Raw genomic sequence first — 57671 nt, 5'->3', positions numbered from 1 at the left:
CGACCGACATCCCGACGCTGCTGAACTACAATTTCCCGCCCGGAATGCAGACCTGGCTGTGGCTCGCCTTCTTCGCCAGCCTCGCGGTCAAGATGCCGATGTGGCCGGTCCACACCTGGCTTCCCGACGCGCACGTCCAGGCGCCCACCGCGGGGTCGATGATCCTCGCGGGCGTGCTGCTGAAGCTCGGCGCCTATGGTTTCATCCGCTTCATGATGCCGATGTTCCCCGATGCGTCGGGCCAGCTGATGTGGATCGTCTTTGCGCTGTCGATGATCGCGGTGGTCTACACCAGTCTCGTCGCGCTGGCGCAGAGCGACATGAAGAAGCTGATCGCTTATTCGTCGGTCGCGCATATGGCGATCGTTACCGCGGGCCTGTTCGCTTTCAACCAGCAGGGGATTGAGGGCGCGCTGATCATCATGCTCAGCCATGGTGTCGTCTCGGCCGCGCTCTTTTTCTGCGTCGGCGTGATCTATGACCGGCTCCACACGCGCGAAATCGACCGCTACGGCGGGCTCGCGGTGAACATGCCGGCCTATGCGCTGTTCTTCATGCTGTTCACCATGGCGTCGATCGGCCTGCCCGGCACCAGCGGTTTCGTTGGTGAATTCCTGAGCCTCGCGGGCATCTACGAAGCCTCGAGCTGGGTCGCTTTCGTGTGCACCACCGGGATTATCCTCGGTGCCGCGTACATGCTCTATCTCTATCGCCGCGTCGTGTTCGGCGAACTCACCAAGGACGATGTGAAGGCGATGCCCGACCTCAATCCCCGCGAATGGGCGATCATGGCGCCGCTGGCGGCCGTGGCGCTGTGGATGGGCGTTTACCCCGAAAGCTTCCTCGCGCCGATGCGCGGCGATGTGACGACGGTCGTTGCGCGGCTCGCGCCGGCGAAACCCGCCGGCGACGCGCATCTCGCCGCGGGCAAGCCAAAGCCGGCAGGTGCCGCGCACGGCGAAGCGCATCATGCGGGAGGCGTCCAATGACTGCCGATCTCGCGCTCATCTGGCCCGAACTGATCCTGACGATCGGCGGACTCATCACGCTGATGCTCGGCACCTTCCTCGGCGATCGCCAGGTCGGGCTTTATCAGCTGAGCTCGCTGCTGACGCTCGCTGCCGCCGCGGCGGCGGTCGTCGCGCTGTTCGGCGTCGACGCGACGGTCTTTTCGGGCACGCTGTCGGTCGACGGGTTCGGCGGTTTCGCCAAGCTGCTGATCTACGCCGCAAGCTTCATCTGCATCGTCGTCGCGCCGCGCTTCTTCACCGGCGCGATGCGCGCCGAATATCCGGTTTTGATCCTGTTCGCCGCGCTTGGCATGGGCATCATGGCCTCGTCGCGCGACCTGATGACGCTCTACGTCGGACTCGAGCTCAACAGCCTTGCCGCTTATGTACTCGCCAGCTTCATGCGCACCGACGAACGGTCGACCGAAGCCGGCCTCAAATATTTCGTCCTCGGCGCGCTCGCGTCGGGCATGCTGCTCTACGGCATCTCGCTCCTTTACGGCTTCACCGGCACCACCGATTTCGCCGGCATCGCCAAGGTGATGGGCGGCGAGCTCAACATCGGGCTGACCTTCGGCATCGTGTTCGTGCTCGCGGGTCTCGGCTTCAAGATCAGCGCCGTGCCGTTCCATATGTGGACCCCCGACGTCTACGAAGGCGCGCCGACCCCGGTGACGACCTTCTTCGCCAGCGCGCCCAAGGTGGCCGCGATGGCGTTGATGACGCGCGTCGTCATCGACGCGATGGGTCCCGCGGTCGGCGCGTGGCAGCAGATCATCATCTTCCTGTCGCTCGCCTCGATCATCCTCGGTGCGGTCGGCGCGATCGGGCAGAAGAATATCAAGCGCCTGCTCGCTTATTCGTCGATCAACAATGTCGGCTTCATGCTCGTCGGCCTCGCTGCCGGAACGCAGCAGGGGGTCGAGGGCGTGCTGACCTATCTGCTCGTCTATGTCGTCACCACGCTCGGCGCCTTCCTCGTCGTGCTCCAGCTGCGCGATGCCGACGGCAACCAGATCGAAAGCATCCCGGCGCTCGCCGGCCTGTCGCAGCGTCGCCCCGGCCTGGCCGCGGCGATGGCGGTGTTCCTGTTCAGCCTCGCGGGCATTCCGCCGCTTTTCGGTTTCTGGCCGAAATATCTGGTGTTCGAAGCCGCGGTGAACGCGAACCTCGTGCCGCTGGCAGTCGCGGGTATCGTCGCCTCGGTGATCGGCGCCTTTTATTATATCGCGATCATCAAGACGATGTATTTCGACGACAAGTCGGACACCGAAATACCGGCGGGCGGCGGCGCGATCGTCGAGGACGCCGTGATTACCGCGAGCGCATTGTGGCTCTCGGTCATCGGCTATCTCTTCATTCCCGTGCTGGCGGTCGTTTCGGCCAGCGCCGCAGCGGTGCTGTTCTGATCCCGCCCATCGAGCGGATCGCGCAGACAGGTTCGACCAACGCCGACCTGCTGGCGCGGCTGGCAAGCGGCGAGCATGTCGGTGAAGGCCATTGGCTCGTCGCCGACCGCCAGACCGCCGGGCGCGGGCGCTTGGGCCGGGCGTGGGGCGACGGGCAGGGCAATTTCATGGGCTCGACGGTGGTGCATCTGACCGTGGGCGATCCATCGCCGGCGGGCCTGTCGCTCGTCGCCGGCGTCGCGCTGGCGAAGGCGGTTTCCACATTGGCGCCCGGTATCGATGCCCGGCTGAAATGGCCGAACGACCTGCTGATCGAGGGTGTGAAATGCACCGGCATCCTGCTCGAACGCGCGGGCGACAGCATCGTTATCGGCATGGGGGTCAATCTGGTCTCGGCGCCCGAATTGCCCGACCGCGCGACCATCTGCTTCGCCGACAAGGGCGTGGTCATCGATCGTGATCGCTTTGCCGAGGTGCTCGCGGTCGCGTTGAACGATGCGTTGTGGACGTGGCGGCATGAGGGGATCGATCGGATCACCGCCGCCTGGACCGCGCAGGCGCATCCGATCGGGACGCGGCTACGCGTGTCCGAGCAGGGGATCGACGGGACATTCGACGGCCTTGCGCCCGACGGGGCGCTGCGCTTGCGCCGCGATGGAGGAGAGGTCATGCTGATCCACGCGGGCGATGTCGAACTGCAACGACCCGTGAAGGAAGGAAATTGACCGTGCTGCTCGCGATCGATGTCGGCAACACCAATGCCAAATTCGCGCTGTTCGAACCCGGATCGAGTTCGGGGCAGGCGGCGCAGCCGCTCACGCGCTGGCGCATCGCGACCGACGATCGGCGCACAGCCGACGAATATATGGTCTGGCTCGACCAGTTGATGCGGATCGAGGGCTATGACCGTGCCGGCGTGACCGCCGTCATCATCTCGACCGTCGTGCCGCGCGCGCTCCACAATCTTCAGCTGCTCGCAGTCAAATATTTCGGCGTCGACGCGCTGGTTGCCGGGCGCGAGCCGGTGACCTGGGGGATCGCGCTCAAGGTCGACGAGCCGCAGTCGGTCGGCGCCGACCGCGCGGTCAACGCGATTTCGGCGCAGGCAGTCGAACCCGGCAAGGACAAGCTCGTCATCAGCTTCGGCACCGCGACGACGCTCGACCATATCGGCCCCGACGGCGCTTATATGGGCGGGATCATCGCGCCCGGCGTCAATCTCTCGCTCGAAGCGCTCGTTGCCGCGGCCGCCAAGCTCCCGCGCATCGCGATCGAGGCGCCGGCGACGAGCAGCGTTATCGGCCGCACCACCGAAAGCCAGATGCTCATCGGCGTCTATTGGGGCTATGTATCCATGATGGAAGGCCTAATAGGGCGTATGAAATCCGAAATCGACAAACCTCTCACCGTCATCGCGACGGGCGGCCTCGCGACGCTTTTCCAGGAACAGGCACATCTGTTCGACCGCATCGAGCCCGACCTGACGCTCAACGGCCTGATGCACCTCTATAATCAGCGGGGCGCGGGCGCATGACCGTTCCCGGCAAGGAATTGCTCTTCGTCGCGCTCGGCGGGTCGGGCGAGATCGGCATGAACGCCAATCTTTACGGCTGCGACGGCAAATGGATCATGCTCGACCTCGGCGTGACCTTTGGCAGCCATGATTATCCGGGCATCGACATCGTCATGCCCGACCTTGAATTTATCGAGGACCGCAAGAAGGATCTGCTCGGCATCGTGCTGACCCACGGGCATGAGGATCACATCGGCGCCTTGCCCTATCTCGCCGCCGACCTCGGCGTGCCGCTCTACGCCAATCGCTTCACCGCGGGGCTGATCGCGCACAAACTTGCCGAAGAAGGGTTGGAGAAAGACGTCAAGATCAAGACCGTCGACATCGACGCGCATTTCCAGCTTGGTCCGTTCGGTATCCGCCTGATGCCGCTCGCGCACTCGATCCTCGAAATGAGCGCGGCGGTGATCGACACGCCTTATGGCCGTATCTTTCACACCGGCGACTGGAAACTCGACGCCGATCCGGTGCTCGGCACCCCGTCGAGCGCGCAGGCGCTGACCGCGATCGGCGACGAAGGCGTCGATGTCCTCGTCTGCGATTCAACGAACGCGTTCAACGCCGAAGCGTCGGGCAGTGAGGGTGATCTGCAAGAAGGTCTGCTCAAGGCCGTCGGCGAGGCCAAGGGACGGGTGGTTGTCACGACGTTCGCCTCGAATGCTGCCCGGCTTGCAACGTTGGGTGCGGTCGCCAAGGCGACCGGACGCACGCTGTGCGTCGCGGGCCGCTCGCTCGACCGCATCCTCGGCGTCGCGCGCTCGGTCGGTTATCTCAAGGATTTTCCGCCGACGGTCGATTTCGACGAGGCGATGCGCCTGCCGCGTAATAAGGTGATGGTGATCGCGACCGGCGGGCAGGGCGAACCCCGCGCCGCGCTCGCGCGCATGGCGGCCGACATCCACCAGATCAAGCTCGAGGCGGGCGACACCGTCGTCTTCTCGTCGAAGCAGATCCCCGGCAACGAGGTCGCGATCGGGCGGATCATGAACCAGCTCGCGGCCAAGGACATCCTCACCGTCACTGAGAAGCAGGCGCATATCCATGTCAGCGGCCATCCGGGGCAACCCGAACTGGCCGCTCTCTATGGCTGGCTGCGCCCGAAACTGGTGCTGCCGGTGCATGGCGAGATCCGCCACATGCACGAACAGGCGCGCTTCGCGCTCGAAAAGGGCGTGCCCGACGCGCTGGTGCAGGAAAATGGCGATCTGGTTCGCCTGTCCCCCGGTGCGCCGAAGATCATCGAGCGCGTTCGCGCCGGACGGCTGATCCTCGACGGCGACGTGATCCTGCCCGCCGAAGGCGAGACGATCAACGAACGGCGCAAGCTCGCGCTCCACGGCCATATCACCGTCGCGGCGATCTTTTCCGACAAGCGTTTCGTCGACAGCGCGATCAGCTATCGCGGCGTCCCGGTCGAGGACGAGCGCGAGGCCTTTATCGACGAAATGCGCGAAGCCGCCGAACAGGCCGCGACCGGCCCCGCGCGCGATCAGGAAAAGCTGCGCGAGGCGATTCGCCTCGGCGTACGCCGCATTGCCACCGACTGGACGGGGAAAAAGCCCGTCGTCGACGTGATGCTCGTCGACATCTGATCCGGGACCGACTGCGATGAAATGGACTTCGGCGCTCGCCATCTACCTGCTGTTCTGGGCGTTCAGCGCCTTCTTCGTGCTGCCCTTCCATGGCCGGCGGCTGAGCGATGACGCGACGCCGCTGGTGCGGGGGCAGGATCCGGGCGCGCCTGCGGTCATTCGCCCCCGGCGCATCCTGCTACAGATGACGATCGTCGCGACGATCGCCTTCGTCCTTTATTACGTCGCCTATGTGCAGGGTTGGGTCGATCCCGACGTGCTCAGCGGGCGGGCGTCCAGCTAACCTATCCTTATGGTCATCCCCGCGAAGGCCGGGATCTCAACGATTGCACATGACGCAACGGCGAGATTCCGGCCTTCGCCGGAATGACGACATTTGGGATTGAATGGTTTGATCAGCCGCGCAGGCGGTCGATCGCCTGCGCCAGCGCGACATAGAGCTTGCCGATGTCCGACGACAGTAGGGTGACGCTGATCGCCGACCCGTCGCGCGCACCGATGAGCAGGCGCAGCATCGCCTCGAAATCGTGGATGAACTGGTTCACCGACGCGTGGAAGCCGTCGTCGGCCTGGTAAAGGCGCAGGATTTCCTTCGCCTCGCTATTGTCGACCAGCTTGACTGCGCGCCGCGCGAACACGCCGCGATCGCCCTTGAGATAAGCGTCCCAGGCGGTGTCGCTGACTTCGCTCGACAGGATCTTGGTGACGTCGATCGCGGTCGATTTCAGCGCCTCGGTCAGCACGCCGACCTGCTTGGCGAGCGAATCGCGGTCCGAGGCGGCGATCGCCTGTTCGGCCTCGCTCACGCGCTGTTCGACGCTCGCGCTGGTATCCATGATCGTGATGAGCTGACGCATCAGCCGGTCGGCGGCGCCATTGGCCGCCGCGACCGCGCGCGCCGAAGCGTCCTCGATCGCGGTGAGCTGCGCCATGATCTCGTTCTTGAACGCACTATCGATCGCTTCGCTTGCGGTCGCCTGCATCGCGTCGCGCGCGCCCGACACGAGCTTCTCAAGCGTCTGCCGCGCCTCTTCGGCCGCCGAATCGGCGGTAGAGCGAACCTCGCCGAGCGTCGCGATCATGCGCGCGCCGCCCTGCTCGGCAAATTCGTCGGCGCCGTCGCGCAGTTTTGCGAGCGCGGCTTCGGCTTCGGCGAGCGACGCGTTGATGCGGTCGACCAGCGTCTGCTGGCTTTCCGCATGGCCCGCCATCTGCTCTTCGTTCGACTTGAGGGTCGCCTGGACGGCATTGACGTGCGACATCGTCGACTGGGCGACCAGTTCCGACGCGTCGAGGATCGGACGGAGCTGCGACAGCGCGGACTGGGTCGTCTTGCCGTGCGACGCGATGCGGTCGAGCGCGTGCGGCAGCGTTTCGTCGAGCTCGCGCGTCACGGCGTCGAGCGCCAGCAGCAGCGATTCGGCATGGGTGATGAGCTGGTGCGCCGACGCGTTGCCGCTCTGCACTTCCTGCATGAAGGCGCCGAGCTGCGTTTTGGTATCGTCGATCGCGCGGCCGATAACGCCCGTGCTCGCGCTGACGCTGACATCGAGGACTTCGAGCTGCTGACCGACCTCGGCGACATGCGCGGTGATCCGCGAGGCGAGCGCATCGCTGGCGTCGGCATGGCCCGAAAGCTGGGCGCCCATCGCATCGCCCGCGGCGCGGGCCGCGGCCAGCTTTTCATCCATTTGCGCCGCGGCGGTATCGACGCCTTCGCGGAACTGCCGCCAGCTTTCGTCCATCTGGCTTGTCACCGCGGCAACGGTTGTCGCCATGTCGTCGCGGACCGTGGCGGCAACGCTGGACATCTGGGCAAGGGCTGCGCCGTGGGCGCCGGTCACCTGCGCCGATGCGGCGAGCAGGTCCGATTCGGTTTCCTTCGTCTGTCCCTGCAGCGCGACGATCGCCTCGAGGATGCTGGCGGTCGATGCTTCGCCGGCCTGCGCGGTCTTCGCGGCTTCCTCGCCGAGCGCCGCGAGCCGGGCTTCCAGATTGGCGCCCTGCTGGTGCGCGACGAGCCCAGCTTCGCGGAAATTGACCGCGAGGCGCTGCGCGACATCGTCGATCCGCGGCAGGCCCGCAAGCAGGCCGTCCATCCGCTGCATCGCGACATCGCCCGACCGTGCCAGCTGGTCATGCGCGTTGGCGATGACCGACGCATTGCTGGCGAGCTTGTCGCTGCTTTCGTTGAGCCGCATCACGGTGTCGAGGCCGAGCTGCTGGACGATCTTCGCCTGTTCGCCGAGCTGCTTCTGCGCATCGGCCAGATGCAGGCCGAGCGAGTGCATCGACTGGTTGAGCGCCATATTTTCTTCGCGAAGCGCGGTCGTAACGCGGGCGAATCGCGCCTGTTCGGATCGGCTCGCCCGCAAGAATGCCATCCACAGCACCGCGAGCAAAGTCAGCGGCATCGCGATCGTCGCGACCAGCGCGGGCCAGTCGGCGAGCGCGGGGCTGCGCGCAAAGCTGTCGGATGCGACGGTGAGTGCGAACAGCGTCCAGCCGATTGCAAGAAGGATGAGCAGGGCAGGGGCGATGCGGTCGCGCCATGCCGACGCCGCATGCGCCGCTTCGTCGCTCTCGTCCATCTCACCGGCGTCGGTCAGCGAGGACATATCGAGCCAATCCCGTTCAGCGGGCGCCTCCGCTTCGGGCGCGAGCGCGGTCTCGGGCGCGGCGGTTTCCACCGGCGCTACGCTGTCCGCTTCCTGGTTTGCAGCGGAATCCCGCCACAATCCGACGATTTTCTTTTCCCCCGTCATCCTGCCATCTTAGCATCAAATGGCCGTCTTGAAACGGAAACTTAACCACAAGCTGCCAATCCTGTGGAATGTCTTTCGATAGTGGCCCCCTTGACCGTTACCTCAGCGCCGCAATCGGTGACGACGCGGCGATGGCGATGGACTTGCGCAGTGCCCTCACCGGCAGCGCGCGCGACCTCGCCGACCTGATGCGCCGCGCCCGCTGCGATGCGAACTGGGAGATGGCGGCGCTCCGTTTGAAGAGCCTCGCCGCGACCTTCGGCATCATATCGCTGATCCAGCTCGCCGAAGATGCCATGGCCGGTGCGCCGGGCGATCCCGCGGTGCTGCGCCAGATCAACCAGGCGATCGACGACATCGCTTGATCGACCGGGCCTGACGGGCGGGGCCTGACCGGCGAGCCGGGTTCAATTCCCGTTCAGCCGCTTGGCTTCAGAGAAATATCGATACCGGCCGTCTTGCCTTGGCAACGCGAGGGGTTTAGCCGCGTTTAGGACGCGCGGCCGAGCCCTTGATGTGTTGGGGCGAGGCGACCGATTCAGAGGAGAGATTTCGATGTTCACCCGTTTCCGCTCGATGCCTGCAACGGCGATGGCTGCCGTGCTGGGCTGCGCGCTGATGACGACCGCGACGCCGGCTGCTGCCCAGAAGAAGGAAAAGCCGAAGAAGGAAGAAGCCGCCAAGGGCGGCGGTATTTCCATCAGCAAGGAATTCATGCCTGCGGCCAAGAAGATGGAAGAGGCGCAGAAAGCCAAGGATCCGGCCGCGATGCAAGCCGCGCTGACCGCTGGGCAGCCCACGGCGACCACGCCCGACGACAAATATTACGTTGGTTCCTATCAGCTCCAGCTCGGCATTCTGAACAAGGATCAGACGCTGCAGGCCCAGGGGCTCGACGCGATGCTCGAAACGGGCAGGACCCCGGCCGAGAATGCCGGCATCTATAATTTCTATTCGGGCAATTTCGCCTATGGCGCGAAAAACTATGCCAAGGCGATCCAGCGGCTCGAAGCGGCGAAGGCCGCCGGCTCGACCGAATCCGCCCTCGCTCCGATGCTGATGGACAGCTATCTGAACGGCGGTCAGATCGACAAGGGCTGGGAAATCGCCAAGGCCGGGATTGATAGCGCGCGTGCGGCAGGCACCAAGCCGTCCGAAGAACTCTATGTCCGTCCGGCGCAGGCTTTCCAGAAAGCGAACCGTACCAACGAGATGCTCGACGTGCTGACGATGCGCGTACAGGATTATCCGACGCCGGCAACGTGGCGCAACACGCTCTATATCCTGCTGCAGCAGGCGGCGGGCGACAAGGAACTCAACCTCGACATCCTGCGCCTGATGCGCGCGACCAATTCGATGACCCAGCGTCCCGAATATCTGGAATATGCGGGGCTGGCGACCGAAGCCGGCTATCCGGGCGAAGTCGTTGCGGTGATCAGGCAGGGACAGAATAGCGGCGCGATTCCCAAGACCGACTCGCATTTCGGGAGCATTCTCGAATCGCAGGGGCCGCGCGCAGCGTCGGACGCCGCGGCCGTCGCCGCGGATGCCAGCAAGCCCGCGACCCTCAACAACCCCAAGGCCGCACGCGCGACCGCCGACGCGCTGGTGGGCAATGGCGAGGCGGCGAAAGCCATTCCGCTGTACGAAGCCGCACTGAAGGCTGCTCCCGCCGACAGTTTGATCCAATATCGGCTGGGCGTTGCGCAGGCGTTGGCGGGGCAGGGCGATGCCGCGGTCGCGAGCTTTGCCAAGGTGCAGGGCAACCGCCTGCGGCTTGCGCAGCTCTGGACGATCCGCGCCAAAGCCGGCGCGCCGGCCGCGGCCGCCGCCACGCCGACCACCGGCGGCTGAACCGGCTAACTTCGAAAAAAAAGGCGCCGCTCCGGACTGGAGCGGCGCCTTTTTTTGTTTGGCGCGATTCCCGCGGGGTCAGGGCTCGACAGGAATCCCGGCCAGTTGCTTGGCGGTGCGAATCGTCAGCGACGTTTTTACGCTGGTGACATTGGGCGCGGACGTCAGGTGCGCGGTCAGGAAGGACTGGAAGCTCTGCAGGTCGCGCGCGACCACCTTGAGCAAGAAGTCGATCTCGCCGTTGAGCATGTAACATTCGCGCACTTCGGCGAGCCCGCCGACATAATCTTCGAACGCCTTCAGGTCGGATTCGGCCTGGCTGCGCAGGCTGACCATCGCAAAGACGGTGATCCCATAACCCAGCTTCGCCGCGTCGAGGTCGGCATGATAGGATCTGATGACCCCCGATTCCTCGAGTGCCCGCACGCGGCGGAGGCACGGCGGGGCAGTCAGCCCCACCATTTGTGCCAGTTCGACATTCGTCATCCGCCCGTTTTTCTGCAGTTCGCCCAGTATCTGCAAATCGATCTGATCGAATTTCTGGCTTGCCATCATTGAAACATCCGCTTTCCAAAACTGCGGCGACCATAATATTATTTCAGGCGATTGCAATTGTCCCACAATGTGACGTGGAAGGTTAAGGCACTTTCATGACCGGATGATTCACGCTAGCCGGTAAGCATATTGTAACCAACGATAGAGGGTGTGGGGCTGGCTTCGCGTGACTGCTGATTCAATGATCGCGACCATCTTGCGCCAGGCGCCTGCGGACCGCCGTGCGAGTATCGCGGCGTGGCGGCAACTCTCCGATATTCTGGCTCAGCGCGGCAATCAACTGGCCGATGACGATATTCGTCGCAGCCTGCATGCCCTCGCCGTATTGCGGCCACGGATCCCCGAATCCGTACGCCGCGACTGTGCGCGGGCGATCGCCCGCCACGGCCGTTTTGCTCCGCTCGTCGCGCTCTATGCCAATGATGTCCCGGCGGTCTCGGCGATCATGCTCCGCGACGCGTGTTTGTCGGAGGCCGACTGGCTGGCGGTGCTGCCCGCGACGAGCGCGATGGCACGGTCGGTGCTGGCCGGGCGTCCCGACCTGCCGGGCGGGGTCTATCGCGCGCTGGCGAGCCTCGGCAGCGGATCGGTGGCGTTGCCGCAGCCCGAAGCGGAAGCGGTAGCGCAGCAAGCGCCGCTTCCTCCCGTCGACGCGGAACCCGAAGCGCAGGTCGAAGCGCAAGCTGAAACCGGCCCGAGCCAGATCAGCGAGCTGGTTCGCCGGATCGATAAATATCAGTCGACCCGCGGCCAGCCGCAGGCGGAACGGGCACCGCGCGCGGCGTTCCTTTTCGAAACCGGGCCCGACGGCGTGATTCACTGGGTCGACGGGGTGACGCGCGGCGCCGTGATCGGCCTGTCGATTGCCGAGGCGGCCTTCGGCGGCGAGCCCGGCACCGACGGTGTGGCCGCGGGTGCCTTCCGCCAGCGCGCCGAAATCATCAACGCGCGAATGCACCTCGAAGGGACGCCCGCCGAAGCCGGCGAATGGCGTTTTTCGGCCTTGCCCTGGTTCGATCCGGCGACGGGGCAGTTTCGCGGCTATCGCGCCAACGCCCGCCGTCCGCACCAGAGCGAAATACCGTATGGAAGGCCTGCCGCGGAAGATTCGGGCGATTCGATCCGCCAGCTGATCCACGAACTGCGCAGCCCGCTGAACGCCATTTCGGGCTTTGCGCAGATTGTTTCGGGACAGATGTTCGGCCCGGTCAATCGCAGCTATCGCGCGATGGCCGAAACGATCGTGACGGACGCCGCATCGGTACAGTCGATCATCGACGATCTGGAAACCGCCGCGCGCAGCGGCTCGGCCCCGGTCGAGCAACCTCCGGGCGAGGTCGTCGATATTGGTGCGGTCGTGACGCAGGTCGAGGGCGATCTCGTCGGACTGCTGACCGAGCAACGCGTCGATCTCAGCATTTCGCGTGTCGGCGGCCCGTTCATGGGTCTGGCGAACGATGCCAGTGCGCGGCGTATGGTCGGCCGCCTGCTCACCGCGCTGGTCGATGTGTCCGAACCGGGCGCGATTCTGGTCGGGCAGCTGGTGACCGAATCGCCGCATGACGACATGCTGCAGCTTCGCATCGTCCGACCCGCGACGATCCGCTTCGCGACCGCGTCCGACCTGCTTGATCCGGGCTTCAGCCCCGAAGGCGAGGCGCCGGGCGCGGCGGTCCTCAGCCTCGGTTTTTCGCTCCGCCTCGTCGACAGCCTCGCGCGGGGGGCCGGGGGACGGCTCGATATCGGGCATAACGCCTTGACCTTGCACCTGCCCTCCGCCAACTCGAAGGCCGAGGTCGAGCTGGAAGCCCAGCAAGGCGATTAGGCCGCCGGCCGGGGCAAAGGGGAGCATGGTGCAGCCTGCGGGCAATTTCTTTGCGCATCCGGCCGCATCGGACCTGGTTCAACTGGAAGCGAGTGAAAGCCCGCGATTCTGGGTCACGATCGATACCGAGGAAGATTTCGACTGGGCGGCGCCCTTCGCGCGCACCGGCTATCGCCTCGCGTCGGTCCCCGCGCTCGCCGAATGCCAGAGCTATTTCGAGCGTGCGGGGGTGCAGCCCATCTATCTGGTCGACTGGCCGGTCGTCGCCGACGACCGGGCGGTAGAGATCCTCGGCGCCGCGCAAGGGGCTGGCCGCTGCGAGATCGGGGCGCAGCTTCATCCGTGGGTGACGCCGCCGCACGATGAGCAGGTGAGCGAGCGCAACAGCTATACCGGCAACCTGCCCGCCGATTTGCAACGTGCAAAAATGACCGCGCTGCGCGACGCGATTCGCGATCGTTTCGGCGTCGCCCCGACGACCTATCGCGCCGGACGCTATGGCCTGGGGCGCGATACGGCGGCGATGCTCGCCGAGCTCGGCTTCCGCTGCGATACCTCGGTTCGCGCGGGATTCGATTATCGCGCCGGCCATGGCCCCGACTATCGTCACGCCCCGCTGCACCCCTGGTGGGTTCGCACCAAACAGGGCGCGGTGCTCGAGATGCCCGTGACGACCGTGTTCGGCGGCCTCTTGGGCGAAGCGGGGCGCGGCATCTATCACCGCATCGTACGGGGTGGCACGCATGCCCGTGCGGCGCTGGCGCGGCTTGGTCTTGTCGAGCGGATCGCGCTGACGCCCGAGGGCATCCCCGCCGAACGCGCGTGCAAGGCGATCGACATCGCTATCGACCTGCGCCTGCCTGTGCTGAACTTTTCCTTCCATTCGCCGTCGCTGCAACCGGGCAACACGCCCTATGTCCGCAGCATCGCCGATCTCGACCTTTTCTATCGCTGGTGGGACGTGGTGCTGGGTCACCTTGCCTCTCGGGGCGTTGAGCCGACGACCGTGGCGGAAATATTGGCGATGGCTGAACGCAAGGTCTCCCAAAGCCCAACCCCCTGAGCGTTGGCGCTTGCCAATCCGGCGCGCGCTCCGCTATCGCCCGCACATCCCCCACCGGGTGTCCAAGGGGGGCCTGTAGCTCAATGGTTAGAGCTGGCCGCTCATAACGGCTAGGTTGCGGGTTCGAGTCCTGCCGGGCCCACCATTTTCCCCCAACACGTGCCCACCATTTCCCTTGCAAATCGAAACCGGTAGCGGTCCACTGCTCCAGCAGAAGGAGAGGGATATGGGGAAGCGGCGGACGATCTTGCTGGGCGGCCTTGCGATCGTGGCAATAGTGGCGGGGGCGGTGGCGGTACGGACCGCAAGCTTCGCGCCCAGGGACATTGCCGACGGCAGCGACATCCGGCTTGCGCCGGCGCCGTCCTATGATCTGGACGCCGCGGTTTCGCATCTGAGCGCCGCGGCGCAGATCAGGACGGTCTCGCACCAGGACCCCGCCGAGAATGCGGTCGCCGAATGGGACCGGCTGCACAGCTGGCTCGCGGCGACCTATCCCGCGACGCACCGCGCGATGACGCGCACGATCCTGCCGAACCGCACCCTCATCTATCATTGGCCCGGCAGCGACGCGTCGCTCGCGCCGATCATCGTCATGGCGCACCAGGACGTCGTGCCGGTCACCGACGGCACCGAAGGCGACTGGAAATACCCGCCCTTCGCGGGGACGATCGCCGAAAATTCGGTGTGGGGCCGCGGCACCGTCGACGACAAGGGGTCGCTCGTCGGGCTGTTCGAAGCGATCGAGGCGCTGGCGAAGCAAGGCTTCCAGCCGAAACGCGGTATCTATCTCGTGTCGGGCCATGACGAGGAAGCCGGTGGATCGGGCGCGGTTGCCGCCGCGGCGAAGCTGAAGGCCGACGGCGTCCGCGCGCTGTTCACCCTCGACGAGGGCAGCGTCGTGCTGCGCGACACGCCGGTCATCAACGGTCCCGCGATCCTGATCGGGGTCGCCGAAAAAGGCTATGCGACGCTCAAGGTCACCGCCAACGCGCCCGGCGGGCACAGCTCGATGCCGCCCGCCGAAACCGGCGTGACGACGCTGGCGCGCGCGGTGCTGGCGATCACCGAAAAGCCGTTCCCGATCGAAATGCGCGGGCCGGGCGCCGCGATGGTCGAGGCTCTCGCCGCGCACAAGGGCGGCACGACGAAGATGGCGGTCGCCAACCAGTGGTTGCTGGGCCCCGTTTTGAAAGGGCAGCTTTCGGCGTCGCCGTCCTCTGCGGCCGCTTTCCACACGACCATCGCACCGACGATGCTGCAGGGGAGCCCGAAGGAGAATGTGCTGCCGCAATCGGCCAGTGCGCTGATCAACTATCGCATCGCGCCGTGGAACAGCTCGGCCGACGTCATGGCGCGCGCCAAGGCCGCGGTCGGCGATGCGCCGGTCGACCTCAGCTGGGTCAAGCCGCCGAACGAGCCGTCGCGCGTCTCGTCGAGCAGCTCGCAGGGCTGGAAATATGTCGTCGCCGCGGCGCGCGCCGATGCGCCCGACGCGGTCGTCGCGCCCTATCTGGTCGTTGCGGCGACCGACAGCCGCAGCATGGAGCCGATTTCAGAGGATGTGTACCGCTTCATGCCGATGCACTTCACGCTGAAGGAGACGGCGATGATCCACGGCACCAACGAACATATGACGGTCGACAGCTTCAAACGCATGATCGATTTCTATGCGCGGCTGATTGCGACATCGACGGGATAGACTTGGCGGCCAAGCCTGTCTAAGGCGCCCGCAGCGTCGGGGAGTGGCGCAGCCCGGTAGCGCGCTTGCTTTGGGAGCAAGATGTCGCAGGTTCGAATCCTGTCTCCCCGACCATTTATGCGCCGGCAGCGCCGCTTATTTCGTCAACTGGCCAGCGGCGATCCGCCACCCGTCGCTCGATTTGTCGGCGACAAGGACCAGCGTGCGCTTCTGGTCGGGAGCCACCTTCCCATCGGCGAGAAAATCCATGCGGAAAAAGATCGTCGCGACATCGGGGCGCAGCATTTGTACCTTCGGCTCGCCCTTGATGGCGAGCGTGACCTTCCGCGCAACCGCCCAGCCGCCGCCCTGATGGACCTTGGCGAATTCGCTCAGGATTGCGGCACGCCCTTCGGTCCGCTCTTCGCTGGAGGGCACCCAGATCGCGTCGACGGTATAGAGCTTCTCGAAGGCGCCGATGTCATGGCCATTCCATGCTGCAACGAACTGATCGGGAAGCTGTTCGGGCTCGGCGCTCTGCGCCAGCGCCGCCGCCGGCAACAGCGACAGGCCCGCCAAAAGGAAAAGCCGCATATCCGTCCCTCCAAGCCGATGGCATCGGCGCCAATCTACGCCTGTCCGGCGAGGAAGTCGACGACCGGCAAGCGGACGACTCACCCGTTTCCGTTCGCCGGTCTGCGCGGCCGTTTCGCGAGGGGCTTGGGCGCGGTGGGCGGTTCGATCACGGTGCCGGTCCGCGCATCGACGGCGCCGTGCAATTTTGCGGGATCGACGCCCAGTTCCTTGGCCCAGCGCTCGAGATCGCTCGAACGATAATCCGCCACCTTGCGCCAGCGATCGAAGACGCTGTCGTCGATCGTCTCGTTGACGCTGAGCCATGTTCCCTTGTCGCCCTGCGTCGCGGGTGCGGCGATCCGGCGGTGGAAGCGGCGTCCGAATTTAACGAGACGGTAGCAGCCCCGCAGGAAGCTTTTGAAACTGTCGTGGATCGCCGCGGTGATTTCATAACCCGTCGGCACGACTTCGCCGCGATAGGCGAGGCCGAGGGCGCCCGCCTTCTTCATCAGCCATGCAAGCGGTAGTTGCGGCATGTCGTCGCCCGCGATCCCGCCGCCGACATTGGCATGCGCGCCGGCAAACCAGCGCTGTTCGACGATCGTCGGCCGCACGCGGCGCTTGCCGGGGGGATCGGGGATGGTCGGCGTGAAACGTGTCCACAGCGTCGGCGCGAACGCCGCGCGATGCTCGTCGAGCGCGAGCGCATGATAGGCATGTTCATAGATCGCCGAGAGCCGGCTATTGTGAAAGCCGAAGCGCCGCCGGCTGAGCCCCGGGATATTGCCGAAGGGGATGCCGAGCGCGCCGACGGTGTCCCACACCCCGATCATCTTGATCGGAACGCGCCGCGAATGGCGCAGCAGTCGCTTTTCCGCGGGCGGCAGGTTTTTCGTCTGGTGCAGCTCGACAAACGATGGCGCCCTGGCGTCGAGGCGGTAGCGTTCGTACAGTTCCTCGACCGACAGCGGCGAGCCCGGGCGGAGGAGGCCGCAGCGCGCAATCATGCCCGCGACACTGCGCGCGGTGAAGGCGCCGCGGCTGAACCCGAACAGGAAGATCTGGTCGCCCTGGTCATAATGCCCCATCAGCCAGCGATACGCGCCAATGACGTCGCGATCGAGCCCATAGCCGAGCATCCCGCCGCGGATACGCTCGCCGCGCGGGGTGCCGACTCCGGCGGTGTAATAGCAAAGCTGGGCGATGCCCGACGCGTCCTTCGGCGCGACGAGCTGGCTCAGGCGCCAGACGCTGGTATTGTCCTCGGAGCTGTTCCAGGTGCCGTCGAGCAGGAGGACGAGCCTCTTGCCGGGCATGGTCACAGGCGGTTTTCCCATCGCGTAGCGCTCTCCGGTTTCGCTACGGGGGTCTCTCATATCTCCATGACGCCAGCAAGGTCGGTATCATGGACGAAAAAAAGCGGCCTTCCCGAAGGAAGACCGCCCTTTTTCGTTTCGGTCATTGCCCCGAGGGGCTGTGACTTACTTCTTTTCTTCAGCCGGAGCGGCCGGAGCAGCAGCGGCATCGGCCGGAGCAGCAGCGGTCGCAGCAGCGTCGGCCGGAGCAGCAGCTTCGGCACCAGCAGCAGCAGCGTCAGCACCAGCAGCAGCGGCTTCAGCGCCAGCAGCAGCGGCGTCGGCGCCTTCTTCAGCAACAGCTTCAGCAGCCGGAGCTTCCGTGGTGGCTTCTTCAGCAGCCTTTTCACCGCAAGCGGCGAGGGCGAACATGCTGGCAGCAACGGCGATAGCAGCAAATTTCTTCATGATGTGTGGGCTCCCTAAAATGCCTTAACGCGTCGGGGAAACTTTCCCGTTCCGCGAGCGGCGGGATTTAGCCGTTCCGCATGAATCGTCAACAAAAATAATTGAGATGGTCGGCGGTGGCGGGATTCTGTCATTTCTCCGTCATACTAGGGAAGCTCGCTATCCTCGCTGTTGGCAAGAATCGCCAGAGTCGCGGCCCAAACTGTCACATTTTGCCGCAATTGCGCCGGATCTATCTTGTCCAGCGTGTCGTCGGGCGTGTGATGCAGGTCGAAATAACGCGTGCCATCCTGGGCCAGATCGACTGCCGGGACGCCCGCCTGAACGAGCGCGCCGATGTCGGCGCCGCCGTTCGCGGGCTGTTTGCCGCGCGTGACGCCGAAGGGCATCACCGCGGCGGCAATCCGGTCCGAAAGAGCCTTGGCGCTTTCGGGCAGTTTGAAATCGATCCGCCAGACGCGATCGGCGCCGAAGTCTGACTCAAGCGCGACGGCGTGCTTCTCTTTGCCATGCGCGTCGAAATAGGCCTTGCCGCCGAACACGCCGACTTCTTCGGCGCCCGCCCACAGGATGCGGATCGTTCGGCGCGGCTGGCCTGCTGACATCACATGTTTCGCAGCGGCAGTGATGATCGCGCAGCCCGCGGCATCGTCGATCGCGCCGGTGCCGAGGTCCCAGCTGTCGAGGTGGCAGGCGATGATCACCGGGCTGGCGGCGGGGTCGCTGCCGGGCACTTCGGCGATGACATTGCCCGATTGCTTGGTGCCGAGGTTCTGCGGGGTCAGTATGAGCTTCATCTTGAGCAGCGACGCTTTATCGGACCGCACGGGCTGCGGGCGCCGCCACTGCCGGACAAGTTGATCGGCGTCGGGGTTGGAGATCGCACCCGCCGGGATTGGCTTTACACCGGCGTCGAAAGTGGTGACGCCGGTGTGCGGGTTCCGGTGATTGTCGGTGCCGATCGAGCGGATCACGATCGCGATCGCGCCCTTCTTCGCCGCAACATTGGGCCCGGTGAAGCGGCCGCGCCCATAATAGCCATAGCCGCTGCCATCCTGCGTTGGCTGCATCTTGTGATCGATGAAGACGATCTTGCCTTTGACCAGGTGATCGGGAGCCGCGGCGAGGGCATCGAAACTCTCGAAATAGGCGACCTCGCCCTCGATACCCTTCGGCCCTGTTGAAGCGCTGTTGCCGAGCGCCGTGATCGCGAGCTTCTGCGGCAGGAGGGAACTGGTCAACCAAGCCTCTTCGGTGCCGCGCACCCACACGGGCATGTCGAATGCTTCCTCACGTACATTGGCAAAGCCCATCGCCTGTAATCGCCGCGTGGCCCACCACCGCGCCGCCGCTTCGGCCTCGGTTCCCGCCATGCGCGGGCCGATTTCGGTGGTCAGCCCCTCGGTGATCGACCACGCCGGGTCGTCGCCCGTCTGCGCGAGGTCGACCGCGGTCGGCGCTGCAGAGGCTGTGGAGGTGAGGAGGAGGGCCGCGATGCCGGCGAACCGGGTGGGGGTGAACATGATTTTCATGGTCACTGTCCTAGCGGCGCGTCTCCGTTCGCGGCAAGCGCCGATTGCCAAGTTCGCGCCCATTCGCTAACCGGCGCGCAACATCTCTCCCGGCCGCGCCGCGCGGCCCAGCCACTACCGGAGCATTTCCATGGCCGCCCAATATAGTTTCGTGATGAAGGGTCTGTCGAAGACCTATCCCGGCGCGCAAAAGCCGACACTCAAGGATCTCAGCCTGCAATTCTATCCCGATGCCAAGATCGGCATCGTCGGCCCGAACGGCACGGGTAAATCGACGCTGATGAAGATCATGGCGGGTATCGACAAGGAGTTCACCGGCGAAGCGTGGCCGGGTGAGGGCATCACCGTCGGCTATCTGGCGCAGGAGCCGCAGCTCGACCCGACCAAGACCGTCAAGGAAAATGTCATGGACGGCATTCGCCCCGTCGCCGACATGATGGAGCGTTTCAACGAGATCAGCACGCTGATGGCCGATCCGCCCGCCGACGCCGATTTCGACGCTTTGATGGAAGAAATGGGGACGCTCCAGGAAAAGATCGATGCGGTCGACGGCTGGACGCTCGACAACCAGCTCGAAATCGCGATGGAAGCGCTCCGCTGCCCGCCGGGCGACTGGGGCGTCGAAAGTCTTTCGGGCGGTGAGAAGCGCCGCATCGCGCTCACCCGCCTGCTGCTCGAAAAGCCCTCGATCCTGCTGCTCGACGAACCGACCAACCATCTCGACGCCGAAAGCGTCGCGTGGCTCGAAAAGCATCTCGTCGATTATCCGGGCAACGTCATCCTCGTCACCCACGATCGCTATTTCCTCGACAATGTCGTGAACTGGATCCTCGAACTCGATCGCGGCCGCTACTTCGTCTACGAAGGCAACTACTCCACCTACCTCGAAAAGAAGGGCAAGCGCCTCGAGCAGGAATCTCGCGAGGACGCCGGTCGCCAGAAGGCGATCAAGGACGAGCTCGAATGGATCCGGCAGTCGCCAAAAGCCCGTCAGGCCAAGTCGAAGGCGCGTATCAAGAGCTTCGACCAGCTCGTCGAGGCGCAGGAAAAGCGCATCCCCGGCAAGGCGCAGATCGTCATCCAGGTCCCCGAACGCCTCGGCGGCAAGGTGATCGAGGTCGAGGGCATTTCGAAAGCCTATGGCGACAAGCTGCTCTTCGAAGACCTCAGCTTCTCGCTCCCCCCCGGCGGCATCGTCGGCGTGATCGGTCCCAACGGCGCGGGTAAATCGACGCTGTTCAAGCTCATAACCGGGCAGGAGACCCCCGACAACGGCAAGGTGATCATCGGCGACACCGTCCGTCTCGGCTTCGTCGATCAGAGCCGCGACGATTTGAAGCCCGACAATAATGTCTGGCAGGAAATCTCGGGCGGCGCCGAGATGATGAACATCGGCAAGCACGAGATGCAGACGCGCGCCTATGTCGGTGCCTTCAATTTCAAGGGCGTCGACCAGCAGAAAAAGGTCGGCCAGCTCTCGGGCGGCGAACGCAACCGCGTCCATATGGCGAAGATGCTGAAACAGGGCGGCAACGTGCTGCTGCTCGACGAACCGACCAACGATCTCGACACCGAAACCCTCGCCGCGCTCGAAGAAGCGCTCGAGAATTTCGCGGGCTGCGCCGTGGTCATCAGCCACGACCGCTTCTTTCTCGATCGCCTCGCGACGCATATCCTCGCGTTCGAGGGCGACAGCCATGTCGAATGGTTCGAAGGCAATTTCGAATCCTATGAAGAAGACAAGATCCGCCGCCTCGGCGACGACGCGACGCGTCCGCATGCGACGTCGTACAAGAAGCTGACTCGCTGACCGGCATGACGGGGGAGGCGCCAATATCGGAGCCAATCTCCTCGGGCGCGATCCGTTTGGATGCGGACGCGCTCAACGCCTTCATGGCGGAGGCTTTCCCCCATTCGGCGCCGGGTTCGCGCGGGCATGTGGTGTCGGCGGCGCCGGGCTATATCCAGGCGCGGCTCGACCCCAATGAGAATGCGCTGCGCCCCGGCGGGCTGATCTCGGGCCCGACGCAGATGGGTTTTGCCGACATGGCGGCCTATGCGCTCGTCCTCGCGCATATCGGCCCCGTCGCGATGGCGGTGACGAGTGCGCTCAATTACCAGTTCCTGCGCCCGTGCCGCCCCGGACCACTGTTCGCCGACGCGTATATGCTACGCCTCGGCAAGAGGCTCGCGGTGATGGATGTGCGGATCTGGACCGACGATGCCGACAAACCCGTCGGTCAGGCGAACGTAACCTACGCGATTCCCTGATCGAGCCGGCGGAGTGCTCCGTCAGCTATCGATCGGTTGCGGTTGTTATCCGTTTCACAGCGACATCCTCAAAGCAGAGGGTCGCCGAAAACCCTTAGCATTCTCGAATCTCAGCGTATTTTTTGGGCGAAGGATGGACTTATTGCATGAGACTTGCGATCACATCTCGGGCGCCCAAATCGACAATCGCCGATCGCTCGGGGAAATCTTCGGCTTTTGAATGAAATTCATAGGCGATACCGATCCGGGCCGTTAGCTTATAACCGGCGACGCAATATATATCGGAATTCCGCTGCGCGGTCTCGTAGCAAAGCGCGCGATAGCCCGGAATGTCGCTGCGGGTGAAATAGATATATCGATCATCAGCGTAGCGTTGGACACCACTGGACAATGTCATCATGGGCAGGTCAGCAATTCTGACCTTGGCGAATTCGTCCGCCGATAAATCGCGAAATTTGACCCCGTCATATTCCCCCAGCGCATAGAATGAGACTAATGCCGGGTAATTGGACGGGTGATCGTCATGTTCGCGGCGGCATAGATCATACCACCAGCCATAGGGTCTGGCCTCGGAACAGAAGGCAGATTTGCGGGTTGAATAACCCCGGCCGAATCCAATGCTCACGTTGGCGATTCTCATTGGTCCGGCGGCGGTCTCTTTGCAGAATTTACGAGCGTCCGAATCGATTCCGAATGAATAGTCGGATCGATGCTCCCCCCCTTTGACCACGGAAATTGCCGGTGTGAGCGGCAAGGCCAATGGCCCCCCGCCCAAGATAACGGGATGAAGCCGTGCAAAGCACAAGGGAGAAGGCGGGGGCCTACGCGCCTTCATGCTCACCAGTTGCCAGAAGAAGAGGCCGGCCACGATGGGAACGGCAATGAATGTTGCCGGCAAGATGGTGACTGAAGAAACCCAGCGCCGCGAATATTTTCGTGTCCACAGGACAATAGTTGCAGCAAGGAAACCAGATACGACCCCTAGAAACGCGAGAATAATCATTGGGGTGGCGAACATTATGCGAGGCGAGTCCTCGGTGAATATATAGCGCCAAGCCTGCCAGAGCAGGAGCACGGCGCCTGCGCCGGTTAAGAGGAGAAGATGCCATCGCCGCAAAAACGCGAGCAGCAGGAAGCCGATCGCATAGGACATCGAGACTGCGAGATATGGATAAAGCATCATCCGGGTTTCGCCAGACTTAACTGAAGAAGTATTAAGGGGCGGATCTGATTGAGAGTTCTAGGCCGAATTCTTCCACTATTAGTGATTTTTCCTGGGGCCGGGGCGCCTGTTTGGCATGGGCCCACGGTCTAATCAGGCGTATTCGCGTCCCCGTTTTGGTGCCAGCATAAGACCGCTATCGGCATATGAGCTCCCAAGAGACGCCAGTCCGCTCCCCACCCCAAAGCAGCCATACGCGCTACAAAACACGGCTTTCCTACATTATTCCGCTGTGCCAGCATCGCCCCGGTTCTTTGATCTCGTTGAAATTCCGCTCCCCGCTTAAAGCGACAAAGGAGACGTCTTCGACACGCACATGCGTATCCTTTGTCGCCTTAAGGCCACAAAGGACATAGTTTCGATGCGCGCATGCGGGGCTTTTGTGGCTTCAAGCCTCAATATTCCAGCGACGGATACCAGTCGGTGCCGCGTCCGCCGGGCGTCAGGTCGAGGATCGACCATAGGCTGGCGATGTCGGGCGCGTCGCGCGGGTCTTGCCCCGGATCGGCCATCTCGCGCGTCATCTCGCTCTTCCAGAACAGGCGGATGCCGCTGCCGTTGCGCTTGAACACCGCCAGCGCCGGATTTTCGCTGCCGTCGGCGTTGAGCAGGCGGAAATCCTGCACATAATCGTCGCCGACCGTCTGCACGAAATCGAGCGCCTGCCAGCCGCGCTCCTGCGCGAATGCCTTTTGCCGTTCGACCGGGCTTCGGCCCAGGATTTTCAGGGCGACGCGCTGCTTGATGTCGTTGCCATTGCCGTTCACCGCACCCAGCCAGTTGGTGCACATCGGGCAGGGGCGTTCGCGTTCGGGGCCGTACATCCAGAAATAGCTGACCAGCGTGTCATGGTCGCCGAACAGGTCGGCAAGGCCCTGCTCGGTGCCGTTCGCGTCCTTGAAGCGATAATCCTTCATCAGCGGTCCCGGCGGTAGCTGGCGCCGCTGCTCGGCGACGCGCGTCATCCTGCGGCGCAGGTCGATTTCTTCGGCGAGCAGCGATTTTCGGGCCTTGGTGTAATATTCATCCTCGCCGGGAAAGGCGCGGCGGCGGGAAGCAAGCGCCGGCGCAGCCGACAGGGTTTGGCGAAGGGCCATCCAATTCTCCTTTTTGGGAGAACGTACAATCAACGCCATTGTTGCGAAGATGTTTCACGGCTGCTCGCAGCCCTGCGTCGCTTGGTCGCAGCGCGCTCAGGCCGGCGGCACTTCCCACAGGATCAGCTTGGTCGCGTGGACATTCTCGCGCGCCTTCGCGGCGTCGAGCCGCGTCAGCTTCACCCCGCCTTTGAGCGCGCCCATTTCGATCATCGCATCGATCACGACCACACCGCCCGCACCGACATCGATCTCCAGCTCGGCGGGACGCGCGAGTTTTGCCTTGGCGGTGGCGACGTGGAGTTGATGTTTGCCGGGCGCGACGTCGGCCATCAGCATCTGGCCCGATTTGATCTGTCCCTTCGCGCTGCCGTCGAGCGTCACATCCATGCCCTGCAGCGCGGCAACGAAGCCGCGGCGGGTGATATAGATGCGCGCCTTGCCCGCCGGCGCCTGCATCGTCCGCGCATCGGCGGTGGCGGCGGTGTCGGCCTTGACGCCGCCCTTGTTGCTCGACAGCGCCCAGAAACAGAAAATGACGATGCTGCCCATCAGCAGGACAAACAGGATCAGCAAGGTGCCGGGCGACATGGTCTGGGCCAGCGCTGGTCCCATCAAGGCGCCAAAGACGGCCGCCACGAAAATGAGGGTCAGCCACATCGCATTCTTGCTCATATCGCTCTCCTGTTCAGGCCGGGAGGAATTCTCCCGTTGTTTCGTCCATCAGATGCAGAACCCCGTCGCTGATCGCGAAAAAGGCGCCGCGCAGCCTCAAGGTTCCGCGCCGTTCCTTTTCCTGAATGCAGGGAAAAGTCCGGAGATTGTCAAGGCTTACACGCACCGCCGCGAGTTCCATCGCGCGGCCGGCTTCGCGATTGTCGATGTCGGCATGTTCGCTGCGGATCCGCGCGCTGGCATCGTCGAGCATCGCGATCCAGTCGGCGATGAAGCCGCCGCGGCCGGGCTCGGCGCCCTCCATCGAGCGGTGCAGCGCGGCGTGGCAGCCGCCGCACAGGCCATGACCCATGACGACGATTTCCTCGACTTTCAGGAACTGGACCGCAAATTCGAGCGCCGCCGAAACGCCGTGGCGGCCCGGCGTCGTCTCGAACGGCGGCACCAGCGCCGCGACATTGCGGACGACGAAGACTTCGCCCGGGTTGGTGTCGAAAATCTGCGACGGTTCGGATCGGCTGTCCGAGCAGGCTATGATCATGACCTTGGGCGATTGCCCCTCGGCAAGCTGGTCCCAGCGCTCGCGCTGTTGCTGCCAGCCGCCGTTACGGAAACGCCGGTAACCCTCGATCATATCTGCAAAGTGAGTCATGGACGCGCCTTAGCATAGGTAGAGAGGTTGAGAAGAGGCGCGTGCACGACTATGTGGGCGGCATGAACGCTCCCGCACACAAACCGTCCGAACGCACCCGCAAGCCCGACTGGATCCGCGTCAAGGCGCCGACCAGCCCCGGCTACGCCGAAACGCGCAAGCTGATGCGCGAGCTCAATCTCCACACCGTGTGCGAGGAAGCGGCGTGCCCGAACATCGGCGAATGCTGGACGAAAAAGCACGCGACGGTGATGATCCTCGGGGACACCTGCACCCGCGCCTGCGCCTTCTGCAACGTCAAGACGGGCATGCCGCGTGCGGTCGACCTGCTCGAGCCCGAACATACCGCGATCGCGGCGGCGAAGATGGGGCTCAGCCATATCGTCATCACCTCGGTCGATCGCGACGACCTGCCCGATGGCGGCGCGAGCCAGTTCGTCAAGGTCATTCAGGCGCTGCGCCGCGAAACGCCCCAGACGACGATCGAAATCCTGACCCCCGATTTCCGCAACAAGCCCGAAAGCGCGATCGCCGCGATCGTCGATGCGCGCCCCGACGTCTATAACCACAATCTCGAAACCGTCCCGCGGCTTTATCCGACGATCCGGCCCGGCGCGCGCTACTACGCCTCGCTGCGCCTGCTCGAAAGCGTCAAGCGGCGCGATCCGTCGATCTTCACCAAATCGGGCATCATGCTCGGCCTCGGCGAGGAACGGATGGAGGTTCATCAGGTGATGGACGATATGCGCAGCGCCGACATCGATTTCATGACGATGGGCCAGTATCTCCAGCCGACCCCGAAGCATGCCAAGGTGATCGACTTCGTCACTCCGCAGGCGTTCGACGCCTATGCGCAGATCGCGCGCGCCAAGGGGTTCTTGCAGGTCGCATCGTCGCCCTTGACGCGGTCGAGCTATCACGCCGGCGACGATTTCGAACGGATGCGCGCCGCCCGCGAAGCGCAGCTTGCGCGCACCAAGGCGGGCTGACGCCACCCTTGCCGAGGCACCACGAAACCCGCGTCCTGCCGTATAGCGACGAGCAGATGTTCGCGCTCGTCACCGATATCGAGCGTTATCCCGAGTTCCTGCCCTGGGTCGTCGCGCTGCGTATCCGCAGCGACAGCGAGCATGAGGCGGTCGCCGACATGATCGTCGGGTTCAAGGGGCTGCGCGAAAGCTTCTCGTGCCGCGTCCACAAGGAGCGGCCGCGCGAAGTCACCGTCAGCTATATCGACGGGCCGATGCGGCACCTCGGCAACGAATGGCATTTCGCGCCCACTGATGACGGCGGGTGCCGCGTCGACTTCATGGTCGATTTCGCATTCCGCAGCCGGATGTTCGAGGCGCTCGCGGGGCAGATGTTCGACAAGGCGCTGCGCAAGATGATCGCCGCGTTCGAAACCCGCGCCGACGAACTTTACGGCGCGGAGAGGGCGATGTCCTCCGACGGCCGCAGTTCGTCCTTGTCGGGCTGAAGCAGGTCGAGCGCGAACAAGGTCGCATGATGGCGGATCGTCGCGCGATCGGTCGATTCGAACTGGACGCGCTGGGTGAAATAATCGTCGGGATCCTGCCCGCGCAGCGCGCGCGCGAAAACGACCTGGCCGACGGGCTTTTTCTCTGACCCGCCCCCCGGCCCCGCAATGCCCGTGATCGCGACCGCGACGTCGGCGTCGCTGTTCGCCAGCGCGCCCGCCGCCATCGCCCACGCGGTCGCGAGCGAGACTTCGCCAAAGGTTTCGATGATCTCGCTGCTGACGTCGAGCTGCGTCTGCTTGGCATGCCCCGAATAGGTGATGAAGCCAGCGGAAAAGACATCCGAACTTCCGGCAATGTCGGTCAGCGCGGCGCTCACCATGCCGCCGGTGCAGCTCTCGGCGACGGCGACCTTGCGCCCCGCGGCGCGGTTGTTGGCAAGGACGCTTGTGGCAAGATCGTCGCGCACGGTGAGGCGCGATTCATCGTCAGGCAGCACGGTCAATTCTCCGGAAGTTGCAAGGTCGCGACGGCCTGAGCAGATATTCCCTCGCGGCGGCCGGTGAAGCCCAGCCGTTCTGTCGTTGTCGCCTTCACACTAACCCGTTCGAGTGGAATCGCAAGGATTTCGGCAATTCGCGCGCGGATCGCGGCGCGGTGCGGGCCAATCTTCGGCGCTTCGGCGATGATCGTCAGGTCGACATGATCGATGCGCCCGCCGCGCGCCGCCACGCGCTCGGCGGCGAAGCCAAGGAAGCGGTGCGACGCCGCGCCGCGCCATTGCGGGTCGCTGGGCGGGAAATGGTCGCCGATGTCGCCGTCGCCCAGCGCGCCGAGGATCGCATCGGTCAGCGCATGAAGCCCGACGTCGGCATCGCTATGGCCTTCAAGTCCATGACTATGTGCGATTTCTATCCCGCCGATCCACAGCGGCTTGTCGGTGACCAGGCGGTGGACATCATATCCCATGCCGACAGCGGTTCGCATCGTCCCAATCCCCAAGAGCCCCGCAAGGATCGCCATATCCTCGGCATATGTCAGTTTGTGGAGCCGCGCGTCGCCGGGCACCGCCGCGACCGTTACGCCCAGCCGGCGGACCAGTTGCGCGTCATCGGTGGCGGCGGCCTCGACTGCCTCGGCGTGCGCGCGGCGCAACGTGCCAAGACGGAATGCCTGCGGTGTCTGGACGCGCGCCAGCGTGCTGCGGTCGACGACTTCGCCGGCCGAGCCGGCGACCTGCTCGACCAGCGTATCGGGAACCGGCAACGTCGGGATCGCCGCTTCGGCATCGTCGAGCGCCGCGAGCAGGCGATCGATCACCTCCGCGGTCACGCCGGGGCGCGCGGCGTCATGGACAAGGACGCGCGTGTCTTCTGGCCAATCGGCCAGCGCGGCGAGCGCATGGGCGACCGATTGCTGTCGCTCTGCGCCCGGATCGGCAGAAATCCAGCCGTCCGGAAGCTGGCCTGCCGCCGCCATGACGTCAGTATTCGCCACCAGCACGCCGCCGCTGATCGCAGGATGTGCGGCAAAAGCGTCGAGACTCCAGCGCAGCACCGGCTTTCCGCCGAGCATCGCGAGCTGTTTCGGCAGGTCAAAGCCCGTGCGCGCTCCTTGGCCACCCGCGAGCAGCACGACCGCGACGCGCGGGACAGGGGAAGGGGCGGACTCGGTCATCTGCCGCGCCGGTTAGCGCAGCCGCGCCTTGCGGGAAAGCGGCTTAGCGTGTACGGGCTGCTCAAATTTTAGGCAATGTAAACGAAAGCCCCCGCCATGGCGCCGCTGCGGCCCATCCAGATCGGCAATATCGCCATCAACGATCCCGTGATCCTCGCGCCGATGACGGGCGTCACCGACCTGCCGTTCCGCAAGCTCGTCCGTCGCTATGGCTCAGGGCTCAACGTCACCGAGATGATAGCGAGCCAGGCGGCGATCCGCGAAACGCGCCAGTCGATCCAGAAAGCGGCGTGGGATCCGATCGAAGAGCCGGTGTCGATGCAGCTCGTCGGCTGCACGCCTTATGAAATGGGCGAAGCGGCGAAGCTCAACGAAGATCGCGGCGCCGCGATCATCGACATCAACATGGGCTGCCCGGTGCGCAAGGTCACCAATGGCGACGCGGGTTCGGCGCTGATGCGCGACCTGAAGCTCGCGGCTGCCTTGATCGATTCTTGCGTCAAGGCGGTGAAAGTGCCGGTGACCGTCAAGATGCGCATGGGCTGGTGCCACGACAGCCTCAACGCCCCCGAACTCGCGCATATCGCCGAGGATCTGGGCGCGAAACTGATCACGGTCCATGGTCGCACGCGCAATCAGATGTACCGTGGCGAGGCCGACTGGAGCTTCATCCGCACCGTCAAGGATGCGGTATCGATCCCGGTGATCGCCAATGGCGACATCTGCTCGGCGGACGACGCGCGCACCGCGCTGGAGCAGAGCGGCGCCGATGGCGTGATGATCGGCCGCGGCGCTTATGGCCGCCCGTGGTTGCTCGGGCAGGTGATGGCGGCGCTGCGCGGCGAAAGCGTGCGGCCCGATCCGGGCATCGACGAACAATATGACGTCATTACATCGCATTATCGCGCGATGATCGACCATTATGGCGAAATCACCGGGGTCAATATGGCGCGCAAGCACCTCGGCTGGTACGTCAAAAGCCTGCACGGCTCGGCCGAGTTTCGCAACAAGGTCAACCAGATCCCGAACAGCCGCGACGTCCTCGACGCGCTCGAACAATTTTACACGCCGTTCCTGAGCAAGGCGGCGGCGTGACCACGCTCACGTCGAGCATCCCGAGCTTCGACCATGACGAGCTGATCCAGTCGCATCCCGTTCCGACCCTGCTCATCGACGGGGCTGGGGTCGTGCTGTTCGTCAACGCCGCCGCCGAACAGCTCTGCAACGTCAGCCGCTCCGCCATGGTCGGGCGCGTGATCTACGACGTGATCGCGATGGACCGCAGCTATCGCCAGCGGATGAGCGACGCGGCGACGTCGGCGCTCTTTGCCCACCGCGCCGAAATTTCGGTTGGTGGCCGCAAGTCGATCCTCGTCGACATGCAGATGGTGCCTTATGGCGGCACCGGCCACCGCATCCTCGCGCTCGTCCCGGCGCAAAGCGACGCCGAACTGATGGGCGGTGCGATCGGTCGCTCGGGCCGCGCGGCGGGGGCAGCGGCATCGATGCTCGCGCACGAGATCAAGAACCCGCTCGCGGGCATCAAGGGCGCGGCGCAGCTGCTCGCGCGCAAAACCGATGCCGGCGGCGAGCGCTTCACGACACTGATCTGCGCCGAGGTCGACCGGATCGCGACGCTGATCGACCAGATGGAGCATTTCTCGCGCGGGCAGCCGATCACCTGCGGGCCGATCAACCTGTACCAGCCGATCCACCAGGCGATGGAAACCGTGCGCGCACGCCAGTTTCCCGGGGTTCGCTTTGCCGAGGATTTCGACCCGTCGCTCCCGCTGGTGTACGGGAACCATGACGCCATGGTGCAGATATTGCTCAACCTCGTCACCAATGGCTGCGAGGCGCTCGGCGGGCGTGACGATGGCATCGTCCGGATCGCGACCGCCTATCGCCATGGCCTGTCGATCGACAATGGCGACGGGCGCGGACGCATCGCGCTGCCGATCGAGGTCAGCGTCAGCGACAATGGGCCCGGCGTTCCTGTCGACATTCGCGGCGACCTGTTCGACCCGTTCGTGACGACGAAGCGCGAGGGAAGGGGGCTCGGCCTCGCGCTCGTCGCCAAGCTCGCGCGCGACATGGGCGGGACCGTCCAGCATATACGCGACGGCGACTGGACCCGCTTCCGCGTCCATTTGGCGGTGGCAGGCAAGGGACGGGCGGCATGAGCGAAGGCAAGACGATCCTGCTGGTCGAGGATGATCCGGCGATCGCGATGATCATCCGCGAAACGCTGGTCGGCGAATGCGGCGTGTTCGCGTCGGTCGGTAGCATCGCCGAACGCAATGCCTGGCTCGCCGATAACCGGCCCGACCTGGTCATCACCGACGTCGTACTGCCCGACGGCGACGGCATCGATTCGCTACCGGGCGCGGGCGTCGATGCGAATACGCCGGTGATCGTCCTCTCGGCGCAGAACACGCTCGACACCGCGGTGCGCGCGACGGGCATCGGCAGCTACGACTATCTGCCCAAACCCTTCGATCTCGACGAACTGACCGCCAGCGTTCGCGCAGCCTTGCAGCGGCGGCTTGAACCCGCGGCCAGGGCCGACGCTGCCCAGGCCGACAGCCATGGTCTCGTCGGCCGCGCGCCCGCGATGCAGGCGGTGTATCGCACCATCGCGCGGCTCGCCTCGAATGATTTGGCGGTCTTGATCCTCGGCGAATCGGGGACGGGCAAGGAAGTGGTCGCGCGCGCGATCCACGCGACCGGGCTGCGCCGCAGCGGGCCTTTCGTGGCGATCAACATGGCTGCCATTCCGCGCGAACTGATCGAGGCCGAGCTGTTCGGGCACGAAAAAGGCGCCTTTACCGGCGCGCACAGCCGCAACGCGGGGCGCTTCGAACAGGCCGCGGGGGGGACGCTGTTCCTCGACGAGATCGGCGACATGCCGCTTGAGGCGCAGACGCGGCTGCTGCGCGTGCTGCAAAGCAATGAATATTCGACCGTCGGCGGCAATCAGGCGCTGCGCGCCGATGTCCGCGTCATCGCTGCGACGCACCGCGACATGCGCACGCTCGTCGCCGATGGCCGGTTTCGCGAGGATCTCTTCTATCGGCTCAACGTCATCCCGGTGACTTTGCCGCCGCTGCGCGACCGGCGCAGCGACATTGCCGCACTCGTGCGCCATTTTGTCGAGATGGGGCGTGCCTTCGGACTACCCGATCGCCAGTTCGCGCCCGCCGCGATGCAGTGGCTCGAACGCTATGACTGGCCGGGCAATGTCCGCGAGCTCGGCAACGTCGTCCAACGGCTCGCGGTCCTGTCGCGCGACACGGTGGTCACCGCACGCGACGTCGAAACAATACTCCATGAAAATGGCGAGGGCGGCGGCGCCGCCGAGCCCGCCGACGTCATCGCCCGCGCGGTCGACGACTGGGCGCGCGAGCAAATGGCGAGCACCGACGGTGAAGGCGGTATCCACAGTCAGCTCGAAGCGATCGTCGAGGCCGCGCTTTTCCGCCGCGTCCTGCGCGATGTCCGCGGTAACCAGCTCGAGGCGGCGCGACGCCTTGGCATCAACCGCAACACATTGCGCAAGCGGCTCGGACAGCTCGACATCGACCCAACGCACCCCTGATCGGCGAAAATAGTCCCAAAATCGGCTCGATTGGGCGAGGCAGTCGCCTTTTGTGTGTTTTCTATGCAACAGGATTGTCGTAACGCGGCAACAATGGCGCACTCCGCTCCCTTGGCTTTCGACAGCGATTCCGGCGAGCAGGAAGCGCGCTCCGGCTTCTGGCGCTTTGCGGGGCCGGAATATTATACGCTGGCGGTTATCGTCAGTGTCGCCATCGCTACCTATATTTTTGTCACGGGCGATGCGCAGAGCGAGCGGCTGCTGACTCCGGCGGTGGTCGCGGCGATCATGGTCGCCAACCTCGTTCCGGCGATGGCGCTGATCGTGCTGATCGGCAGCCGCGTCGCGCGCGCGCGCGCGGTGCGGTCGATGGCCGGGGGCAATGGCCGCCTTCACGTCCGGCTCGTGGCGCTGTTTTCGCTGATCGCCGCGGCGCCGACGATGCTTGTGGTGATCTTTGCGTCGCTGTTGTTCCAGTTCGGCGTCGACTTCTGGTTCTCCGACCGGTCACGCGGCATGTTCGAAAATGCCGCCGGCCTTGCCGAAGGCTATTATCAGGAAAACCAGCGTGAGGTGGGAGCAAACACCGCCAAGATGGCCGAAGATCTGAGCAATCTTCTGGAACGGACACAAATCGACGATCCGGCTTTTTCTAGCTATTATTTTCAACAGGTTGTTGTCCGGAGTTTAAACGAATCGGCTATCATCGAGGTTGGCGCCGACGGTGTTGCACGCACCGCCGCGGCGATCGATCCCGACAATCGGGTAGTCGAAAATAGGCTGTCGCCGACGATGATCAGCCGTCTGGACGCCGGCGAAGATGTCGTCGTTGTCCGCGAGGCCGACCGGATTCAAGCCGCAACGCGGCTCCCGGGAAGGCAGCGTGCCTATCTCTATGCGGCACGTGACTTTAACGTGCCGGGTTTTCAGCAGTCGGTGCGCGCCGGCAACGTCCTTGCCGATTATAATGCGCTGTTCGAACGCTCGCAGCAGTTGCAGCTGCAGTTCAACGGCGCGCTCTATCTCGGCGCGCTGCTGCTCCTCGCGCTCGCCGTGATCGCGGCGATTGTTGTCGCCGACCGCATCGTTCGCCCGCTCGGCACGCTGATCGGCGCGACGCGTACGGCGGCGGGCGGCGACCTGTCGGTGCGCGTCACCCCGCCGGCGCGCGACGACGAGATTTCGGTGCTCACCCGCGCTTTCAACCGAATGACCGAGCAGCTGGAGGGGCAGACCGGCGCGCTGGTCAGCGTCAACGAACAGCTCGAGGCGCGGCGCAGCTTTATCGAAGCGGTGCTCAGCGGCGTATCGTCGGCGGTGGTGTCGGTCGACGCCGACCACCGCATCCTGCTCGCCAACGCCGCCGCCGAACGCCTGATCTGCCAGTCGGCCGAGTGCCTGACCGGGCGACCGCTCGCCGATGTCGCGCCCGAACTCGCGCGGCTGCTGACCGGCGACGAGCGCGAGGGGGTCGTCCAACTCGCACGCAGCGATGCCGAGCCCGCAACGCTCGCGGCCAAGGCGGTGGCGCAGGGCGACGGATTCGTGCTGAGCTTCGAGGATATTACCCAGCAATTGCTCGATCAGCGGCGCGCGGCCTGGTCCGATGTCGCGCGGCGCATCGCGCACGAGATCAAGAACCCGCTCACTCCGATCCAGCTCGCCGCCGAGCGGCTCCAGCGGCGGTTCGGCGACAAGGTCGAGGGCGACGCCGCGACGTTCAAGAAGCTGACCGACACGGTGATCCGGCAGGTGCACGACATGCGGCGCATGGTCGACGAATTTTCAAGCTTCGCGCGGATGCCCAAGCCGACCTTCGGGGTCGAGGATATTCGCGATATCCTGCGTCAGGCGGTTTTCCTGTTCGAGGTTGCGAAACCCGACATCGCCTTTGCCGTCAAAACTCCGACCGGGATCGAGCCGCTCGTCTGCGACCGCCGGCTGTTGTCACAGGCGCTCACAAACATCGTTAAAAATGCTGTAGAAGCGATTGAAGAACAATCAAAAGTATCGGAGAGTACGCCCATCGGCCATATTCAGGCGGAACTCGATATAACGCCGGGCGGCGCATTGGTAATCCGCGTCGTCGATGACGGCATCGGGCTGCCCGAAGCGCGCGACGCGATCGCCGAACCCTATATGACGACGCGCCAGGGGGGGACGGGGCTCGGCCTCGCAATCGTCAAGAAGATCGTCGAGCAACATTATGGCGAACTGGAATTTTCGGACAATCCGGCGGGGCAGGGGACGTGCGTGACCCTGACGCTCCACCCCGACCGGCTGCGGCCGTTGGCCGGCAAGGGGGAAGACGCAAGCATGGGGCATGGTGAAACGGTTCCGGGACGCATCCGGAACCGGCAGGACAGAGAAGATCATGGCGCTTGATATTCTGATCGTCGACGACGAACGCGACATTTGCGACCTCGTCGCGGGTGTCATGGAAGACGAAGGTTATGAGGCGCGCACCGCCTCGGACAGCGATTCGGCGCTCGAAGCGATTCGCCAGCGGCGGCCGTCGCTCGCGCTGATCGACGTCTGGCTGCAGGGATCGCGGCTCGACGGGCTCGGGCTGGTCGAAGCGATCAAGGCGTTCGACCCGACGCTGCCAATCATCGTCATTTCGGGCCATGGCGGGCTCGACACCGCGGTTGCGGCGATCCGCCGCGGCGCGTTCGATTTCATCGAAAAGCCGTTCGAGGCCTCGCGGCTGCTCCATCTTGTCGCGCGCGCGACCGAAAACGAGCGGCTGAAGTTCGAATATGAGCAGCTGCGCGAAAAGGCCGGGCCGTCGGACGAACTCACGGGCACCAGCGCCGCGATCAACAATGTTCGCGCCACGCTGAAACGCGTGGCGGGGACGGGCAGCCGCGTGCTGATTACCGGCGCGCCGGGTGTAGGCAAGGAAGTTGCCGCGCGCGTGCTGCACGGCTGGAGCGGGCGGCAAACCGCGCCGTTCCGCGTCATTTCGTCGGCGCGCATGGATCCCGAAACCGTCGAGACCGAATTGTTCGGGTCCGAAGCCGACGACGGCGCGATCCGCGTCGGGCTGCTCGAGCAAGCGCATGGCGGCACGCTGTTCCTCGACGAGGTCGCTGACATGCCGCTGACCACGCAGGGCAAGATCTTGCGCGTCCTGACCGACCAGAGCTTCAACCGCGTCGGCGGACGGACGATGATCCGCGTCGATGTGCGCATCATTTCGGGGTCGGCGCGCGACCTGATGACTGAAATCGCCGAGAGCCGCTTTCGCGAGGATCTTTACTACCGGCTCAATGTCGTTCCGGTGCATATCCCGCCGCTGCGCGAACGGCGTGACGATATTGCCAGCCTTTGCGACCATTATGTCCGCCGCTACGCCGCCGATCGCCGCGTCGCGCCGCCCGAGATCAGCGCGGAAGCAATGGCTGCGCTCCAGGCGCACGAATGGCCGGGCAACGTCCGCGAACTGCGCAACGTGATCGAACGCGTGATGATCCTCGCGCCGAGCGACCGGCTCAATCGGATCGACGCCGACATGCTGCCCGCCGAGCTAGTGCGCGGGGGCACCGACATCCTGCCCAATTCGGAATCGATCACCGCGATCCCGCTGAAAGAGGCGCGCGAGAATTTCGAGCGCGAATATCTGCGCATCCAGATCAACCGGTTTTCGGGCAATATTTCGCGCACCGCGACCTTCATCGGAATGGAACGTTCCGCACTACACCGCAAACTGAAACTTTTGGGGCTCACCGAGAGTTCGGACGAGGGGTAGCGGCTTGCGCCCGGGCCTTTCGAAAGAAAGGCTCGCGATTCAGGGATCGAGCGCTTCCCGACCGAAAAAGCCGTCTCCCACTTTTTCGGGAAGCACTCTGGACCTGCCGGAAGCTTTGCCGCATATTGCGTTCGCGAAGAAGGTCTTGAAAGCCGGAAAAACCGGCGCCGTACCCGCGGTTTTACCGCCAAAAACAGGAGGCAAATGTGTCCGATAAAAACCAGAATCTCCAGGATCTTTTCCTCAACGCCCTCCGCAAGAGCAAGACCCCGGTGACCATGTTCCTGGTCAAGGGTGTGAAGCTGCAGGGCATTATCACCTGGTTCGACAATTTCTCGTTGCTGCTGCGCCGCGACGGCCAGTCGCAGCTTGTCTACAAGCATGCGATCTCGACGGTCATGCCGTCGCACGATTTCGACCTGTCGCTGCTCGGCGACAATTTGCGCGACGCGCCCGCCAGCAAGGGCAAGGCGTTGCAGGACGTCTTCCTGAACGCGGTGCGCAAGTCGGACGAATCGGTGACGATGTTCCTCGTCAACGGCGTGATGTTGCAGGGCGACATTGTCGCGTTCGACCTGTTCTGCATGCTGCTCGAGCGTGAGCGGCAGGTGCAGCTCGTCTACAAGCACGCGATTTCGACCGTTCAGCCGAACGGCCCGATCAACCTGACCGACAGCGAGCCGGACGCAGAAGCGGACAACGCCTGATCGACCCGATAATCGACAGCGAAGATGAGGTAACCCGCGGCGCCGCCGCGCTCCTCGTCGTGCCCGAATGGCACAGCCAGCGCCTGTCGCGCGACCTCGACGCTCGCGCCGAGGAAGCGCGGGGGCTTGCCCTTGCGATCGGGCTCGATGTCGTCGCGGTGCATAGCCTCCGCCTGCGCCAAACGCGCGCCGCGACCTTGCTTGGCGTCGGACAGATCGAGGCGATCAAGCCCGACATCGCAGCGCATGGTATCCAGCTGGTTGTCGTCGACGCGGCGCTCAGTCCGATCCAGCAACGCAATCTCGAAACCGCATTCGGCACCAAGGTGATCGACCGGACGGGGCTCATTCTCGAAATCTTCGGCGAACGCGCGGCAACCGCCGAAGGGCGGTTGCAGGTCGAACTCGCGCATCTCGATTATCAGGCGGGGCGACTGGTGCGCAGCTGGACCCACCTTGAGCGTCAGCGCGGCGGCTTCGGCTTCCTCGGTGGCCCTGGCGAAACGCAGATCGAAGCCGACCGCCGGATGATCCGCAATCGCATGGCGCGTATCCGTCGGAGCCTCGAGGATGCGCGGCGAACGCGCCAGCTTCAGCGCGCGAAGCGCCAGCGCGCGCCCTGGCCCGTGGTGGCGCTCGTCGGTTATACCAACGCCGGAAAATCGACCTTCTTCAATCGCTTGACGGGAAGTGACGTCATGGCGGAAGATATGCTCTTCGCGACGCTCGACCCAACGATGCGCGAAATCCGGTTGCCGGGCATCGACAAGGCGATCCTCTCGGACACGGTGGGTTTCGTGTCCGACCTGCCGACCGAACTGGTCGCGGCTTTCCGTGCGACGCTCGAAGAAGTGACGACCGCCGACCTGATCGTCCATGTCCGCGACATCGTCCATCCCGACAGCGAAGCGCAATATGACGATGTCCGCGCCATATTGAACTCGCTCGGCGTCAATGGCGCGCAGGATGGCGGGGAGGGCGATGCCCCGCCGGCCATCCAGCAGATCGAAATATGGAACAAGATCGATACCGCCGATGCCGAAGGGCGCGCTGCGATCGAAGAGATGGCGGCGCGGCGCTCTGACGTCGCGCTGATCTCGGCGGTAACGGGCGAAGGCGTCGAAGCCGCGCGCATCCTCATGGCGTCAGTATTGACCGCACTGCATAAGGTTCAGCGCATCTATCTGGCCTATAGCGAGGGTGAAGCGGCGGCGTGGCTTCACGCGCGTGGCGAAGTGCTGGCGGATGAACCCGAGGGCGAGGGCCATGTGCTCACCGTCCGGCTCGATCCCGCGGATAGCGCGCGCTTTGAACGGCTCTGGCCCGCTACGGACGCTCCGACGCCTTAACCGCCAGCCAATAGGCTTCCTGCGCGCCCAGCGACAGGCCCGAAAGGCTTCCGCCCGCGCGATCTTCCATGGCGGCAAAGCGCCGCGTAAATTTCATGTTGGCATCACGCAAGGCACCCTCGGCATCGACGCCAAGGTGGCGCGCATAATTGACCACCGCGAACAACAGGTCGCCAACCTCTTCGTGCCGTTCAGCATCGCTGGTCGCGGCCGCGACCTCCACCAGTTCTTCGGCGATCTTGTCGCGCGGCCCTTGGGCATCGGGCCAGTCGAAGCCGATGCGCGCGGCGCGGCCTTGCAGCTTTTGTGCCCTCAGCAGCGCCGGCAAGGACAGCGCGATGCCCGCGAGAGCGCTTTTGGGACCGTCGACGGCGCGTTCGGCCGCCTTGATCTGCTCCCATTGCAGCCGGACGTCGTCGGTTTTGCCGTCACCGAAGATATGCGGATGGCGGCGTTCCATCTTGTCGCTGATCGCATTGGCGACATCGTCGAAAGCGAAGAGGCCGTCGTCGGTCGCGATCTGGCTATGGAAAACCACCTGGAGCAGCAGGTCGCCAAGTTCGTCGCAAATCGCGGCGGGATCACCCCCAGCGATCGCGTCGGCAACCTCATAGGCTTCCTCGATCGTGTAGGGCGCGATTGTCGAGAAATCCTGCGCCAGATCCCATTCGCAGCCACCGTCGGGATTGCGCAATTGCGCCATGATCGCGAGCAGGCGATCGATGGGGGACAGGGTTTCGGTCGCGGCCATATATGTCAAACCCATTTTGAAAAAAGACTCTTGTGACCCAGTTGGAAATGAAACTTTGGGCCATCGGTACGACAGGCTACGTTCGCGGGAGCTGGGGCAGCTTGTAGCTCTCGACATAGCGCAACGCTGCCCCAGCTCAAGGGATGACATATCGATTGGGCCCGCTGCGAGGGCCGCAGGCCCAGCCAATCGATGAGGGGATTTCGGTTCGGAGCTCGATTGTCAGTTCGGAAGTTCGAGGATCTGTCCTTCCGACGTCAGTCTTGCGCGAAGTTTGTCGTAGCCCACATCCTGCACAGCGATCTCGTCGTCGATCGCGATCGATGACGCCGCGGCCGCGGACTGGCCGAGGATCATGAACACCGGCTCCATCCGGATCGAGCCATAGGCGATATGCGACGCGGACAACGCGACCGGCACCAGCAGGTTCGCGGCTTCGCGCTTCTTCGGCACGATCGCGTCGTAGCTGATTGGATAGGCACGACCGGGGCTGATCTCGATATTGCCCTCGTTGCGCGCGAAGCCACGCGCGTCGACGATGCGCTGCACATTGTGTGAATCCATGTTGTACGAGCCCATGCCGACCGGCCGCGGCGTAGGCTTGGCGCCGCGCAAATGCGGTTCGGCCATCACGAAGTCGGACACCATCCGGCGTGCTTCGCGCACATACATTTCGCGCGGCCAGTGGCCAGTGCCGGTAAATTCGTCCGCGCAGAGGCCCCACTTCGACATGGCGGCGCGGGTCTCGGCGGGCACGCCGGGGTCGTTCGCCAGGAACCACAGCAGCCCCTGCTGATAAGTTATGTGCTCGCGCGCGATCGCGGCACGATCGGCGTCGCTTCCTTCGGGATAACCATAGTTCATGCCGATATTGTCGAACGAGAAGGCGCCGAAATTGTTCGTGTCGGTCTTGCCGTTGGGGATACGGTCGAACTTCCGGAAATGGTCGCGATAGCCGGCGTCCATGTAGCGCTTGAGCAATATGTACTGGTTCGCGTCATAGCCTTCGGGTTTGGGGAAGGGCACGCGGTTCGCAGGCACGTCGGTCAGGCACATGCGATAGGTATAGGCCTGGATCTTGCGGTCGGCGGTGCCGTCGCGGGCCGGGCGCTCGGCGCTGATCCGCGGCACCAGCCCGCTCGAGGCATCGCCGGGCACGCGATACGGATCGATGTCGAGCGTGAACTGGTGGTTGGTGGTGTTCGCGAGCTGGACGCCGTTGAGCGTCTCGCCATAGGTCGCGTTGCCCTCGCGCCCCACGGTAAAGGTGATGCCCGCCCCGACCATCAGGTCGCCCTCATAGGTCGCGTCGATGAAGACCTTTCCCTCGAAGCGCTGCCCAGACTTCGAGCGGAAGGCGATGATGCGGTTGCCGTCCATCTCGACGCCGCGCTTCGACCGGTCGAGCGGCTGACTGCGCACGATGGTGACGCCCGCCTGCTTTACCCAGTCCTCGAAGATGCGCTCGGCGACCTTCGGCTCGAATTGCCACATCGCATCGCCGTCGACGAAGTTCTCGGCCCGGGCGGGGCGCGGGGCGTGGATCCAGACGGCCGGGTCGTCATAATATCTCTTCACCTTGCGGTAGAATTCGAGCGACAGGCCGCCGATCGCGCGATGATTGCCGGTGTCGGACCAGCCGAGGCCGTTGGTCGACATGCCACCGAGATAGTCTTCGCGGCACACCAGCAGCACCGACCGGCCGAGGCGCCGCCCTTCGATTGCGGCGACAACACCGCCCGAGGTGCAGCCATAAATGACGATATCGGCGCGTGGATGCGGCTGGGCGGCCGCGGGTGAGGGGACGGCGGCCATCGGCATAAGCCAGGCGGACAGGGTGGCGAGGGCGCGGAAACGCTTGCGGTCCATGGCGATCCTCTTGCTCAGAAGCTGGCCGCCACGCCGAAGAAGATCCGGCGATCTTCTTGCGCGCTGAAGGTCAGGCGATCGGGTTCGCCCAGATACTGGCGGTCGATCGCCTTGGTCAGGTTGATGCCCTCGAAGGTCAGGCGCAAATTGGGCGTCAGGTTGATCTGCGCCGATGCGTCGAGCTGTCCGCGCGCCGCGATATAGGTGTTGCCGCCGCTGGCCGCGCCGCCGACCGAGTTCAGATATTTGCTGCGATAGGTGTAGGCCGCGCGCACCGAGAAGGTGTCGTCCTCATAATAGCCGATCAGTGTGTAGCTGTCGCGCGACAGGCCGGGGAGCGGAAGTCGCTTGCCGGTGATGGAATCGACCAGCGGCGTCGAGCTGTCGACATAGGTGTAGTTCGCCTGGATGCCGAGATTATCGAACGGCGCCGGCAGGAAGCGGAAGGCTTGCTGATAGGCGAGCTCGAAGCCCTTGATGTCGCCATCCTCGCCATTCTGTGGCTGCGATATGTCGAACAGCCCGAACCGCTCGGAAAAGCCGGGAATGAACTCGCGGGTCACGGTATTCACGGTGAAGGAATTGACCTTCTTGTAAAAGACCGCACCGGTAAGCGAACTCGATGGCGCGAAATACCATTCGAGCGTGGCGTCATATTGCGTCGCCTCGAACGGCCGGAGATTGGGATTGCCGCGCGAGCCGGTCATGTTGACGGTGTTGGGCACGAAGCTTGCGCTGACCTGATTGAGGCCCGGTCGCGCAACGACCTCCGCCCCGGCCAGACGCAGCGTCAGATCGTCGTTGAAGTCGATCGACAGATTCGCGCTGGGCAGCCAATAGCCGAAATCGGCCTTGACCACCGTCGTGGCGGTCGGCGACAGAAATCCCTTTGTCGCGCGCGCCGTGCTGACATAGCGCACGCCGGCGTTGCCCGCGTAATGCAGGCCCCCGATATCGCCTTCGAAATTGCCCTTCACATAGGCGCCGAGCGTATCCTGCTTGACGTCCTTGATCGAGGTCGGGCCGACGGTGATCGTCGTGTCGTAAGGATCGGGCCTCGCAAGGCCCAACCCGTCGCGCGCCGCCCATTTATCGAGCGTGCCGCCGAGGAGATCACGGGGAAAGGCGCCGTCGGCACCCGGGAAGAAGGTGCCATAATCCTTGCCGTAACTGAGCCCGGGTAGCTCATCGACGGTCAGGATGCCGTCGCCGTTCGTGTCGCCGGCCGCGAGCAGGCTGGCCGCGACGGGCAGGTTCTGCGGATCGGCGGCGAGCAGCTCGACGCGCTCGTAGCGCACCCCGGTCTCTACTGAGGACAGGATGCCCCACTCGGTCTGATACTCCCAGTCCAGCCGCCCGTCATAGCCGCTGTTCCGGGTCACCGCGTCATAGTCGAAGATCGACAGCAGCCGATATTGCGACGGGTCGTTCGGGTTGAAATTGGCGTCGATCGACAGGCCCGGCACCGGATTGCCCGACCTGAAGTCATAGCTCGCGTTCGCGGTGTTGCCCGTGCGCGGCACGACCACATAAGCGAACGACGCACCCGGCCCGCCGTCGCTGCCCTTGCCATGGGCATAGGACATGTCGAAGCTCACGCGCGCGCGGTCGCTCTCCCATTTCACCGATCCGCCGAGCAGGGTCGATTTGAGGTCGGTCGGCTCGTCATAGATCAGCGGCCGGACGGTCACGCCGGTGAAGGTGCCGGCGACGACCGTGTTGCTCTCGTTCACGATCGCATCGGTGTCATTGTTGTTGAACAGCACTTGGTAATTGACGCTGTTCCGCTGGCGCTTGAGGTGGTTGAAGGTCGCGTCGAGGATGATCTCGAGCGTGTCGGTGGGGCGCCACTGCGCGGTACCGTTAACCGTCAGCCGCTGTTCGGCGCGGTCGAAGATGCGCGCCATGAAGCGGTTCGGGCGGTACAGGCCCGGATCGTCCACGCCGTCGCCATTGCCGTCGATCGCGCCGGTCTGCGTCCAGCCGCCGGCGTCGAACGAATGGCCCTGCGTCTTTGTGTCCGAATAGGCGACGCTGGCGAGCAGGCCGAAACGCTCGCCGAAACTCTTCGAGACCATCGCCGAGCCGCGATAGCCGATATGGTCGGCCTGATCGGCATAGGCGCCCTGGAGGCGTCCAGCGGCGACGAAGTCCTTGAGGTCGAGCGGGCGCTTGGTTTTGAGATTCACCGTCGCGCCGAGCGCACCCTCCGGCATGTCGGCGGTGGGCGACTTGATGACGAGGATCGAGGAGATGATCTCGGGGCTCACCGATTCCAGCGCCGCGTTGCCGCCATTGCCCGGCCCGATATAGTTGCGGCCGTTGATCTCGAGCCGGTTCTGCGAAATCCCGCGCACGGTGAAGTTCGATCCATCGCCCTCGCGCCGGCTGATCTGGACGCCCGTCACGCGGCTCATCGCTTCCGCCACATTCTGGTCGGGCATCTTGCCGATGTCCTGCGCGGTGATGACGTCGACGATCGACTGCGCTTCGCGCTTGACGTTGATCGACTCCTGAAGCGACGCGCGGATGCCGGTGACAACGATGTCCTCGCCGGCTTGCGTGTCGATGGCAGGACCGGAAGGTCGTTGCGCCGGAGTCTCCACCCGGCTTCCCTGGCCTTGCGGGGCGGCGGCGAAGTGGCGCTGCGCGACCGCCTCGCGGCGCTTCAGCACGAATGCGTTGCCGACCTTGACCGGAACCAGATCGGTGCCCGACAGGAGCAGCCGCAGCGCCGCTGCAACCTCCATCGATCCCTTGACGCGATTGACCCGCAAGCCTTCGGTAATGGGCCCGGGCGCGAGGATCTGGATGCCCGCCTGATGCGCGAACATCGGGATGCCGGTCTGCGCGGGCTGTGCGGGAACGTCGAAGCGGCGGACTTGTGCGGCCGCCTCGGCCGGAGACGCCACGCCGCATATGATCGCGGCGGCAGTCCCCAGCAGATGAATACGCGCGTGCGTCAACTCGATCCTCCCCTTTCATCGGGCGCCCTGTTGCCGGTGCGCTCTCGATACCAAGAGTCCGCGCCGGCGGGTTTCCGTCAGGGTAGCGGGTTCTTTTTTCGAGCCAGCCGGATCTCGCCGGGGGTGGTGGTGACGGCGACGTCGAGCGAAGCGCTCAACGTCGCAGCAAAATCGGCCGGGCGGTCGATCTGGAAAAGTCCCACCAGCCGCGCGCCTGCCAGATCCTGGTCCGTGATCACCAGCTGCTGGTGATTGTAGCGGTTGAACTGTTCGACGGCGCTGCCCAGCGTCTCGTTTTCCAGCGAGATCTCGCCGCTGCGCCACGCCAGCGATCGCTCGATCGCGGCGGGCTCGGTCGCGATTTCGGGCGCCGCCGCGCCAGGCCGGAAGGTAGCGGATTGCCCCGCTTCCAGGATTGTCATGGTCCCACCGCTGTCGGTCGCCCAAGCGGCGACCCTGCCTTCGGTGACCGCGACGCGCACGCCGCTGCCTGTGCGGCGCACCGAGAAGGCGGTGCCAACCGCGCGCACCTGGGCGATGCCGGCATCCACGACGAAGGGGCGCTTGCGGTCCTTGGCGACCTGAAACCAGGCCTGTCCCTCCTGCAGTGCGATTCGGCGGCTGTCATCTGCCATCGCGACGCGCAATGTGCTGCTGGTGTCGATTGTTGCCACCGAGCCGTCGGCAAGCGGCAGCCGCCTGATCTCGCCGCGCGCGGTCGTCACGCGCTCGACCATCAGGTACGGCCAGGCGACGATCCCGGCAATCCCCGCCGCCATCGCGCCGCCAGCGGCCGCGAGCAGCCATCGCCGCGTCGGGGCGGTCGCGGGGGGAGGGGAAGGCGCAACATCGATCGGCCCGCCCCCTGTCACCGCCCGGTCGATCGCGCTCAACCCCGCCTGCGCGCGGAGCAGCGCACCGGCGTGGCGGCGATCCTCTGCCAGCCATGCCTCGAGCTCGGCGCGTCCGGCCGCATCGAGTGGATGACGCAGCGCCCAGGCGGCGGCCTCTTCAGCGTGATCGCGCATGCGTAACGCCTCCGTCCGCCTGTGTTCCCTGCTCGGGTTCCGGCTCGGTGATCAGCTTCAGGATCGCGCGCAGGCTGCGGCTCGCGTCATTCTCGACCACCGCCTCGCTCACGCCCATCGCCACCGCAATTTCCTTCTGGGTCAGCCCTTCGACCTTGCGCATGAGGAAAATCCGCCGCGCACGCTCGGGCAGGGTGGAGAGCGCCGCCTGTACGCGTTCGAGCTCCTGACGCGCCGCGGCGAACCGTTCGGGCGAGAGCTGGTCGCTTTGCCATTCGCTGTCGAAGGTCTCCGCCAGCGTTTCGATCCGGACGACGCGTGCGTGTTTGCGCTGCCGCTGCGCCAGGTTGCGGGCCATGGTGAAGAGATAGGCGCGCGGCGTCGTGACGTGTGCGACGTCATCGAGCTGGGCAAGGCGGCAATAACATTCCTGCACGATGTCCTCCACGTCGGCAGCCGCGACGAGCCGCCGCCGCAGCCACAGCCGCAGGTCGCGTTCGTGCGGCAGGATCTCGCGGCCCACCCATTCGGCTAGCGCCTCGCGTTCCGTTGTCTCTCTCCTCTCATCCTCTAAGAGGCTCGGCCGCGAAATTTCCGTCAACCGTGATGCAGAATCACCTTCCACTTGATGCCGCTCGATGCACCAGCAGCGGTCTCGACAGCTTCCGGAAGCATGCTAGCGGTTCGCCGATTATCGGCGCCGCACGTCGCCCACGGCCCTGGCAACGGCTGACGAGAGCCCGTTCCGTTTGAACCCATGTCGCAACGCCGCGTCTAGATCGTGCCCGCCTTCATCTGCTTGACCGCATAGTCGGCCGCACGCGCGGTCAGCGCCATGAAGGTCAGCGACGGATTGACGCACGAGATCGAGGCCATCTGCGCGCCGTCGGTGACGAACAGATTGGCCGCATCGTGCGCCTGGCTCCACTTGTTGAGGACCGACTGGCGCGGATCGGCGCCCATCCGCGCGCCGCCCATTTCGTGGATCGCGTCGCCGGGGACATGCTCCCTCCGTTCGCTCCTCACGTTGGTCAGGCCGGCCTTGCGCAGCATCGCCTCACCCTCGGTCCGCGCATCGTCCATCATGCGGATTTCGTTGTCGCGGAAGGTAACGTCGAAGCGCATCAGCGGCACCCCGAACCGGTCGACCTTGTCGGGGTGCAGGCTGACGCGATTGTCCTCGTAAGGCAGGCATTCGCCGAAAGCGCCCATACCAAATTTCCACGGTCCATAGCCGCGCATACCCTGCTTCATCGATGCGCCGAAACCCACCGGCTGCGCCGGATCGCGCCGCGCGCTGCCTTGATAGCCATAGCCGCGGCGAAAGCCGATGCCCTCCTCGCCGCCGACATTGCGAAAGCGCGGGATATAGACACCGCCCGGGCGCCGGCCATATTCGATATAGTCGGTCATGCCGGGAATATCGCCCGAGATGCCGACGCGGAAGATGTGATCCATGACGTAGCGGCCGAGCGTACCGCTGGTATCGAAATGGCTCTTGCCGCTGCCGGGGATTCGCGAGTTCATCAGGATCTGGGTCGATGCCAATGCCGAAGCGCAGAGGAAAACCAGACGCGCCGGGATCACCTCGGCCTGCTTCGTCTTTGCATCGACCACGCGGACGCCGGTCACCCGCTTGGTCTTCGGGTCATATTCGAGATTGGAGACCAGCGCGTCGGAGCGCAGCGTGAGCCGGCCCGTCGCGCGCGCCGCGGGCAGGGTAACCGCCTGGGTCGAGAAATAGGCGCCGAACGAGCAGCCGCGGCCGCACTGGTTACGGAACTGGCATTTGGTGCGGCCCTGATCCTCCTTGTCCTCGGTGATGTTGGACAGGCGGGTGTTGATCAGCTTGCGGCCCGGCGAGGTCGCCTCGAGCCGCTCCTTCACCCATTTCTCGGCGATGTTCATCTGCATCGGCGGCTGGAACGCGCTGTCGGGCAGCTGCGGCAGATTCTCGCGCGATCCTGACACGCCGATATATTTCTCGACATAGTCGTACCACGGGGCGAGGTCGTCGTAGCGGATCGGCCAGTCGATCCCGACATTCTCGCGCTTGTTGGCTTCGAAGTCCTCGGGCGACCAGCGAAAGCTCCAGCGCCCCCAGATCAGCGATTTGCCGCCGACCGCGCCGGGCCGGATCCAGTAGAATTTCTCACCCTCGCCGTAGGCATAGGGGTTGAGCCGGTCATTGTTGTAGAATTTCTGGTTCGACGGCGAGATATAGCCGTGCTTGGCGATGAAATAGTCGCTCTCGACCAGCGCCTTGGGCATCATGTCGCGCGCCGGGATCTCATAGGCCGGCTTGCCGTCATAATCGTAATTCTCGCCATGCTCGACCATCACGCCGCGGTCGAGCATGAGGACCTTGAGGCCCTTCTCGGTCAATTCCTTCGCCGCCCATCCGCCGCTCACTCCGGAGCCGATGACGATCGCATCGAACTTGTCGGCCATATTATGATCCTCGAATGAAGGTTACGCGCCGAGACGGCTGAGCGTCGCGAAGCTGGTCTGGATGTCGGGAAGATAGGGTGCGGGCGACTGGTCGTTCTCGACATAGAAATGCTTGACGCCGGCCGTGCCGTTCAACGTGAAGATGTCGGCGAAATCGATCACGCCCTTGCCGACGCTGGTCATCTTGCCGTCGGCGGTGCGATCCTTGACGTGATAGGCATAGATGCGGCCCGGCAGGCGCTGGATGATCGCCTTCGGATCCTCGCCCGCGGCGACCGCCCAGAACAGGTCGAGCTCGATCTGGACGAGCGCCGGGTCGGCGTCGGCAATCAGCGTGTCGAACAGGCTGGTGCCGCCCGGCTTCAAAGTGAACTCGAAATCATGGTTGTGATAGGCGAAGCCTAGCCCGACCTTCTTGAGCCGCTCGGCATAGCGATTGAAATTGGCGACTGCCGCCTTCCAGCCCTCGGCATTACGATGCGCGTCGAGCATATAGGGAACGACCAGCGTATCGGCGCCCAGTGCCTTGGTCATCGCGACCGCGCCGTCGAAATCACCGGCGAGCGCCTCATAGCCGACATGGATCGAAGGCGACTTCAGACTCAGCCGGTCCATCGTCTTGCGGAGCGCGGTATGGTCCATCTTGTCATAGCCGCCACCGCCATATTCGACCTCGCGATAACCGATCGCCGCCACCTTCTCGAGCGTTCCCGCCGGGTCCTTCGAGAAGAGTTCGCGCACGGTATAGAGCTGGATGCCGATGGGCTTCGATCTGAGGCTTTTTGCCATGAGCGGCCCCGCAGTGAGTGTCGTCGCGAGCGCGGCGCCGCCCGCCATCCATTGCCGCCTGTTGATTATCATGACGAAAAGACCTTGTTGACTTCGGAATAGAGATAGGCGCCGTCGTAGCGCCCGGGAACGGGAAGATATTCGCGCTCCTGGGTGATGCCGACTTCCGACGTGAAATATCCGGTGAGCACGAGCTGGCGGAACTTGTCGAAGAAGTCCTTGCCGCCGGGCAGCTTGTCTTCCATCGCGAGCGTCAGCAGCGCGTCCTGCTGCGCGGGCGTTGCCTTGTCGGCGGCGACCTTGTAATCGGCCTGGCTGCGTGCCTCGATCGTGTCGAGCCCGGCGAGGATCGGCTTGCGATCGTCGGGCGATGCCCAGTCGGCGAGCAGCTTCTCGATGAAGGCGGGAACGCCGGCGGTGATCGCGCCGGGCGTGTCGGTGGTCGGCATCACCCGTTCGCTGAGCGCGGTCATCAGCGCGCGCTGCTGCGCGGTGAACACGGGCGCGGAGGGCGGGCCGTCGCTGATCGGCGGCACCTGCGCTCCAGCCGCCCGCGCGATCGGCGCGAACAGCGAGGCTCCGAACATCGCGGCCATGCCGGCCAGCGCGTCTCTGCGATCGATGATCATTTCACGGCACCTTCGAAGTCATGGCTCGCCGCCGCCTCGGGCAGCGGGCGTACCCAGATGTTGCGGAACGAGACCGGTGAATTGTGGTCCTGCAGCTGGATCGGTGCGGCATCGCCATGCGCCTCGTACTGGCCGACCTTTCGCCAAATCGTGCCGCCCAGCCAAGGCTGGCGGTTCTGCACCAGCACGCCGTTGAAGAACGCCGTGATAAAGGCCGGGCGCAGCAACTTGCCGTCGGGGCCGAAATGCGGGCGCTCGAAGACCAGGTCGTAGCTCTGCCATTCGCCCGGCGGGCGCGACGGGTTCACCAGCGGCGGCTTCCAGCCATAGATCGCGCCCACGGTGCCGTCGGCGTAGGTGGGGTTCTTGTAGCTGTCGAGGATCTGAATCTCGTAGCGCTGCATGAACCAGATGCCGCTGTTGCCGCGATCCTGTGAAGTCTTGGTCGGCGGATTGGGCGAGCGGAATTCGAGGTGGAGCTGGACGTCGCCAAAGCTCTGCTTGCTGACCAGCGCATTTTCACCGGAGCCCGCAGCGCGCGGCGTCGCGGTGACCGCGCCGTCCTTGACGGTCCAGGCCGTGGGCTGGGGCTGCCACGCATCGAGCGACTTGCCGTCGAACAACACCATTGCGTCCGAGGGCGGCGCGCCGGGAACGGTGGCCGGCGTCACTACCGTGGGGTACGGCCGATCGGCATCATGGACCTTCCACTTGCCATCGGGCAGCGTCGGCGTGTCGGTGAAACCGGGCTTCTCCTGCGCGATGGTGGGGCTCCCCGTCGCGACGGCGACCGCCATTGCTGCGGCCCATGCGATACGCTTCACTCGTTCCTCCCTCATGCCGCGTCGATCTCGCGATAGGCGGCGACCAGCCGCTCTTCGCCCGGACGTCCATCGATCGAATTGCCGTGCTCCATCCCGATCACGCCTGCGAACCTCTTCGCGCGCAGCCAGCGGACGACGTTGCGATAGTTGATCTCGCCGCTCCCCGGCTCTTTGCGGCCCGGATTGTCGCCGAACTGGATATAGGCGATCTCGTCCCAGCAGGCGCCGAGCGTGTTGATGAGGTTCCCGGCCTGGATTTGCTCGTGGTACAGATCGGCCAGCACCTTGATCGCCGGGCTGTTGACCGCGCGTGCGACCGCATAGCCTTGCGGCACGGTCGACATGAAGACCCCGGGATGGTTCACCAGCGTATTGAGCGGCTCCATCACCATGACCAGCCCGTGCGGTTCATAGATTTCAGCGGCGCGGCGCAGCACATCGATCACGCGCGCGGTCTGGATATCGACCGGCAATTTGCGGTCCATGAAGCCGGTGACGATGGTCATATGTTTGGAATTCAGCCGCTTGGCGACCTCGACCGAGCTGCGAATGTCGGCAAGGAAGCCCTCGCGGTCGGCATCGTCATTGCCGCCGAGCAACGGGCGAAAATCGGCCCATTTGGGCATGCTCGCGACGAACACACCCATGGTCATATTGCGCTGCTGGAGCGCGCGCGCCATCGCCGTCTGATCGGCAACCGAGCGGCCCGCCGCTTCATTGTCCTCCCATGCGGTGAAGCCCTGATCGGCGGCATAGGCGATCTGCTCGAGCCGGTTGCCGCGGCTCTTGAAGCTACCTTCGTGCGGCGCGTAGCCGAGCGAAAAGCGTGCCGCATTCTTCGGCGCCGCGCCGTTCGCCACCGTCGTCGCGACCGCGGCGGCGACCACGCCCCCCGCCAGCACTGTCCGACGCGAGATGCTCATGCTGCTTCACCCGCAAGCATCGCACGCGACTTGCCGCGCTCGCGCAGCCAGATGAAACCGAACACCGCCAGCAGGATGATCGGCAGGATCGCCAGCCGCTGGAACGACAGCGACGCCGCGGCGTCCTCGACCGCCAGCTTCGCCGCGCCGGTCAGCCGCGCAAACGCCTCGGGCCCGCCGGCGAACTCGATCTTGGCCTGGTCGAACATCGCGCCCAGCCGCGGCAGCACGAAGAAGCTGGCAAGCGCGCCCGCCGATCCGACCAGCCCCATCGCCCATGATCCGCCGCGCGGATAACGTTCGGCGACCGAGGCGAGCATCGTCGGCCACATCACGCAGACGCCCAGCCCCCATACTGTCGCGGCGACGACCGCCGCGACCGGTGACTGCGCCTGGCTCAGCATGAACAGCCCGATCGCAGCAAGCAGGCTCGATACCCACAGCAGCCCAGGGTTCGAGATCCGGTTGGCCAGCCGGCCCGCGAAGTGCCGGAACACGAACATCAGCGCGTTGACATAGACCAGCAGCAGGATGCCGCGCATGCCCACACGGTTCGAGAGGGCAACGTCGATCCATTGGCCGGGGGCCAATTCGGACGCGGCGGTCAGGAACATCGCGCCGAACCAGATAAAGAAGCTGGGGCGGCGGAACACCTCGCTCATCATTTCGCCGAAGCTGACGCCGCTCTCGCTGCGCAGCGGGGGCGGGAAGGTCGTGGTCGCGGCGATCAACACCGTCGCGGCGGCGGGGATCATCACCAGCGCCATGATGCCCTGCCATGGCAACGCCGCCGACAGGAAGAAGCCGGCAAGCCCGCCGACGATGATCCCGCCGGGGAACCAGGCGTGCAGCACGTTGAGGCGGTGGGTGGTGTCCTCGGGGTAGAGTTGCGCGGTCAGCGGATTGATCGCCGCCTCGGTCAGCCCCCAGCCGATGCCGCTGAGTAGCATGCCGAACCAGACCAAAGTGTAGACGGTCATACCGGTCGCAAGATTGCCGGCGGTAACGATCAGCAACGGGCCGAAGATGAAGCACAGCCCTGCTCCGAGCAGGCACCGTTTCATACCGATCTGGTCGAGCAGCGCGCTGGCGACGAACAAGGTGATCGCGAAGCTGAGGAACGCCGCACCCAGGGCGGCGGCGAGCAGTTCGCCCGCGTGCAACGGGGCGATCGGATCGATCCATTCGCTCTTGAGTCCGCTGGCGATCGCACCGCGAATAGCCAGGCTCGCTGCGGCCGTGAACAGCGCCAGCACGCCCAGCCAGAACAATCGTCCCTTGTGCAATGTCGTGACCAATCCTGCGTCCCCTTTGTTATTATCGTGTCGTTCGGCCTGCCGCGCCGTCAGGTCAGTCCCAGCATCGCGCGGTTGAGTGCCGGATCGCTGCCCCCGGCGAAATCGTCGAACGCCTTGTCCGCCTTGCGGATCATGTGCGCGGCGATGAAGGGCGCGCCTTCGCGTGCGCCGTCCTCGGGGTGCTTCAAACAGCATTCCCATTCGAGCACCGCCCAGCCGGCGTACCCATATTGTGTCAGCTTGGAGAATATCCCGCCAAAATCGACATGTCCGTCGCCGAGCGAGCGGAAGCGGCCGGGGCGGTCGACCCAGTCCTGGAACCCGCCATAGACGCCGGACCTGCCGGTCGGATTAAGCTCCGCGTCCTTGACATGGAACATGCGGATCCGCTCGTGATAAATGTCGATGAAGGCGAGATAATCGAGCGCCTGCAGCACATAGTGGCTGGGATCGTAGAGGATGTTCGCGCGCGGATGATTGTCGACGCCGGCCAGAAAGCGTTCGAAGGTCACGCCGTCGTGCAGGTCCTCGCCGGGGTGGATCTCATACGCCAGGTCGACGCCCTGCTCATCGAAGACGTCGAGGATCGGCCGCCAGCGCTTCGCGAGTTCGCCGAACGCCTCCTCGACCAGCCCGGCGGGGCGTTGCGGCCAGGGATAGAGATAGGGCCAGGCGAGCGCGCCGGAAAAGGTCGCGTGCGCCTTCAGGCCCAGCCGCCGGCTCGCTTTGGCGGCAAGGCGGAGCTGCTCCACCGCCCATGCCTGGCGCTCGCTCGGCTTGCCCTTCAGCGCATCGGGCGCAAACGCATCGAACGCGATGTCATAGGCCGGATGCACCGCGACGAGCTGGCCCTGCAGATGGGTCGACAGCTCGGTGATCTCGACCCCCGCCTCGCGGCAGGTGCCGGCGAGTTCGTCGCAATAGTCCTGGCTTTCGGCCGCTTGCCGCAGGTCGATGCAGCGACTGTCCCAGGTCGGGATCTGGATGCCGGCATAGCCGGCCTCCGCCATCCAGCGGGCCGCGGAGGGCAGCGTGTCGAACGGCGCGGCGTCGCTCATGAACTGCGCAAGGAAAACGCCCGGGCCCTTCATGCCGCTGCCCTTTCCAGTCACTTGGAGGTTTCGGTCTTGAGAAAGGCGATCAGCGCCGCGCGGCGGGCTGGATCGGTCACCTTGACGACCATGCGCGTGCCGGGGACTTTTTTGGTCGGGGCGGCGAGATATTCGTCGAGCGTCTTTTCATTCCAGCGAATTTTTGATGCCTTGAGCGCGGGACTGTAGCTAAATCCGGCGACGGAGCCGGCTTGCCGGCCGAACAGACCGTGGAGATTGGGGCCCATCGTGCTTTTGCCGCCTGCCCCCAGCGTATGACAGGCGCGGCAAGCCGCGAATGCCTGTGCGCCTGGACCCGGGGCAGGGGCCGCGCGCACGTGGGGCGGTGGCGCGAGCGCCAGCGCAATCAAGACTGCCACCGCGGGGGGCAGGGCGACCAGAAATTTCATTATCCTCTCCCGTCTGGCAACAGTCGGTCGATCCATGTAACCGTTCGGATTCGAATAGTGCAATCATTTTTCGGAATTAAGAAAGTTGAGGAATGCGATGAACGCACAGTCGAAAGTTCGCTACGGCATGGTCGGCGGCGGCGAAGGCGCGTTCATCGGCGCAGTGCACCGGATGGCCGCGGCGCTCGATGGCGAGTATGAATTGGTATGCGGTGCGTTCAGCAGCGACGCGGAACGCAACCAGAGGAGCGCCGATGCGCTCGGGCTCGATCCGGGCCGCGCTTATGCGACGCTGGGCGCCCTGCTTGCGGGTGAGGCCGCGCTGCCGGAGGATCAGCGGATGGAGGCGCTGGCGATCGTCACCCCGAACCACCTGCATGCCCCGATGGCGATTGCCGCGCTCGATGCCGGCTTTCACGTCATGTCCGAAAAGCCGATGGCGCTGAACCTCGCCGAGGCCCAGGCAATCGACGCGGCTATTGCGCGCAGCGGCAAGCTATACGGCCTCGCGTTCACCTATAGCGGCTATCCACTGATCGAGGAGGCGCGCGTGCGCGTCGCTCGCGGCGATTTCGGTGCGATCCGGTTGGTGCAGGTCGAATATACGCAAGGCTGGCTGAGCCGGCCGATCGATCAGGGCGGCAACAAGCAGGCCGAATGGCGCACCGATCCCGCGCGGGCGGGATTGGGCGGCTGCCTGGGCGACATCGGGACCCACGCCTTCCAGCTTGCCGAGCATGTCTCGGGGCTCGCGGTCGAGTCGCTTAGCGCGGAGCTGACCACGCACGTTCCCGGCCGCCGCCTCGACGACGACGTGGCGGCGTTGCTGCGGTTCGAAGGGGAGGCGCGCGGCGTGCTGAAGGCCAGCCAGGTCGCTGCGGGCGACGAAAACGGGCTGCGCCTGCGGATTCATGGCGAGGAAGGCGGCCTCGACTGGTCGCAGATGGAACCGAACACGCTGACGCTGCGCTGGCTGGACCGGCCGACCGAGGTCATCCGCGCGGGCGGGCCCGGTCTCGATCCATCGGCGATGGCGCGGCTACGTATCCCGGCGGGGCATCCCGAGGGCTATATCGAGGCGTTCGCCAACCTGTATCGCAGCTTCGGCCGCGTGCTTCGTGCGGGAGCCGCAACGCCGCCGCCGCGCGGCGCGGCCGACTGGTTCCCCGGAATCCTCGACGGCTTGCGGACGATGGCCTTCGTCGAAGCGCTGATCGCAAACAATGCCGGTGCAGCGAAGTGGACGTCGCTCGCCGACATTCCGCCCAAGCGCCGGACGACAGACCACCGATAGCGGTGATCTATTTCGCGCAGTGGAATGAGCTAAGCATCGCCAGTCGCGAATGTCAGCTATATCGAGCGCGCAATATGCTTCGGAACTCGCTGGCAGAGCTATCGATCTGCTCGCGGAGCCAGACCTTGAAGACCTCGGCCTGCGGATGTTGCGGACGTTCGATTGAACGGTACAGCTGATAGCGTACGCCCAGCGGGAAGGCGCGGGGCGTGCAGGCGACCAGCCTTCCGCCTGTCAGGAAGCTGTTCGAAACGAGCGGCATCGCCAGCGTAACCCCGGCTCCGGCTGCAGCGGCCTCATAAGCAAGTTGCACCGTGTCGAAGCTGTGCAGGTTCAAACGGCCAGCGTCGACCCCGGCCATGGCGAACCATCGCTCCCAAAGGCCGGCGGGCATGCGAACCGAAACGAGCGGATAGCATGACAGTTCGACCTCGGTGCAAGGGGCGGCGCGTCCGTCGGCGAGACGGGGCGCGCAGACCGGTATCACTTCCGGGGTCAGGAGATGGGTCGTCTCGATTCCGGGTGGCGGCGTAAGATCGCCCCAGATGGCGAGATGCACTTCGCCGCAAGCGAGCGTTTGAACGTCGCGCGTCGCCGCGATCTCGACGGACACCCCTGACTGGCTCTGGAGCGCGGGAAGGCGCGGCAGGAGCCAACTCGCGAGACTGTGCGAGGTCGCGACGCGCAGCGAAGGTTTCTCCCGAAAACGTACTGCTTCGGTCGCGTTCTGGATACTCCGGATCGCTGGCGCGACATCCTCGAGATAGCGTGCACCGACCGCGTTGAGGGCCAGCGACTGGTCGGCGCGGTCGAACAGCCTGATCCCGAGGAACTGCTCGAGTGCGGCGACCCGCCGGCTGACCGCCGACGGACTGAGCGCAAGCCGGCGCCCCACCGCGCGCAGGCTTTCACCCTGCGCCGCGGCAACGAATATCTCGATGGACTCGAGCGGCGGGGCCTTCCGAAGCATGGCATCGCCATAGGCGGCGAGTGTCACATTTATGCGACACAAGCTGCGAAGCCGGTGCGGCGTGGAAGTACGCGCTAAATCAACGCACCGGGGCGGCGATCCTCGATCGCAAAGGTGCGCAACGAATGGCATGTGGCCTGCGGATCTGCGAGATTGGAAACGGCCCGCAGGCTGCCTTCGATACGATCGCTTCGAATATCGAGCAGGACATACCCAGCGTGCGCATTGTCGCGGAACCGGACATGCGGGTTCAGTGCCGGTGCGGGTTCGAACAAGGCCTCGGGTCCGCTGCGCGAAGCGAGGCAGCTGGTGACGACTTCGGTGGCGACCGTCGCGCCGTCGGGCCGCGCAAAGTCGCGCTTCACATCGTTTAGCCAGAAGGAATGCACGTCGCCGCCGAGAATCACGGCATTGCGCGTTTTCGCGGTGTTCAGCGCATCGAGTAGCCGCGTGCGCGACGCTGCATAGCCGTCCCAAAACTGCGGATAAAGCGATTCGGGACCGTCGGGCAAGGCGAGCCGCGAAAACAAGGTTTGCTGGGTTACCAGCGACCAGCGTGCGGGTCGCGTCGCGGCCGCCCACCCGAACCATGCCTCCTGCTCGGGCCCAAGCATCGATCCGCTGTCCTGGCCAGCAAGCGCGCATCGGGCGATCGGGCCATCCGCTGTCTCGTCCTCCGCGACGCATGCGCTCGGCGTGCGATACTGGCGCGTGTCGAGAATGTGCAGCGCAGCAAGGTCGCTCCAATTGACGCTGCGATAAAGACGCACCTCGCCATCGGGACGGAGCACCGACGGGCGGAGCGGCATATGTTCGAAATAGGCGCGATAGGCGGCGGCGCGGCGGTGGACGAAAGCTTGCGGGTCGCCGGTGTAGCCAGCCCGGTCGGCAAAATAGTCGTTCTCGACCTCATGATCGTCCCAGCTCACCAGAAACGGGATCGCTGCATGCGCTGCGGCAAGATCCGGGTCGCTGCGGTAAAGCGCATGGCGCGCGCGATAATCGTCGAGCGTCTGCGGATCGGGCGCGCCAAAGCTGCGCACATTCGGGCCGCCGCCGAAGGAGCGTTCGTAGATGTAATCGCCGACCTGCAGCACAACCTCGGCCTCGTTCGTGATCATGTCGCGATACGCGGTGAACCAGCCATGTTCCCAATGCTGGCACGAGGTGAGCGCCAGCCGAAGCTGCGCCGGCGTCGCGGCGATGGTTGCGACTGTACCGGTCCGGCTGACGGCGCCGGCGTAATGGAAGCGATAAAAATAGCGGCGCCCCGCCTCCAGTCCGCGTGCTTCGAGATGCACGGCCCCGCCGCGCGCCAGCGGGGCGAGGGCGTTCCCGCGCCGGGCGATGCGGCGAAAGCCTTCGTCTTCGGAGATTTCGTAGCCGACCAGCCGGTCCTCGTTCAGTCCCGCGATCCGTGTCCAGAGCACGAAGCCGTCCGCCGCGGGTTCGCCCGAAGCGACACCCAGCGCGAACGGATCGACCACGGCGCGCGCGCGGCTTGCCGCCGGGCGGGCATGCAGGGGGCCAGCAAGAAACTGGGTCGCAGCGAGCGCCGCAGCGCGCTGCAGCAACTGTCGCCGCCCGAGCATCAGAAACGGGCCGTCAGGCGCGCATAATAGGCGCGCCCGTTGAGCCCGATCGGCGTTTCCTCGCCGGTCGGGAAGCTGCCACCCGTTGCGCCGATCACCAGTTCTTGTCCATCGATCTCGTCGGAGTGGGCATCGAACATGTTCTGGACGCCGAGCACGAAGCGGACGCCGTCCATAAATGTATAGCCTGCGGCGAGATCGACCGCCTCCTTGCCGCCAAAGGTCTGCGCCCCGGTCAGCGGCGCCGAAGTATAGGTGCCGAAGGCCGCGAGGTTGGCCCGTAGGTCAAATGGCCCATGTTCGAGGCTCGCCTGTACCGTGAACTTATTGCGCGGCTGCGCCTCGGTGAGGAACAGGATCGATTTGGTGCTGAGCAGCGGCAGCGCCGGCAGCGCCGGATTTGCGCGCAGCGTGTCGAGTTTCGAGTTGAACCAGCCATAGCCGAGCTGGACCGATGCGTGCGTTTCGGGACCAAGATCGCCCTGCCAGCGCGCGGTCACTTCGACCCCCCGGGTGGTGGTATCGACGGCGTTGGTGAAGAACCGCACCTGCTGAAAACCCGTGATGCCGGCCTGTTTCAGCACCGCTTGCACGGCCGCACCGCCGAGCTGCTCGCTGAGTGCGATCCGGTCGCGGATACGGATGTGGAACCAGTCGGCGGTGAAGGAAAAGCCGTCGAACGGCCCGAATACGACGCCGACCGTGGCGTTACGCGAACGCTCGGGCTTGAGATCGCCGGCACCCAGCGCGCGCGCGACGGAATCGGAAACGGGGAGGGTCCCGACGGTAACGAGCTGCCCCTGGCTCGTCGCGCCCTGTACCGCGCTGAAATATTGCTGCTGGAGCGACGGCGCCTTGAAACCGGTGCCGATGGTGCCGCGCAGTGCGACACCTTCGGCGGCGTCGAGCCGCGCCGTCGCGCGCCACGTGGTCTTTCCGCCGAAATCGTCATAATGGTCATATCGTGCCGCGCCGCCCAGCAACAGCGCGGCGACCGGCCGCAGTTCGAGGTCGAAATAGGCGGCATAGGCGTCGCGGCTGGCGTTGGTCGGATTGCGCGGATTGAACCCCGCAAAGCCGTCGGCGCCGAGACCGAAATAGGCCAGCGGTT

General features: G+C 64.8%; 51 protein-coding genes and 2 tRNA genes (2 of these 53 only partly in view). 25 read left to right on the top strand and 28 right to left on the bottom strand.

The window, feature by feature from the left end; genetic code table 11:
• The 6 genes in view from V6M50_RS11255 to V6M50_RS11230 are tightly spaced (at most 16 nt apart) and all read left to right on the top strand, a layout consistent with a single transcriptional unit that may run on beyond the window.
• Positions 1-989: the 3' portion of an NADH-quinone oxidoreductase subunit M gene (locus V6M50_RS11255; protein WP_332818646.1), read on the top strand. 556 nt of this gene lie to the left of the window's left edge; only the last 989 of its 1545 coding nucleotides appear in the window; its start codon lies beyond the left edge, outside the window; it ends in the stop codon at positions 987-989.
• A complete protein-coding gene (nuoN, locus tag V6M50_RS11250) occupies positions 986-2419 on the top strand; it encodes an NADH-quinone oxidoreductase subunit NuoN (protein ID WP_332818645.1) in 1434 nt (477 codons plus the stop codon). The genes V6M50_RS11255 and nuoN overlap by 4 nt, the downstream gene beginning before the upstream one ends.
• Positions 2341-3144: a biotin--[acetyl-CoA-carboxylase] ligase gene (locus V6M50_RS11245; protein WP_332818644.1), complete on the top strand. Its 804-nt coding sequence runs from the start codon at positions 2341-2343 to the stop codon at positions 3142-3144. The genes nuoN and V6M50_RS11245 overlap by 79 nt, the downstream gene beginning before the upstream one ends.
• 2 nt (positions 3145-3146) lie before the next feature.
• A complete protein-coding gene (locus tag V6M50_RS11240; protein ID WP_332818660.1) occupies positions 3147-3953 on the top strand; it encodes a type III pantothenate kinase in 807 nt (268 codons plus the stop codon).
• Positions 3950-5584 (top strand): ribonuclease J, encoded by a 1635-nt coding sequence (locus tag V6M50_RS11235; RefSeq protein ID WP_332818643.1) that lies wholly within the window; start codon positions 3950-3952, stop codon positions 5582-5584. Before V6M50_RS11240 ends, V6M50_RS11235 begins: the two co-directional genes overlap by 4 nt.
• Before the next feature lie 16 nt (positions 5585-5600).
• Positions 5601-5867: a DUF1467 family protein gene (locus tag V6M50_RS11230; RefSeq protein WP_332818642.1), complete on the top strand. Its 267-nt coding sequence runs from the start codon at positions 5601-5603 to the stop codon at positions 5865-5867.
• 112 nt (positions 5868-5979) lie between these two features.
• Here V6M50_RS11230 and V6M50_RS11225 read toward each other — a convergent pair whose 3' ends face one another.
• On the bottom strand, positions 5980-8349 hold the full coding sequence (locus V6M50_RS11225) for a hypothetical protein (RefSeq protein ID WP_332818641.1): 2370 nt from the start codon (positions 8347-8349) through the stop codon (positions 5980-5982).
• A 68-nt stretch (positions 8350-8417) separates the two neighbouring features.
• On the opposite strand from V6M50_RS11225, the gene V6M50_RS11220 reads away from it, so the two are divergent.
• A complete protein-coding gene (locus V6M50_RS11220) occupies positions 8418-8714 on the top strand; it encodes an Hpt domain-containing protein (RefSeq protein ID WP_332818640.1) in 297 nt (98 codons plus the stop codon).
• 190 nt (positions 8715-8904) lie between these two features.
• Positions 8905-10203, top strand: a complete 1299-nt coding sequence (locus V6M50_RS11215; protein WP_332818639.1) for a tetratricopeptide repeat protein — start codon at positions 8905-8907, stop codon at positions 10201-10203.
• Between the two features lie 78 nt (positions 10204-10281).
• On the opposite strand, the gene V6M50_RS11210 is transcribed toward V6M50_RS11215, so the two are convergent.
• A complete protein-coding gene (locus V6M50_RS11210; RefSeq protein ID WP_192645538.1) occupies positions 10282-10755 on the bottom strand; it encodes an Lrp/AsnC family transcriptional regulator in 474 nt (157 codons plus the stop codon).
• A gap of 169 nt (positions 10756-10924) precedes the next feature.
• Between V6M50_RS11210 and V6M50_RS11205 the strand changes: the two genes are divergently transcribed.
• The 5 genes from V6M50_RS11205 (at position 10925) to V6M50_RS11185 (ending at position 15462) form a co-directional block, all read left to right on the top strand.
• Positions 10925-12583: a histidine kinase dimerization/phospho-acceptor domain-containing protein gene (locus tag V6M50_RS11205; protein WP_332818638.1), complete on the top strand. Its 1659-nt coding sequence runs from the start codon at positions 10925-10927 to the stop codon at positions 12581-12583.
• A gap of 25 nt (positions 12584-12608) precedes the next feature.
• Positions 12609-13646, top strand: a complete 1038-nt coding sequence (locus tag V6M50_RS11200; protein ID WP_332818637.1) for a polysaccharide deacetylase family protein — start codon at positions 12609-12611, stop codon at positions 13644-13646.
• A 69-nt stretch (positions 13647-13715) separates the two neighbouring features.
• Positions 13716-13791: transfer RNA gene (locus V6M50_RS11195), tRNA-Ile, on the top strand.
• An 81-nt stretch (positions 13792-13872) separates the two neighbouring features.
• Complete coding sequence (locus V6M50_RS11190) at positions 13873-15348, top strand: M20 family peptidase (RefSeq protein WP_332818636.1); 1476 nt, start codon at positions 13873-13875, stop codon at positions 15346-15348.
• A gap of 37 nt (positions 15349-15385) precedes the next feature.
• A tRNA-Pro gene (locus V6M50_RS11185) sits at positions 15386-15462 on the top strand.
• A gap of 21 nt (positions 15463-15483) precedes the next feature.
• Here V6M50_RS11185 and V6M50_RS11180 read toward each other — a convergent pair.
• The 4 genes from V6M50_RS11180 to V6M50_RS11165 form a co-directional block, all read right to left on the bottom strand.
• Positions 15484-15921: an SgcJ/EcaC family oxidoreductase gene (locus V6M50_RS11180; protein WP_332818635.1), complete on the bottom strand. Its 438-nt coding sequence runs from the start codon at positions 15919-15921 to the stop codon at positions 15484-15486.
• Positions 15922-16001: 80 nt separating this feature from the next.
• Positions 16002-17240 (bottom strand): DUF2235 domain-containing protein, encoded by a 1239-nt coding sequence (locus V6M50_RS11175; RefSeq protein ID WP_332818634.1) that lies wholly within the window; start codon positions 17238-17240, stop codon positions 16002-16004.
• 35 nt (positions 17241-17275) lie between these two features.
• Positions 17276-17608 (bottom strand): hypothetical protein, encoded by a 333-nt coding sequence (locus V6M50_RS11170; protein ID WP_332818633.1) that lies wholly within the window; start codon positions 17606-17608, stop codon positions 17276-17278.
• Between the two features lie 204 nt (positions 17609-17812).
• Entirely contained in the window at positions 17813-19198 is a 1386-nt protein-coding gene (locus V6M50_RS11165; RefSeq protein ID WP_332818632.1) for a M20/M25/M40 family metallo-hydrolase, read from the bottom strand.
• Between the two features lie 130 nt (positions 19199-19328).
• On the opposite strand from V6M50_RS11165, the gene ettA reads away from it, so the two are divergent.
• Together ettA and V6M50_RS11155 are read left to right on the top strand one after the other, a co-directional pair.
• Complete coding sequence (gene ettA / locus V6M50_RS11160; RefSeq protein ID WP_332818631.1) at positions 19329-21008, top strand: energy-dependent translational throttle protein EttA; 1680 nt, start codon at positions 19329-19331, stop codon at positions 21006-21008.
• A gap of 56 nt (positions 21009-21064) precedes the next feature.
• On the top strand, positions 21065-21469 hold the full coding sequence (locus tag V6M50_RS11155) for a PaaI family thioesterase (RefSeq protein WP_332818630.1): 405 nt from the start codon (positions 21065-21067) through the stop codon (positions 21467-21469).
• 139 nt (positions 21470-21608) lie between these two features.
• Here the strand turns inward: V6M50_RS11155 and V6M50_RS11150 are convergent, their stop codons facing one another.
• The 4 genes from V6M50_RS11150 to V6M50_RS11135 form a co-directional block, all read right to left on the bottom strand.
• Positions 21609-22622, bottom strand: a complete 1014-nt coding sequence (locus tag V6M50_RS11150; RefSeq protein WP_332818629.1) for a hypothetical protein — start codon at positions 22620-22622, stop codon at positions 21609-21611.
• A gap of 464 nt (positions 22623-23086) precedes the next feature.
• Complete coding sequence (locus V6M50_RS11145; protein WP_332818628.1) at positions 23087-23788, bottom strand: DUF899 family protein; 702 nt, start codon at positions 23786-23788, stop codon at positions 23087-23089.
• 96 nt (positions 23789-23884) lie between these two features.
• Positions 23885-24463, bottom strand: a complete 579-nt coding sequence (locus V6M50_RS11140; protein WP_332818627.1) for a DUF2846 domain-containing protein — start codon at positions 24461-24463, stop codon at positions 23885-23887.
• 13 nt (positions 24464-24476) lie between these two features.
• Positions 24477-25115, bottom strand: coding sequence for a carbonic anhydrase (locus V6M50_RS11135; protein ID WP_332818626.1), 639 nt, complete (start codon positions 25113-25115; stop codon positions 24477-24479).
• Between the two features lie 62 nt (positions 25116-25177).
• Between V6M50_RS11135 and lipA the strand changes: the two genes are divergently transcribed.
• Together lipA and V6M50_RS11125 are read left to right on the top strand one after the other, a co-directional pair.
• On the top strand, positions 25178-26104 hold the full coding sequence (gene lipA / locus V6M50_RS11130) for a lipoyl synthase (protein WP_332818625.1): 927 nt from the start codon (positions 25178-25180) through the stop codon (positions 26102-26104).
• Between the two features lie 8 nt (positions 26105-26112).
• On the top strand, positions 26113-26592 hold the full coding sequence (locus tag V6M50_RS11125) for a type II toxin-antitoxin system RatA family toxin (RefSeq protein ID WP_332818624.1): 480 nt from the start codon (positions 26113-26115) through the stop codon (positions 26590-26592).
• On the opposite strand, the gene V6M50_RS11120 is transcribed toward V6M50_RS11125, so the two are convergent.
• Complete coding sequence (locus tag V6M50_RS11120) at positions 26535-27092, bottom strand: CinA family protein (RefSeq protein WP_332818659.1); 558 nt, start codon at positions 27090-27092, stop codon at positions 26535-26537. The two genes, V6M50_RS11125 and V6M50_RS11120, sit on opposite strands and share 58 nt — an antisense overlap.
• A 2-nt stretch (positions 27093-27094) precedes the next feature.
• Positions 27095-28270, bottom strand: coding sequence for a bifunctional 2-C-methyl-D-erythritol 4-phosphate cytidylyltransferase/2-C-methyl-D-erythritol 2,4-cyclodiphosphate synthase (locus V6M50_RS11115; RefSeq protein ID WP_332818623.1), 1176 nt, complete (start codon positions 28268-28270; stop codon positions 27095-27097).
• Positions 28271-28366: 96 nt separating this feature from the next.
• On the opposite strand from V6M50_RS11115, the gene dusB reads away from it, so the two are divergent.
• The 7 genes from dusB (at position 28367) to hflX (ending at position 37675) form a co-directional block, all read left to right on the top strand.
• Positions 28367-29365 (top strand): tRNA dihydrouridine synthase DusB, encoded by a 999-nt coding sequence (gene dusB / locus V6M50_RS11110; RefSeq protein ID WP_332818622.1) that lies wholly within the window; start codon positions 28367-28369, stop codon positions 29363-29365.
• The gene (locus tag V6M50_RS11105; protein WP_332818621.1) at positions 29362-30453 is read left to right on the top strand and encodes a two-component system sensor histidine kinase NtrB; all 1092 of its coding nucleotides are present in this window, start codon (positions 29362-29364) and stop codon (positions 30451-30453) included. The genes dusB and V6M50_RS11105 overlap by 4 nt, the downstream gene beginning before the upstream one ends.
• On the top strand, positions 30450-31868 hold the full coding sequence (locus tag V6M50_RS11100; RefSeq protein ID WP_332818620.1) for a sigma-54 dependent transcriptional regulator: 1419 nt from the start codon (positions 30450-30452) through the stop codon (positions 31866-31868). Before V6M50_RS11105 ends, V6M50_RS11100 begins: the two co-directional genes overlap by 4 nt.
• A gap of 93 nt (positions 31869-31961) precedes the next feature.
• Entirely contained in the window at positions 31962-34253 is a 2292-nt protein-coding gene (locus tag V6M50_RS11095; protein WP_332818619.1) for a sensor histidine kinase, read from the top strand.
• Positions 34243-35619 carry a nitrogen assimilation response regulator NtrX gene (ntrX, locus tag V6M50_RS11090; protein WP_332818618.1) on the top strand — a complete coding sequence of 459 codons (1377 nt, stop codon included), beginning with the start codon at positions 34243-34245 and terminating at the stop codon, positions 35617-35619. The genes V6M50_RS11095 and ntrX overlap by 11 nt, the downstream gene beginning before the upstream one ends.
• A 206-nt stretch (positions 35620-35825) precedes the next feature.
• Positions 35826-36326: an RNA chaperone Hfq gene (hfq, locus tag V6M50_RS11085; protein ID WP_332818617.1), complete on the top strand. Its 501-nt coding sequence runs from the start codon at positions 35826-35828 to the stop codon at positions 36324-36326.
• Positions 36327-36334: 8 nt separating this feature from the next.
• Positions 36335-37675: a GTPase HflX gene (gene hflX, locus V6M50_RS11080; protein WP_332818658.1), complete on the top strand. Its 1341-nt coding sequence runs from the start codon at positions 36335-36337 to the stop codon at positions 37673-37675.
• Here the strand turns inward: hflX and mazG are convergent.
• The 13 genes from mazG to V6M50_RS11015 form a co-directional block, all read right to left on the bottom strand.
• The gene (gene mazG / locus V6M50_RS11075; RefSeq protein ID WP_332818616.1) at positions 37653-38441 is read right to left on the bottom strand and encodes a nucleoside triphosphate pyrophosphohydrolase; all 789 of its coding nucleotides are present in this window, start codon (positions 38439-38441) and stop codon (positions 37653-37655) included. The two genes, hflX and mazG, sit on opposite strands and share 23 nt — an antisense overlap.
• 207 nt (positions 38442-38648) lie before the next feature.
• Entirely contained in the window at positions 38649-40295 is a 1647-nt protein-coding gene (locus V6M50_RS11070) for an FAD-dependent oxidoreductase (RefSeq protein WP_332818615.1), read from the bottom strand.
• Between the two features lie 14 nt (positions 40296-40309).
• Positions 40310-43261, bottom strand: coding sequence for a TonB-dependent receptor (locus V6M50_RS11065; RefSeq protein ID WP_332818614.1), 2952 nt, complete (start codon positions 43259-43261; stop codon positions 40310-40312).
• A 77-nt stretch (positions 43262-43338) separates the two neighbouring features.
• Positions 43339-44289, bottom strand: coding sequence for a FecR family protein (locus tag V6M50_RS11060; protein ID WP_332818613.1), 951 nt, complete (start codon positions 44287-44289; stop codon positions 43339-43341).
• Positions 44273-44890, bottom strand: a complete 618-nt coding sequence (locus V6M50_RS11055; RefSeq protein WP_332818612.1) for an RNA polymerase sigma factor — start codon at positions 44888-44890, stop codon at positions 44273-44275. Before V6M50_RS11055 ends, V6M50_RS11060 begins: the two co-directional genes overlap by 17 nt.
• A 173-nt stretch (positions 44891-45063) precedes the next feature.
• Complete coding sequence (locus tag V6M50_RS11050; RefSeq protein ID WP_332818611.1) at positions 45064-46740, bottom strand: GMC family oxidoreductase; 1677 nt, start codon at positions 46738-46740, stop codon at positions 45064-45066.
• A gap of 21 nt (positions 46741-46761) precedes the next feature.
• Positions 46762-47601 (bottom strand): sugar phosphate isomerase/epimerase family protein, encoded by an 840-nt coding sequence (locus V6M50_RS11045; RefSeq protein ID WP_332818610.1) that lies wholly within the window; start codon positions 47599-47601, stop codon positions 46762-46764.
• Positions 47598-48155, bottom strand: coding sequence for a gluconate 2-dehydrogenase subunit 3 family protein (locus V6M50_RS11040; RefSeq protein WP_443030501.1), 558 nt, complete (start codon positions 48153-48155; stop codon positions 47598-47600). The genes V6M50_RS11045 and V6M50_RS11040 overlap by 4 nt, the downstream gene beginning before the upstream one ends.
• Complete coding sequence (locus tag V6M50_RS11035; RefSeq protein ID WP_332818608.1) at positions 48155-48982, bottom strand: 3-keto-disaccharide hydrolase; 828 nt, start codon at positions 48980-48982, stop codon at positions 48155-48157. The genes V6M50_RS11040 and V6M50_RS11035 overlap by 1 nt, the downstream gene beginning before the upstream one ends.
• A gap of 11 nt (positions 48983-48993) precedes the next feature.
• Entirely contained in the window at positions 48994-49905 is a 912-nt protein-coding gene (locus V6M50_RS11030; RefSeq protein ID WP_332818607.1) for a hydroxypyruvate isomerase family protein, read from the bottom strand.
• Positions 49902-51203: an MFS transporter gene (locus V6M50_RS11025; protein ID WP_332818606.1), complete on the bottom strand. Its 1302-nt coding sequence runs from the start codon at positions 51201-51203 to the stop codon at positions 49902-49904. The genes V6M50_RS11030 and V6M50_RS11025 overlap by 4 nt, the downstream gene beginning before the upstream one ends.
• Before the next feature lie 47 nt (positions 51204-51250).
• Positions 51251-52294 (bottom strand): sugar phosphate isomerase/epimerase family protein, encoded by a 1044-nt coding sequence (locus V6M50_RS11020; RefSeq protein WP_332818605.1) that lies wholly within the window; start codon positions 52292-52294, stop codon positions 51251-51253.
• A gap of 17 nt (positions 52295-52311) precedes the next feature.
• On the bottom strand, positions 52312-52704 hold the full coding sequence (locus V6M50_RS11015; protein ID WP_332818604.1) for a c-type cytochrome: 393 nt from the start codon (positions 52702-52704) through the stop codon (positions 52312-52314).
• 97 nt (positions 52705-52801) lie between these two features.
• On the opposite strand from V6M50_RS11015, the gene V6M50_RS11010 reads away from it, so the two are divergent.
• A complete protein-coding gene (locus V6M50_RS11010) occupies positions 52802-53998 on the top strand; it encodes a Gfo/Idh/MocA family protein (protein WP_332818603.1) in 1197 nt (398 codons plus the stop codon).
• Positions 53999-54050: 52 nt separating this feature from the next.
• Here the strand turns inward: V6M50_RS11010 and V6M50_RS11005 are convergent, their stop codons facing one another.
• The 3 genes from V6M50_RS11005 to V6M50_RS10995 all read right to left on the bottom strand — a co-directional run.
• Positions 54051-54968 (bottom strand): LysR substrate-binding domain-containing protein, encoded by a 918-nt coding sequence (locus tag V6M50_RS11005; protein WP_332818602.1) that lies wholly within the window; start codon positions 54966-54968, stop codon positions 54051-54053.
• Between the two features lie 74 nt (positions 54969-55042).
• Positions 55043-56560, bottom strand: coding sequence for an alkaline phosphatase D family protein (locus tag V6M50_RS11000; protein ID WP_332818601.1), 1518 nt, complete (start codon positions 56558-56560; stop codon positions 55043-55045).
• Positions 56560-57671, bottom strand: the final stretch of a protein-coding gene (locus tag V6M50_RS10995; protein ID WP_332818600.1) for a TonB-dependent receptor plug domain-containing protein. The gene runs 1117 nt beyond the window's last position; only the last 1112 of its 2229 coding nucleotides appear in the window; the start codon falls outside the window, past its right edge; the stop codon is at positions 56560-56562. Before V6M50_RS10995 ends, V6M50_RS11000 begins: the two co-directional genes overlap by 1 nt.

The sequence above is a fragment of the Sphingopyxis sp. genome (assembly GCF_036675685.1).
In the GTDB taxonomy this organism is placed as follows: Bacteria; Pseudomonadota; Alphaproteobacteria; order Sphingomonadales; family Sphingomonadaceae; genus Sphingopyxis.
Note: the sequence above shows the minus strand (reverse complement) of the source record. Positions and strands in the feature narration are given on the sequence as shown.

Bases quoted from the DNA above. Each gene is read 5' to 3' on its own strand.
- V6M50_RS11005 (WP_332818602.1), bottom strand. From the start codon at position 54,968: ATGCTTCGGAAGGCCCCGCCGCTCGAGTCCATCGAGATATTCGTTGCC.
- V6M50_RS11175 (WP_332818634.1), bottom strand. From the start codon at position 17,240: ATGGGAAAACCGCCTGTGACCATGCCCGGCAAGAGGCTCGTCCTCCTG.
- lipA (WP_332818625.1), top strand. From the start codon at position 25,178: ATGAACGCTCCCGCACACAAACCGTCCGAACGCACCCGCAAGCCCGAC.
- dusB (WP_332818622.1), top strand. From the start codon at position 28,367: ATGGCGCCGCTGCGGCCCATCCAGATCGGCAATATCGCCATCAACGAT.
- V6M50_RS11095 (WP_332818619.1), top strand. From the start codon at position 31,962: ATGGCGCACTCCGCTCCCTTGGCTTTCGACAGCGATTCCGGCGAGCAG.
- V6M50_RS11180 (WP_332818635.1), bottom strand. From the start codon at position 15,921: ATGCGGCTTTTCCTTTTGGCGGGCCTGTCGCTGTTGCCGGCGGCGGCG.
- V6M50_RS11070 (WP_332818615.1), bottom strand. From the start codon at position 40,295: ATGGACCGCAAGCGTTTCCGCGCCCTCGCCACCCTGTCCGCCTGGCTT.
- V6M50_RS11165 (WP_332818632.1), bottom strand. From the start codon at position 19,198: ATGAAAATCATGTTCACCCCCACCCGGTTCGCCGGCATCGCGGCCCTC.
- V6M50_RS11115 (WP_332818623.1), bottom strand. From the start codon at position 28,270: ATGACCGAGTCCGCCCCTTCCCCTGTCCCGCGCGTCGCGGTCGTGCTG.
- V6M50_RS11100 (WP_332818620.1), top strand. From the start codon at position 30,450: ATGAGCGAAGGCAAGACGATCCTGCTGGTCGAGGATGATCCGGCGATC.
- V6M50_RS11225 (WP_332818641.1), bottom strand. From the start codon at position 8,349: ATGACGGGGGAAAAGAAAATCGTCGGATTGTGGCGGGATTCCGCTGCA.
- V6M50_RS11145 (WP_332818628.1), bottom strand. From the start codon at position 23,788: ATGGCCCTTCGCCAAACCCTGTCGGCTGCGCCGGCGCTTGCTTCCCGC.
- V6M50_RS11220 (WP_332818640.1), top strand. From the start codon at position 8,418: ATGTCTTTCGATAGTGGCCCCCTTGACCGTTACCTCAGCGCCGCAATC.
- V6M50_RS11140 (WP_332818627.1), bottom strand. From the start codon at position 24,463: ATGAGCAAGAATGCGATGTGGCTGACCCTCATTTTCGTGGCGGCCGTC.
- V6M50_RS11135 (WP_332818626.1), bottom strand. From the start codon at position 25,115: ATGACTCACTTTGCAGATATGATCGAGGGTTACCGGCGTTTCCGTAAC.
- V6M50_RS11000 (WP_332818601.1), bottom strand. From the start codon at position 56,560: ATGCTCGGGCGGCGACAGTTGCTGCAGCGCGCTGCGGCGCTCGCTGCG.
- mazG (WP_332818616.1), bottom strand. From the start codon at position 38,441: ATGGGTTTGACATATATGGCCGCGACCGAAACCCTGTCCCCCATCGAT.
- V6M50_RS11200 (WP_332818637.1), top strand. From the start codon at position 12,609: ATGGTGCAGCCTGCGGGCAATTTCTTTGCGCATCCGGCCGCATCGGAC.
- V6M50_RS11190 (WP_332818636.1), top strand. From the start codon at position 13,873: ATGGGGAAGCGGCGGACGATCTTGCTGGGCGGCCTTGCGATCGTGGCA.
- V6M50_RS11150 (WP_332818629.1), bottom strand. From the start codon at position 22,622: ATGTCCTATGCGATCGGCTTCCTGCTGCTCGCGTTTTTGCGGCGATGG.
- V6M50_RS11215 (WP_332818639.1), top strand. From the start codon at position 8,905: ATGTTCACCCGTTTCCGCTCGATGCCTGCAACGGCGATGGCTGCCGTG.
- V6M50_RS11020 (WP_332818605.1), bottom strand. From the start codon at position 52,294: ATGAAGGGCCCGGGCGTTTTCCTTGCGCAGTTCATGAGCGACGCCGCG.
- ettA (WP_332818631.1), top strand. From the start codon at position 19,329: ATGGCCGCCCAATATAGTTTCGTGATGAAGGGTCTGTCGAAGACCTAT.
- V6M50_RS11210 (WP_192645538.1), bottom strand. From the start codon at position 10,755: ATGGCAAGCCAGAAATTCGATCAGATCGATTTGCAGATACTGGGCGAA.
- V6M50_RS11230 (WP_332818642.1), top strand. From the start codon at position 5,601: ATGAAATGGACTTCGGCGCTCGCCATCTACCTGCTGTTCTGGGCGTTC.
- V6M50_RS11015 (WP_332818604.1), bottom strand. From the start codon at position 52,704: ATGAAATTTCTGGTCGCCCTGCCCCCCGCGGTGGCAGTCTTGATTGCG.
- V6M50_RS11235 (WP_332818643.1), top strand. From the start codon at position 3,950: ATGACCGTTCCCGGCAAGGAATTGCTCTTCGTCGCGCTCGGCGGGTCG.
- V6M50_RS11060 (WP_332818613.1), bottom strand. From the start codon at position 44,289: ATGCGCGATCACGCTGAAGAGGCCGCCGCCTGGGCGCTGCGTCATCCA.
- V6M50_RS11050 (WP_332818611.1), bottom strand. From the start codon at position 46,740: ATGGCCGACAAGTTCGATGCGATCGTCATCGGCTCCGGAGTGAGCGGC.
- V6M50_RS11045 (WP_332818610.1), bottom strand. From the start codon at position 47,601: ATGATAATCAACAGGCGGCAATGGATGGCGGGCGGCGCCGCGCTCGCG.
- nuoN (WP_332818645.1), top strand. From the start codon at position 986: ATGACTGCCGATCTCGCGCTCATCTGGCCCGAACTGATCCTGACGATC.
- ntrX (WP_332818618.1), top strand. From the start codon at position 34,243: ATGGCGCTTGATATTCTGATCGTCGACGACGAACGCGACATTTGCGAC.
- V6M50_RS11010 (WP_332818603.1), top strand. From the start codon at position 52,802: ATGAACGCACAGTCGAAAGTTCGCTACGGCATGGTCGGCGGCGGCGAA.
- V6M50_RS11030 (WP_332818607.1), bottom strand. From the start codon at position 49,905: ATGAGCATCTCGCGTCGGACAGTGCTGGCGGGGGGCGTGGTCGCCGCC.